Raw genomic sequence first — 56360 nt, 5'->3', positions numbered from 1 at the left:
GAGTTTATTGAGTTTATGATGAGCGCGGATGTGCTCCGGTTCGGCAACTTTGTAACCAAGAGCGGTCGGAACACCCCCTATTTTGTCAACACCGGCAACTATCGTACCGGTAAGCAGCTGGCAACCCTGGGCAAGTTCTATGCCCGTCTGATCCATGAAACTCTGGGCGATCAGTTTGACGCCATGTTCGGCCCGGCTTACAAGGGTATCCCGCTGGCAGCTGTAACAGCTTCTACTCTGGCTCAGGAGTATGATCTGGACAAGCCCTACTTCTTCAACCGCAAGGAGGAGAAGGATCATGGCGAAGGCGGCAGCTTTGTAGGCTACAAGCCGGTGGACGGCGACCGCATCATTCTGGTGGAAGATGTTATCACTGCCGGTACAGCTGTGCGTGAGGTGATGCCTCAGATCATGAGCTGCGGTGATGTCAAGGTGACCGATATGTTCATCTCGGTAAACCGCTGCGAAGTGGGCAAGGACGGCGAAAAGACTGCTGTTATGGAAGTCAAGGAGCAGTTCGGCATTGATGTACATGCCATCGTAACCGTACAGGATATCCATGAGTACCTCAAGGAAGATCCCAAGTATGCCGATGTACTGGCTCACATGGAGCAGTATATGGCTCAGTACTGCCGGTTCTGATTGACCCGGAATACTGGTGTGTGGAATGAGAAGGAGGAAAACCATCATGTGGAAGCGGTGGCTTGCCTTGCTTCTCGCAGGAATGCTGGTGCTGTGCATGACCGGCTGCCGGAGAACCGGCGGCGGGGAGCCCAGTGATCAGAAGATCAATGTATATACCAGCAAGGATTATGAAACCAAGGATTTTGTAGCACAGCTGGGCAATGTGGATTATGTCGGTCTGGTGGAGGAGATCCTCGCCAATACCGAACCGGTGGACTCTGTTCCGGACCGTACGCCGGATTATATTGTACAGATTCTGCCGCCCAAGGGGATCGAAGGAGCCATCACCTGGTGGTTCTGGACTGATTCCAGCGGCGAGCTGACCCTGGTCAATGCCAGTGAGGATAAGGAGAAGGCCTATCGGGCCACTGCCAATACCTCCCATGATTTCGGCAAGATGCTGGAAGAGGCTACACTGGGTCAGGGCGCAAAGTGCTGCTGATCAGCTCGGTAAGCAGTAAAACCCGGAGATTCCAACAAATCTCCGGGTTTTTCTGTTGTGTCGGCTCCAGGCAGTATGCTCCCAGCCGGACAGCGCCTCAGAATCTTAGCGGGCAGGGAGAGGACAAAGACTGCCCGGGGCTGCCGCCCTGCCGCAGCAATATCCCGCCGCAAAGCCTTGCTTTCAGCTGTGTGGGCATTCTGCCCCGCAGGCAGGCGCAGCGGTACTGGCGCTACACCCGGTAAAACAATACCCCGGAAGAGATCTTCTCCTCCGGGGGTTCTGTTTTATTGGGGTAGGGTGGTTATTCCACGAGGACAGCGGTGCCGCTGGCGGTGACCATCAGCATGCTGCCGTTGGCGCCGAGGGTTTCATAGTCCAGGTCCACGCCCACAACGGCGTTGGCGCCCATGGCGGAGGCCCGCTGCTGGAGCTCTGCCAGAGCCTGTTCCCGGGCCTTCTGCAGCTCGCCTTCATAGGAGTTGCTGCGTCCGCCGAAGAAGTTGGTAAGCCCGGCAGCAAAGTCCTTGACGAAGTCCACGCCGGAGATTACTTCTCCGAAGACGATCCCCTTGTATTCTACGATTCTTCTGCCCTCAATGGTGGGGGTAGTGGTCAGTGTTACGAACATAGCAGTTCCTCGCTTTCTGTTACTTCAGATCAGGGTTATAGACTGCCCGTTCTCCGCCGATGCTCTTGGGACGGCGGCGGACAGCAGTGAGATGGGCTTCACCCACGCTCTTCACACTCAGCCGGACCGGAACCGCCACCGGCTTGATGTGCATTCCAATAAAGGTATCGCCGATATCCAGACCGGCGTCGGCCTGGAGGTATTCCACAGCCACGGGTTCCTTCATATTTTTATAGGCGCAGGTGGCAAAGCTGCCGCCGGCCTTGGGCTGGGGCACTACATTGACAATGTCCAGCCGCAGTTCCCGGGCCAGGTCCGCTTCGATGATCAGCGCCCGGTTGAGATGCTCACAGCACTGCGCTGCCAGCCACAGTCCTTCTTCCGCCAGGATCGGAGCAATGGCGGCATGGATTTCCTCCGCTGTTTCATAGCTGGAGTGGGTGCCGATCTTTTCGCCCAGCACCTCGCTGGAAGAACAGCCGATGACAACGATGTCCCCACGGTGCAGTCTGGCGGCAGCCAATAGCTCCCGGATGGCAGTCTGACAGGTTTCGCGAATGGATTCTGACATAATAAGTGCCTCCTTTATCAGTGATGGACCAATAGAATTGCTGTAATGGGATACAGCTTTACAGACACAGCTCCTGAGCCTGGATGGCGGCGCCGATCATGCCGGCGGTATTGCCCAGCCGGGCCTGCCGGATATCGGCTTTGCGGAAGTTGGGGAGGAGTTCGTTTTCCAGACGGGCACGCACCCGGTTGAAGATCACGGTGTTTTCCATGATGCCGCCGCCCAGTACGACCACCGGCGGATTGAGCATATGGATGCAGGAGGTCAGTCCGGCACACACATCACCGATCCAGCGGTTGACCGTTTCATTGATGCCTTCGCTGCCCTGTTCGCACAGCTCGCAGATCCCCCGGCCGTCCAGGGTCAGCTTGTGCTCCAGATAGACCCGGCGGATCAGGGCGGTGGTGGAGGCATAGGCTTCATAGCAGCCCAGCCGTCCGCAGCTGCAGCGGATGCCGTCTGCCCGCAGGGTCATGTGACCCACTTCACCGGCGGCAAAGGTCTGTCCATAGTGCAGCTTCCCGCCAAGGATAATGGCTCCGCCGATGCCGGTGCCATAGGTCAGGCAGAGGAAGTCGGGGCAGCCGGTGGCAGCGCCCAGGCGGCCTTCTCCCACAGCGGCGCAGTTGACATCGTTGTCAATGCTCACCGGGATGCCCAGATCCCGTTCCAGCAGTTTTTTGACCTGCAGCCCGGTAAAGCCGGGGAAGGTCTCGGTAGCGGAGGAGATGCACCCCTCCACCGGGTTGATCTGGCTGGCAAACGAGATTCCCACTGCCTGTTTTTCCGGGAACTGGTCTGCCAGGTGCCGGACGGTACGCAGCAGGGCTTCCGGGCCCTGGTCGGCCTGGGTGGGAATGGCTCCTGGCTCTGCGAGGACACCGTCCTCAAACTGAGCATACTTGATAAAACTTCCGCCTATATCCAGCGCAAGAATCTTCATGGAATTCCTCCTTGGCTGACGCAGCTGCCAGCCTCTGTCCTGATGATGTCCGGCAGGGAAAGACAGTCCCGCTGCCGGCGGTAAGGCTATTATATCATAATTTGACAGAAAAACCAATTCTATCCCAAGTCTTTTCTGTGCATTTCCATATCCGGCAGGGACAGACAGGGAAAAGGTGGCTCCAAAGGTTAAAAAATTGTAAAAAATCTGCAAAAGCGCAAATTCCCACTTGATTTTTCCGTGAAATGGGTTACAATGATATTAGCACTTAAAGATAAAGAGTGCTAAACACTCGTATCTTACAATATTGGAGGAATCAAAATGAACATTAAGCCACTGTTTGACAGAGTTGTGATCAAGATGGTTGAAGCAGAGGAGACCACCAAGAGCGGTATTATCCTGGCAGGCAATGCCAAGGAGAAGCCCCAGGTTGCAGAGATCGTGGCAGTTGGCCCTGGCGGAGTGGTGGAAGGCAAGGAGATCACCATGCAGGTCAAGGTAGGCGACCGTGTTCTGATCAGCAAGTATGCCGGCACTGAGGTCAAGCTGGACGGTCAGGAGTACACCATCCTGCGCCAGAACGACATTCTTGCGATCGTTGAGTAACTGCAGTTTTTCAGATGATATTTTGGAGGTAAGGCATTATGGCTAAGGAAATTGTATTCGGCGAAGAGGCCAGAAAGTCGCTTCAGGCCGGTATTGACAAGCTGGCAAACACTGTGAAGATCACCATGGGACCCAAGGGCCGCAATGTGGTTCTGGACAAGAAGTTCGGTTCTCCGCTCATCACCAACGATGGTGTGACCATTGCCAAGGAGATCGAGCTGGAAGATCCCTTTGAGAATATGGGTGCTCAGGTAGTCAAGGAAGTTGCCACCAAGACCAACGATGCAGCCGGTGACGGTACCACAACCGCAACCCTGCTGGCTCAGGCTCTGGTACGGGAAGGCATGAAGAACATCGCAGCCGGCGCCAACCCGATGGTTGTCAAGAAGGGTATCGAAAAGGCCGTAGCTGCTGCTGTGGAGTCCATCCGTGCCGATTCCAAGAAGGTTTCCGGCTCTGCTGATATTGAGCGTGTAGCCACCATCTCTGCCGGCGATGCTGCCATCGGCAAGCTGATCGCTGAGGCCATGGAGAAGGTAACCCACGATGGCGTTATCACCATTGAGGAATCCAAGACTGCTGAAACCTACAGCGAGGTTGTAGAGGGCATGCAGTTCGACCGCGGCTACATCACTCCTTACATGGTAACCGATACCGAGAAGATGGAAGCTGTCATTGATGACGCCTACATCCTCATCACTGATAAGAAGATCTCTGCCATCCAGGAGATCCTGCCCCTGCTCGAAGAGATCGTTCAGGCTGGCAAGAAGTTGGTCATCATTGCCGAGGATGTGGATGGCGACGCTCTGTCCACCCTGCTGGTAAACCGTCTGCGTGGTACCTTCACCTGTGTAGCTGTCAAGGCTCCTGGCTTCGGTGACCGCAGAAAGGAAATGCTGCAGGATATTGCCATCCTCACCGGCGGCGTAGTCATCAGCAGCGACCTGGGCTACGAGCTGAAGGATACCACCATGTCCATGCTGGGCCGTGCCCGTCAGGTCAAGGTACAGAAGGAGAACACCATCATCGTCGGCGGTATGGGTGACCGTGCTGAGATCGACAGCCGTGTGGCTCAGATCCGTGCTGAGATCGAGAACACCACTTCCGACTTCGACCGTGAGAAGCTGCAGGAGCGTCTGGCTAAGCTGGCTGGCGGTGTTGCAGTCATCAAGGTCGGCGCTGCCACTGAGGTCGAGATGAAGGAGAAGAAGCTCCGCATTGAGGATGCTCTGTCTGCCACCAAGGCTGCCGTAGAAGAGGGCATCGTAGCTGGCGGCGGTACTGTTCTGGTCAACGCTATTCCCGCTGTCACCGCTCTGCTGGCTGGCACTGAGGGCGATGAAAAGACCGGTATCAACATCGTGCTGAAGGCTCTGGAGGAGCCGGTTCGTCAGATCGCTGCCAATGCTGGTCTGGAGGGCTCTGTGATCGTGGATAAGATCATGACCTCCGGCAAGAAGGGCTATGGCTTTGATGCTTACAACGAGGTTTACTGCGATATGGTATCTGCCGGTATCGTAGACCCCACCAAGGTAACCAGAAGCGCTCTGCAGAACGCCGCTTCGGTTGCCGCCATGGTACTGACCACCGAGTCGCTGGTTGCTGACAAGCCCGAGCCCAAGGCTCCCGCTGCCGCAGCTCCCGACATGACCGGTATGTATTGATTCAAAACCGCGCAGACGGCTGAAAGGGCCGGACAGTTTCCCGCTGAGGGGGCTGTCCGGCCCTTTTGTCTGCCGGCATTGACAGAGCCGGGGCATCGGCAGTAAGATAAAAGAAAACGACCGAAAAGGGGAGACCATCATGCTCAATATTGCACACCGGGGATTCAGCGGAAAGTATCCGGAGAATACACTGCTGGCATTCCAGAAGGGGATTGAAGCCGGGGCAGACGGCTTTGAATTCGATACCCATCTGACCAGGGACGGGGAGATCGTCATTATCCACGATGAGCGCCTGGACCGCACCACCAATGCCCAGGGTTTTGTGAAGGATTATACCCTGGAGGAACTGCGGAAGGTGGACGCTTCCAAGCCCTTCCCGGAGTGCGGATTCTGTGGGATTCCCACACTGCGGGAGTATTTTGAGCTGATCCGGGGCCGGGATCTGATCACCAATATTGAGCTGAAAAACGGCATCTTCTGGTATGAGGGCATGGAGGAGAAGGTTATCGCCATGATCCGGGAATATGGGCTGGAGGAGCGGGTGATCCTGTCCTCCTTCAACCACCGTTCGGTGATGAAGTGCAAGGCGCTGGCACAGGAGATCCGCTGCGGCTTCCTCACCATGTCCTGGCTGGAGCGCCCGGGTGAGTACACTGCTGCCCGGGGTGTGGAGTGCTATCATCCGCTCTATCTGACCCTGGATCGGGAAACCGTGGACGAGCTGCACGGGCATGGCATCCGGATCAACACCTGGACCGTGAACGAGGAAGCCGACCTGGCCCGCATGAAGGAGCTGGGTGTGGATGCAGTGATCGGCAACTTCCCGGACCGTGCCGCTGCATACTGCAGGGACTGAGCCGCTCAGGCTCTTCCGCCCTCGGGTGTGATGCAGAAAGCTGCCCATCTGTGCAGGCCCCCATGCAGCCCGTACTCACGGCAGTGCCGCAGTGCGCCAGGTGAAGGGGCTATTCCATCGTGAATGACTGAGGCGCCGGGCAGCTTGAATAAAGGCTTACAGGACAGTATTTACTGTAAAACGGGAAACCCCCGGAAGGCAAGTTCCTTCCGGGGGTTTTCTCGTGTATGCGTTAGGTGTAGGAGAAAGCAGGTGTAATTACAGAAGTCCGCGGGCTTCCAGGGCTTCCCGGGCCACTTCGGTGAGGTCACGGCCTTCCACATCCACAGCGTAGGTGAGGTCGGTCATATCCTCGTTGGTGAACTGTCCGCCCAGCATGTTGAGGACTTCCTCCAGATTGGGAGCCACATCGGCAAATTCCTCAAAGATGGCGTCACGCACCAGCAGGGCGCCATTGTATTCGGGGAAGAAGCCCAGGTCGTCTTCCAGCACCTTCAGGCCGGCCTTGCGGTTGAGGCCGTCGGTGGCATATACAACCATGACGTCAAAGTTGCCGTTTTCCACAGCGGAGTACTTGAGGGAGTTGTCAATGGCGATATGCTCCTTGAAGTTGAGGCCATAGAAGTCACAGAAGGGGCCGTACTTCATCGAACCCTCCAGGGTGAAGAAGGCGTGTTCCGCACCGAACCGCAGTTCCGGGGCAATCTCCGCCAGATCACTGATGGTCTGGGGATTGTACTTATCCACCACTTCCTGGGTCACGGCGATGGCATAGGTGTTGTCGGTGCCGATCTGATCCAGCAGGTGAACCTGGTACTGTTCTTCCGCAATCTGGTTGGCGTAGTCGTAGAGGGAAATGCCTTCGGGAACTTCATTGGGGTCGATCTTCAGATAGCTGGTGAGCAGAACGCCGTCATAACAGTTCATCAGCTCACAGCTCGGATTATCCGAAGAAAGATCCTTGAAATTGCTTACCGCCGCCATCTGGTCGAGGATCTCCACTTCCGCGTCGGTATGTTCCTCCACCAGCAGTTCCACCATCTTGTGGATCAGGCTGCTTTCGGTAAAGGTACCGTCATAGATACGGATTGTCTTGGTGTCCTCGCCGCCGCAGCCGGTGAGAGCCACGGAGAGCAGGCAGGCAGACAGGATGCACGCCAGCAGTTTTTTCATAGGTCATAACCTCCGTTACAATGTTACCAAACCGGTGCTGATCCGGGTCAGCCGATCAGACCGGATTCAGTCAGAAATTCCCGTGCAACTTCTTCCACGGTGCGGCCTTCCACATCTACCGCATAGGTGAGGTCGGTCATCTTTTCATTGGTGAGGGTTCCGCTCAGCGAGTTCAGTACGTCCTTGAGGTTGGGAGCCGCATCTGCCAGCTCATCGTACAGGCCTTCCCGTACCAGCAGAGCGCCGTTGTATTCCGGGAAGAAGTTCTGATCGTCCTCCAGGACCTTGAGGTTGGCCTTCCGGTTGAGGCCATCGGTGGTATAAACCACAGTGACATCAAAGTTGCCGTTTTCCACTGCGGCATACTTGAGGTTGATGTCCACCGGGATCTTCTCCTTGAAGTTCAGTCCATAGAACTGGGTGAAGGGGGTATACTTCATGGTGCCCTCTTCGGTGAAGAATTCATGCTCCGCACCAAAACGCAGCTCGCCGGCAACGGGGATCAGGTCGCTGATGGTCTCCAGGCCATACTGATCGGCAATGGACTGGGGTACTGCGATGCAGTAGGTATTGTTGATGCCCAGCTGATCGAGCATATCCACACCGTACTGCTCCATAATCTGTGCCTTGGCATATTCATAGAGGGTCTGGCCCTCAGGTACATCGCTGGGGTCCTGCTTGAGGAAGGTAGTAAGGACAGTGCCGTCATAGGAGTTCATAATATCACAGCTGGGATCTTCCCGGGTGAGCTCCCGGAACATATTCACAGCCGACATCTGGTCCTTGATGGTTACTTCCACATCGGTTTTGTCTTCCACAACCAGTTCCACCATCTTGTGGATCAGCTGCATTTCCGAGTTGATGCCGTCATAGAGGGTGATCTCCGGGCCGGAATCCCCGGAACAGCCAGTGAGGACACTGGTCATCAGCACGGCAGAGAGTGCAAGGGCAAGAATTTTTTTCATACGCAAGAGCCTCCATTTTTCTGTTTTTATTTATTATGATACGGTTATGCGTCCAGCAGACCGTTTTCCACCAGGAATTCCCGGGCAACCTCGTCCACAGTACGGCCTTCCACATCCACGGCATAGGTCATATCGGTCATTTTCTCGTTGTCCATGGTGCCGCTGAGCAGACCGAGGATCTCCCGGAGATCAGGCGCTACATCCGCCATCTCCTCGAAGAGCTCCTCCCGGACCAGCAGCGAGCCATTGTATTCCGGGAAGAAGTTGCGGTCATCCTCCAGCACCTTGAGATTGGCCTTCCGGTTGAGACCATCGGTGGTGTACACTTCGGTCACCTGGAAGTTGCCGTTTTCAATGGCGGTGTACTTCAGGCTGATGTCCACCGGGAAGGTCTCCTTGAAATTGAGGCCGTAGAATTCGGTGAACGGGCCGAATTTCATGGTGCCGGCAGTGCCTTCCGCCGCAAAGAACTCATGCTCCGCGCCGAAGGTGAGTTCCCCGGCCACCGGTACCAGGTCGCTGATGGTCTCGAGGCCGTATTCCTCGGACACCGACTCCGGCACCGCGATGCAGTAGGTGTTGTTGATGCCCAGCGGGTCCAGCATGATGACGCCGTGCTTGTCATAGACCTGTTCGCTCACATAGTCGAACAGCGTTACTCCCTCGGGGACATCCGGCGGGCCCTGCTTGAGATGGGTGGTCAGCACCGAGCCATCATAGGAACACATGATGTCGCAGCTGGGGTCCTCCCGGGTGAGTTCCCGGAACATCAGCACCGACGACATCTGGTCCTTGATGGTGACTTCAATGTCGGTCCGGTCTTCCACCAGCAGCTCCACCATCTTGTGGACCAGCTGGATTTCGGAGTAGTTGCCGTCATACAGTTCGATCTCATACTTGGGCTCACTGCTGCATCCGGTGAAGATCCCGGCAGACAGGGCGGCGGCAAGGAGAACAGAGAGGATACGCTTTGACATTCGGGTACACCATCCTTTCAGGTTACTGAGGGGATTTGTTGTTCAGCGGGAAGGGGTCAGGCCGTTCTTCGCCATCATGCGGCGTTCGATCCAGCCCATCAGGGTATCGAAGAAGATCGCCATGATCATCAGGGCGGCTGTGCCCGAGAGGATCATGCCCATATTCTGAATGCGGATGCCGCGGTAGATTACCGAACCGATGCCGCCGCCGCCCACGAAGGTGGCAAAGACAGCGGTACTGATGGAGTTTACAGTGGCGATCCGGATGCCGGTGAATACCACCGGGAAGGCCATGGGAAGTTCCACCTGGAACAGGGACTGGAACTTGGTCATACCGCAGCCCATGGCGGCTTCCTTGATTGCCGGGCTGACTTCGGTCAGGCCCAGCACCGTATTGCGGATAATCGGCAGCAGCGAGTAGAGTGCCAGACCGATGATAACGGTCTGTTTGCCGGCGCCGATGACAATCATGATCAGGCCGAGCATTGCCAGGGAGGGAACCGTCTGGAGCAGGTCAGCCAGGTTGAGGATCACCTTCCGGGCTTTGGGGAAGAGGTAGGCGATCACACCCAGGAACAGTCCCGCTACAATGGCAATGCAGATGGCACAGAGTACAATGGTGAGATGTTCAATCAAGAGTTTGGAAGTCATTTTGCCCCTCCTTTCCGCAGGCCGCGGGGAGTGACAGCGATCTGCAGGCGGTCGATGAGTTTGCCCAGCACCACTGCCATAATGGCAGCGGGAATGGCGCCGGCAAGGATCAGGGCATCGTTATTGGAGGAGACACCCTGATAGATGAAGTCGCCCAGACCGCCCAGACCGATGATGGCAGCCAGGGTGGCCCAGCTCACGGTATAGACGGTGGAGAGCCGCAGGCCGCCGATGATATTGGGCATTGCCAGCGGGAGCTCCACCTGCAGGAGGGTCTGCATGGGGGTCATACCGCAGCCCCAGGCGGCTTCCAGGTACTGTTTTTCCACACCGAGCAGACCGGTATAGGTGTTTTTCAGCACCGGGAACATGGCATAGATGGAGAGCGCGATCAGCACAGTGATGGGCTCCATGCCGGTATAGAGGAAGAGGATACCGATAAAGACGATACCCGGAATGGTCTGGAAGACCGAGATCAGCGGCAGGGTAATGGCGGAGAGCTGGGGTGCCCGGGACAGGAGAATGCCGAAGAACAGGCCCAGCACAAAGCCGATTGACACCGATACCAGCACATAGAACAGATGCTTCTGAATGGAGGATACGAACATATCTCCATAAATATCAAAGAAGGTGGAGAGCGAGGTAAAGAATCTTGTCATAGATTAATCCCCCCAGACTGCGGAGGCCAGAGCCCGGGCCATGCTGGAACGGGTTACGATACCGGCGATGGTCTGATCCGGGTTGAGAACAACCACATAGTTGCCGCCCTTGACCAGCAGCTTGTCGAAGCAGGCCTTGGCCTCATCGGTGATGGACGCTTCGGGCATGACACGGCGCACCAGCGGAGCAATGCTGTCCAGCTTTTCATGGGAGTGCTCGTTGATTTCCTCGATGCTCACAGTGCCGAGGTAGCGGTCATCGGAATCGGTCACCAGCAGGGTGTCGACGCCGTGCAGAGCCATCAGCTCGGTGCATTCCAGGATGCCGCGGTCCGCACCGACCTTGAAGATATTGGTGCGCAGGAAGCTGGAGATGGTCAGGGTTTCATTGTTGTCATGGATATGCTTGCCCAGGAAGCTGCGGATCAGGTCATTGGCAGGATTGCGGAGCATCTCCTCCGGCGAGGCGATCTGCGCGATTTCGCCCTTATCCATGAAGATGATCACATCCGCCAGGCTGATGGCTTCTTCCATGTCGTGGGTTACAAAGATGATGGTCTTGTTCAGCTTGCGCTGGAGCTTCTTGACTTCCTCCTGCAGGACAGTACGGGTCATGGGGTCCAGAGCGCCGAAGGGTTCGTCCATCAGAACGATCGGCGGAGAAGCAGCCAGAGCACGGAGGACGCCGATACGCTGCTGCTGACCGCCGGACATTTCGGAGGGATACTTGTGTGCATACTGCTCATAGGGCATATTGACCATTTCCAGCAGTTCATGGACGATCTGGTCGCATTTCTCCTTGGGGTACTTGAGCAGCCGGGGTACAACACTGATATTCTGGGCCACAGTCATATTGGGGAAGAGGCCGATCTGCTGGATTACATAGCCGATGCTACGGCGCAGGGCGGGCTTGTCGATGGTGTTGATGTCTTTGTCGTCGATGTAGATACGCCCGCTGTTGGGATCGATCAGACGGTTGATCATCTTGAGAGTGGTGGTTTTGCCGCAGCCGCTGGGGCCGATAAGAATGACAAATTTACCTTCTTCGATCTCAAAATTGAGGTCATTGAGGATTACATTGTCGCCATACTGTTTGGTTACATGTTCAAACCGAATCATTGAGTAACCCCTTTCTTTGTTAAGATTGCAGGTATCAAACTGATACATCTTTCAATTTTATAAATCTATTATAATAGTGACAACTTGTACTTGTCAATAAGTTGTTGGAAAGTTTACAAAAAAACCGCAATTTTGCGTTCAAGCCCAAAAAGCGGACACGGACCGTTCACATTCGGGAAGAAGGCGCAGAATTGCAGTTCCGATGGGGTTATTTCAGGCGGCGCAGCTGCAGCAGATGGGAGAGCAGGCCGGACAGGGAACCAGCCAGGATCAGCAGGGCTGGAATGGCGATGAAATCGATGTGGACCAGGATTCCCAGAAGCAGGGCAGCGGCAGAGATCGCGGAACCGATTACCAGATTCTTGATCCGGGACAGCAGCAGTTCCCGTTCCGAGGGGCCTGTGTTTTTTTGTTTACTCATAGTGATATGACTCCTTGGGGCAGCGGCAGCAGACCGCCGCGGCGAAAAATTTGATATTACCATCTAATATAGGGCGAAATGTTGCATTCGTCAAGGGAAAGTGCCATAATGAATAAAGATGGTCAGTTCTGACCGGTTTGTGGGTGTAATAGCGGGAGGATTTGGTTGTATGGAAAGTATTCTGTTCAGTCTTAACAGTGTCATGCCCCTGTTTTTGATGGGGATTGCCGGGTATCTGCTGGTGCAGCGGGGCGTTGTCAATGAGAACTTTGTGGATCAGGCGTCCAATCTCTGCTTCAAGCTGCTGATCCCGTTCAGTCTGTTCCGGAAGGTGTATGACGCCAAGGTCCTGGACAGCTTCGATTTCCGGCTTCCGCTCTACTGCGTGCTTTCGGTGCTGACCGTGCTGATCCTGGCCTGGCTGATCTGGCCTCATTTCGTCAAGGACCGGGCCCGGTGCGGCGCCTGCATCCATTCCACCTTCCGTGCCAATGTGGTGCTGATGGGTATTCCGGTGCTCACCAATATGTATGGGGAAGAGGGTGCCCTGGTGGCGGCTATGGCGCTGCCCTTTGTGGTGATCCTCTCCAATATCGGCGCAGTGACGGTGTTTACTGCCTTTGCTCCGGAGTCCAGCGGCGCCCGGCTCGACCCGCGCAAGCTGCTGCTCAGCATCGCCAAGAACCCGTTTATTATCGCCATTCTGCTGGGTCTGGCAGCACAGCTCAGCGGGATTTCCTTCCCGCCCTTTGCCTCCAAATCCATCGACTATCTGGCGGATATGTCCACACCGCTGGCACTGCTGGCAGTGGGCGGTCAGTTCGACCCCAAGAAGGCTGCGGGCAACCTGCGGCTCAACCTGACTATCTGCACCCTGCGTCTGGTGGTGATCCCCGCGGTGGTGATCGCCGTGGCAGCTGCCCTGGGCTTCCGGGGCCCGGAACTGGCGTTCATCTTTGTGGTAGTCGGCTCGCCGTCGGCAGTATCCGGTGCGGCTCTTGCCAAGGTGATGGGCAGTGACCATCAGCTCACCGGCGAAGTCACCCTGATGACCTCCCTGCTTTCGGCCTTCACCTTCTTCATCGCATTCACCCTCCTGCGCAGCGTTGCCTTGATCTGACAGGCAAAAATGCAGGAAAAAATTCATTAGATTCCGAATACATATTTCTGCCGAAACTTAAACAAATCCTCGGATTTTTACAAAAAAGGCCCCGTTTCTCTGCCAGGCCGGCAGGGGACGGGGCCTTTCTTTATGGGCTTGGAAAATCGGAAAAAAGCGCCAGCCCTGACGCAGATCTGACAGGATATTCCCGCCGGGCCTGCTATAATCACAGGCAGAAAGGTGGGGAGGGGAATTGGAGATAACAGTCTATGCCGATGTGCTGCTGGCGGTGAACTTTCTCATCGATTACCTGCTGCTGCTGTTCTGTGCCCGGCTGTCCGGACGCCGGATCATCCGCAAGCGGCTCCTTGCCGGAGCGTTGGTAGGGGCGCTCACCTCGCTGGTGATCTTTCTCCCGCCGCTGTCCTTCTGGCCCATGACGCTCCTGAAAGCTGGCATAGCCGTGCTGATGGTGCGTCTGGCCTATCCCTGGCTGAGCTGGAGAGTCTTTTTCCGGGACAGCTTCCTGTTCTTCACGGTGAGCTTCCTGCTGGCTGGGATCTGCCTGGGACTGTGGCTGGGGCTTGGAACTGCCGGCGTGCTCTGTTATAACGGCGTCACCTATTTTGATGTCAGCCTGGGCACGCTGCTCCTCTCGATGACTGCCGCCTATCTGGTGCTCACCGTCTATGCTCGGTTCCGGGCGCTGCCCAGCGGGGAACAGTACACAGCGTTTCTCAGCCGGGGCGGACGGACCCTCCGGCTTGCGGCGATCCGGGACAGCGGCAACCGCCTGACTGAGCCGTTTTCTGGGGAACCGGCAGCAGTGGCGGATCTGCGGACCGTCCAGGAGCTGCTCACAGCCGAGGAGATTGCGGCGGCACTCCGCCCGGATCAGGTGGGTAGCGGCGGTATGCAGCAGCTTCGGCTGATTCCCTGCCGGACAGCCTGCGGCGCCGGAGCGATGATTGCGTTCCATCCGGACCGGCTGGTTCTGGAGGGGGAGGAAGGCTGCCTGACAGTGGAAGAAATCTGGATCGCAGTATCGGTGGACCCGGTGGGCAGCGGAGATTTTTCCCTGCTGCTGCCAGCGGCGTTCAGCGGACTGCCAATCAAGGAGGGAACAGGGTGTTTACAGGCATCGCAGAGCTGAAAAATCGGATATGGAGCTGGATTCTCCGGCACTGGCCGGGGGTTTGCTATTACATAGGCGGGGCGCAGGTTCTGCCGCCGCCGCTGGAGCGGGAGGAGGAACGGGAGGTATTCGCGCGGTTGGCAGAGGGGGACGAATCCGCCCGGCGCACCCTGATCGAGCGCAATCTCCGGCTGGTGGTCTACATAGCCCGGAAGTTTGAAACCACCGGCATCGGGATCGAGGATCTCATCTCCATCGGGACCATCGGGCTGATCAAGGCGGTCAATACCTTCTGCCCGGAGAAAAACATCAAACTGGCGACCTATGCCTCCCGGTGCATTGAGAATGAGATTCTGATGTACCTGCGCAAGAGCCAGAACCAGCGCAGCGAGATCTCCATTGACGAGCCGCTCAAGGTAGACTGGGACGGCAATGAGATGATGCTTTCGGATATTCTGGGCACCGAGCCGGACATCATCAGCCGCCCCATTGAGCAGAGTGCGGAGCAGGCGATGCTGCTTTCGGCGGTGGACCGGCTCTCGGACCGGGAGCGGCAGATCATGCACCTGCGCTTCGGATTGCGGGGCGGCACCGAACACACCCAGAAGGAGGTGGCAGATGCCATCGGCATTTCCCAGTCCTATATCTCCCGGCTGGAAAAGCGCATTCTCAGCCGCCTGCGCCGGGAACTGCATGACCTCTGATAAAAAACACACCCGCATTCCCACAGGAAAACGGGTGTGTTTTTGTATGCTTTGAGCCAGGTATCCGGTGTGCCCGGGGCTTACCATTCCCAGCGCAGGTGCCCAGGAACAGAGCCAGCCTCCGCCGTCGCACCCTCTCATGAGAAGGGACAGGAACAGCACCAGAGCGTAGTTATAATTTCTCCGGTTCCTCTCCGGTGGCAAGGCGCTCATGCTCAGCCCGGGCCGCGGCATTGGCAGCCGCCTTCTCCATGCGGGCGAGCTTCTTGGGGTTCACCGGCTTGGGGTTGATCTGTACCGGGGGCTTTTTCAGCGGGCGGTTCCGGATATAGCGGTCCTCCTCACTGAAGATGCAGCCGCAGTATTTCTGCATATAGAGCCCGGCTTCCCGGGCCTTTTCCTGGCCTTCCCGGAAACCCACACGGAAATCCCGGTAGAGGAACTGGATGCCGTACTGTTCTGCCAGCCGTTCGCCGATCTGACGGATCAGCTCATGCTTCTGATAGGGGCTCACCAGCAGGGTGGTGGTGAAGCTGTCGTAGCCATGGGCGGCAGCGTAAACGGCGGTCTGTTCCAGCCGGATGGCATAGCAGTCAGCGCAGCGGCCTTCGATGTGGTCTGCCACCCGCCGGACAAAGTCCCGCAGGCCATATTCATCCTGTTCGATGAGGGTCAGATTTACCTGCTGGGCATAGTCCCGCAGACAGTCCCGGCGGGAACGGTATTCGGTGTAGGGGTGGATGGTGGGGTTGTACCAGAATCCCACCGGTTCGATCCCCTCCGCCCGCAGGCTTTCAATGCAGTAAACCGAACAGGGGGCACAGCAGATGTGCATCAGAGTTTTCATGGGTCAGTTCATTCCTTTTATAATATGTAGGGTCAGGCGGGGGTGTCCGGGTCGGCGTTCCGGGCGAGCAGCTCTTCCAGCGGACGGAACACTCCATCTGCCGGCAGGAGCTGCTGGCGCCAGGTGCCATCCTTCCAGAAGCACTTCTGCCCCCGGGCACCGGGCAGGGAGATGAGCAGCCGCCACTGCCCGTCCACCACCTCCAGGGCAGCACCATTGTCCAGAGCGATGGCAGGCATGCCATGGACCCGGCGCATCATCCGGGGCAGATCGGTCTGGCGCAGAGGTTCCGCGTCATAGTGCGGGCAGAACAGCACCGGCAGATAGCCCAGTCCGGTGACCTTGATGAGCTGGTCACTGCCGCTGGTGAACTTCCGGGAGTCGGAGTTGCCGCAGCTGCACCAGCAGATGCCGCCGGCACTCACACCGCTGAGCACAGTGCCCCGCTTGTATGCCTCGTCCAGCAGGCGGTCGCCGCCATAGCGCCGGAGCAGCGTCATCAGGCGCAGGGTGTTGCCGCCGCCCACATAGATGAAGTCTGCCCATTCCATCTTCCGGCGCAGGGTATCCGGGTCACGGAGATCCGCTTCGGTGAGGTGATCGGTATGGGTGCACCCCAGCCTGCCGTGAAAAATATCACACATGGTGGCATAGTAGCTGTCCGCAAAGGAGTTGGCAAGCCCGATGAACAGAAAGTTCGGATCGTCCTTGCCGGTCAGCCTCACAATTTCCCGGTCAAATGGGCCGGTTTCATACGGATGCTCCCCGCGGCCGTTTTCACCGCCGCCGATGGCTACGATTTTTCCCATACAATCTCCTCCTTTTATAATAGTATTGCCTCTATTGTAGTCTTGGAAGGCGGGGCTGTCAACTGGAAATCCCACCTCAGCGAAAAAGCACGGAATCATAGGGAATTTCAGCGTGTAAAGATATTTAGCTTTATAGAGAATCAGGCACGCATCCAAACAAAAAACAGGGGGACCAGCGGTGGTCTCCCTGTTTTTTCAGACGGGGTTATCGGGCTTCGAAGGAATCGCAGATGGTTTCGGTCATCTCGGTGACCGAGCCGCCGGAAACAGTCACATTTTCAGCCGAGCAGTGCCCGCCCTGATTGTGAGCACAGTGGCTGGCGGAGCAGCGGATCTCCATGTGTGGGTTGGGGGTGCTGCCGCAGGCTGCGTTGACAGCGCCGCCGGTTTTCTGCTGGAAGGAGCCGCAGAAGGTCTGGTCCTTCATGACGGCACTGTGACCGTCGATCTTGATGCTGTTGCGGCAGCAGTAGCCGCCGTTATGACTGGCGCAGGTGTTCACACTGCAGGTAAGTTCTGCCATATTTATCACACTCCTTGAAGATTTCATTCATAGTCTGCCCGGACAGAGGCGGTCTATACAGAAATTTCTGAAAAAACAGAGAACAAATATTCGTAAAACCCGAGAAAAAACCGTCCGGGCGGTTGATTTTGTGTCCGGAGGACGGTATAATGAGATATAGTCAGTTCGTGCGCCCTTTTCCAAGGCAGACCAGCCGGGAGAAAGGCCGCGTTTTTTCTGCTGTGGCTGGGCTGGCCCGGACAGCAGACAGAAGTTTTTGCAAAGACGGAGGTTTTGATATGGCTGTTAAGCAGGCGGAAGATAAAAACGCATCGGTAGCTTCGGAGAAGCAGAAGGCACTGGATGCTGCGCTGGCTCAGATTGAAAAGCAGTTCGGCAAGGGTGCGGTCATGCGTCTTGGTCAGCACTCCACCCTGAATGTGGAGGCAATTCCCACCGGCAGCTTGTCGCTGGATATCGCACTGGGGATCGGCGGTGTGCCCAAGGGACGCATCATCGAGATCTATGGACCGGAAAGCAGCGGTAAGACCACCGTGGCACTGCATATTGTCGCTGAGTGCCAGAAGCGGGGCGGTTCGGCTGTGTTCATCGATGTAGAGCACGCCCTGGACCCCAACTATGCCAAGGCACTGGGCGTGGATATTGACTCGCTGCTGGTATCCCAGCCCGACACCGGTGAACAGGCTCTGGAAATTGCCGAGGCCCTGGTTCGTTCCGGCGCGGTGGATATTGTCGTAGTGGACTCGGTAGCAGCGATGGTCACCAAGGCCGAGATCGAGGGCGAGATGGGCGACAGCCATGTGGGTGTCCAGGCCCGTCTGATGTCCCAGGGTCTGCGCAAGCTCACCGGCGCCATCGGCAAATCCAACTGTGTTGCCATCTTCATCAACCAGCTGCGTGAGAAGATCGGCGTCATGTACGGCAACCCGGAGACCACTCCCGGCGGTCGTGCGCTGAAGTTCTACTCGTCGGTGCGCCTGGATGTGCGCCGGATCGAGCAGCTCAAGAGCGGCGGCGAAGTAGTGGGTAACCGCACCCGGGTCAAGGTAGTCAAGAATAAGGTGGCTCCGCCCTTCCGGGAGGCTGAGTTTGACATCATGTACGGTCAGGGCATCTCCCGGGAAGGTGAGATCCTGGATGCCGCTGTCAAGCTGGACATCATCGAGAAGAGCGGTTCCTGGTTCAGCTATAACGGCTCCAAGATCGGTCAGGGCCGGGACAATGCCAAGGAATTCCTGCGGCAGAATCCCGAGCTGGCAGAGGAGATCGCCGCACAGGTTATGGCAAATGCGGACAAGCTGCTGAATTCGAAGATCGGACGCAAGCCCGCTCCGGCTCCGGCAGCGAAGCCGGCAGAGGAGGCTGCGCCTGCTCCGGCAGAGGCTCCGGCTGCGCCCAAGGCCAACATCGACATCGAAGTGGACGACTGACCGGGATAACACATGAAGATCACTGATATTTCCGTGACGAAAAAAGGCCGGTATGCCCTGTTTGTGGACGGGGAGTTCCTGTTCTCGGCAGAGGAGGAGGCTCTGGTCCGCAGCGGACTGCGTCCGGGCATGGAAACGGATATCCAGACCCTGGAGGCGCTCCGGCGGGAGTCGGAGTACATCTATGGGCGGGAATGGGCGCTGCATCTGCTGGAATACAAGGCATACAGCCGGCGGATGCTGCTGGACCGTCTGCGCCGGCAGATTGATGAGGACATTGCCGAGCAGGTGGCAGACCGTCTGTGTGAGCTGGGGCTCATCGATGACCGGTACTATGCGTCCACCTATGCCCGGGATCTGTTCCGGCTCAAGGGGTATTCCCGGCAGCGGATCGCCCAGGCTCTGCGCCAGAAGGGGATCGAGCCGGATACCATTGAGGAAGTGCTGGAGCAGTTTGACGCCGGGGAATCGGATGCCCGGCTCCGGGAGCTGATCCGGAAGAAATACGCCCGGTACCTGGGAGAGGAAAAGGGGCGTCAGCGGGCAGTGAACGCGCTGCTCCGCATGGGTTATAAATATGGAGAGATCCGCCCGGCTCTTGCCGAAGTTCTGGAAGAACTCGGCGTGGAGGAGGAGCTGGATCCGGAAGATTAGTAGGAGAATCAAATGGCAGTAAAAGTAGGAATGGTGTCCCTTGGTTGTTCCAAGAACCAGGTGGACGGAGAGATCATGCTCTCGCTGATCCAGCGGGACGGATATGAGCTGTGCGGCGACGCCGAACAGTGTGATGTGGTGATTATCAACACCTGCGCATTCATTGAGGATGCCAAGCGGGAGTCCATCGAGAATATCCTGGAGTTCTGTGAGCTCAAGCGTCAGGGTGTCATCAAGGCTGTGGTTGTGACCGGCTGTCTGGCAGAGCGGTACCAGCAGGAGCTGGTGACCGAGATCCCGGAGGCCGATGTCATTCTGGGCATCGGACGCAACACTGATATTGTCAACGCCATCGATCAGGCGCTGCAGGGAGAGCGGGTTGTGGAGTTCGCCCCCAAGGACGAGCTGGTCATGGACGCTGAGCGTGTGCTCACCAATGCGCCCTATTATGCCTATATCAAGCTGGCAGACGGCTGTGACAACCGCTGCACCTACTGTGCCATCCCCAACATCCGGGGACGGTTCCGCAGCCGGAAGATGGAGAATATCCTGGAAGAGGTACGGCGTTTTGCCGCTCAGGGCGTCACCGAGATGAACCTGGTGGCTCAGGATACCACCCGGTACGGCGAGGACATCTACGGCAAGCTGATGCTCCCCGAGCTGATCCGGGAGGTCTGCAAGGTGGATGGTGTGCACTGGGTGCGTATTCTCTACTGCTATCCCCAGCGGGTCACCGATGAGCTGCTGGAGGTAATGGCTTCCGAGCCCAAGGTGGTCAAGTACATGGATGTGCCGGTACAGCATGCCAGCGGACGCATTCTCAAGGCGATGAACCGCCGGGACGACTATGACTACCTCAGGAACCTGATGCAGAAGATCCGGGAGAAGATTCCGGGCGTGGTACTGCGCACCACCTTCATCACCGGCTTCCCCGGCGAGACCGAAGAGGACTTCGCCGAGATGACCCGTCTGGTGAAGGAAGTGAAGTTCGAGCGTGTGGGCTGCTTCACCTACTCGCCGGAGGACGGCACCCCGGCCTACTCCATGCCGGAGCAGATCGACGAGGAGACCAAGCGCCGCCGGGCAGATATTGTCATGAGTGAGCAGCTTGCCATCGCCGAGGAATTTGCCCGGAGCTGGATCGGCAGGGAACTGGAAGTAGTGGTGGAAGGCCTCAACGAGGAGACCGGCATCTACTATGGCCGCAGCTATATGGATGCTCCGGATATTGATACCCGGGTCTACTTCGATTCGCCCTATGAGCATGAGACCGGTGAGTATGTCATGGTGACTGTCACCGGCAGCCAGGGCTATGATCTGGTGGCGGAAGAAGCCGAATAAGCAATAAAGCGGATCTGGGGGGATCTTGTTTTGAATACACCGAATAAACTCACGCTGATGCGGGTCATTATGATCGTGCCGTTTGTATTCTGCATGCTCAGTGATCTGGTGCCGCATCGGTTCCTGTGGGCGTTCCTGCTCTTTGTAACTGCTTCGCTCACCGATATGCTGGATGGCTATCTGGCCCGGAAAAACAACCTGGTCACCGACTTTGGTATCCTTATGGACCCGCTGGCAGACAAGCTGCTGGTGACCTCGGCCCTGATCTGCTTTGTGGGCCAGGGTATGATCCCGGCTGTGGTGGCAATCATCATTCTGTCCCGGGAATTCCTGGTGACTTCCATCCGTCTGGTAGCGGCGCCCAAGGGCCGTGTGATCCCGGCAGACAAGTGGGGCAAGTCCAAGACCATCTGTCAGATGATCTGGATCAGCACCCTGCTGCTCATCCAGTGGGCACTGTCCCAGGGAATCCAGGGCGACTGGATGGTACTGCTCAACCAGCTGCTCATGTCGCTGACCACTGTGCTGACTGTGTTCTCCGGCGGCAATTACCTTATCAAGAATATCGACCTGCTCAAGGGCTGATGCCCCGGAAGGTCAGGCCGGTTCTGTCCATACCCGGGCAGAGCCGGCTTTTTTCGTGATTTACTTGCCCGGGGGATTGTGATAGAATGTTAGAAGATTTTGCCGAAGGACCGGCGGGAAGAAAGGGTGACGCCATGGATCAGACAATCAGGCAGCGGGTGGAAGAACTGCACAGCAAAGACCGGCATGAGGAGATTGTCCGGCTGCTGGAGCGGCTGGAAACGCCGGATACGGAAAGCCGTTCCCTGCTGGCCCGGGCCTATAACAATCTGGGCCGGTATGAGGAAGCAGAGCGCCTGCTTCTCAGCGCCCCGCAGCCGGAGGACCCGCTGTGGCATTTCCGTCTGGGCTATGCCTGGTTCTATCAGGAGCGGTATGAGGAGGCGCTGCGGGAATTTGAAGAGACCCTCCAGCTGCTTCCTGGTGATGAAGATGCCCTGATTTTTGCGGGATGGTGCCGCCGTTCTCTGGAGGCCAGACAGAAACAGAACACCGCCGGACAGGCCCCGGAAGCCTATACAGAGGCGGAGCGGGAGAGGGTGCTCGAACATATCGCAGCCTGGTTCGGCAAGGTGGATGATGTGATCCCCGGGGCAGAATCCCAGGAGGCCCAGGTGGATCTGGCAGTGATTCCGCCCTCGGCAGAGCATGACTGCTATCTGCTCTGTACGGTGGGGATGGGCGCCCGGCGTATGGCAGTCCCGGCGGATCTGGTGGAAACCGAGCCGGACCGGGCCGAGCTGATGATCGCGCTGCCGTCCTGGTGGCAGTTCGAGTCGGAGGACGAGAACTGGCGCTGGCCTCTGCGCTGGCTGAAGATCATGACCCGGCTGCCCTGGAACCAGCACACCTGGCTGGGCTGGGGCGATACTGTCCCGGCGATCTCATCCCAGCACACACCGGGGCCGGGCATGGCAGGCATCCTGCTGATCCATCCCCAGGCCTACGGGGCAGAGAGCTTCCACTGCACATTGCCAAATGGGGAACAGGTGGAGTTCTATCAGATGGTGCCGCTCTATGCGGACGAGCTGGACTTCAAGCTCCGCAATGGAGCAGAGGCCCTGCTGCGGTATATGAACGAGGAGGCGCTGGAGGTGGTGGACCCGGCCCGGGAAAGTGCCTGCCGGTATGTGTCGGTGAAGGATTTTGCCATTCCCAGCGCGCAGATCCGTCCCATGCTCCGGAACTGGAAGGGGCCGGCGGGGTGTATTGCCACCGACCGCATTCTGGTGGACGGGTGCCGGGTGGGATATATGTATCGGGAAATGCCGGACTATGAGGAGGACAGCGGCTGGCGGTTCCTGTCCGGGGACGAGAGCGATGATTATCTCTCCGATCCGCAGAACTCGGATGTCTATGACCTCAATACCATCTGCAACTATGATACTGATATTATCCCGTTTTTGAGCTATCCGGCGGGGTCAGCTTTTGAGCGGGACCTGGATGGGCATTTTATCCTGCTGGACGACTGAGGTTCTGTGTGTTCAGTCACAAAGCGGGCGGGAACCGGTTGACAAACCCGGGCAAAATGCATACAATAAGAAATAAAGATTCCATAACCAAATGCGTAACGGGACCCAGTAGTCCCCGGTACCGGCAACAGAGAGGCGGCTCCATCGGCTGAAAGGGCTGCCAGTCAAGGATCGGGCGATGAATTGCACCCGCCAGCACAGACCGGGAACCCGGCTGTTTCAAGGACAGCTGTCAGTATCGGAATGCGTCTGCCTGCGTTAAAGGCCAACGAGTGACAAACAGGAGTGGAACCGCGGTCTATGATCGCCTCCGGTGGAGCAAACGCTTTGCCGGGGGCTTTTTTATATGCTCCGGGCAGGGCACAGAGAACTGTTTGAGAGGAGAAAATCAGTATGAGAATCTACAATACCCTGTCCCGTAAAAAGGAAGAATTTGTGCCGCTGGAACCGGGCAAGGTCCGGATCTATGCCTGCGGCCCGACCGTGTATAACTACATCCATATCGGCAATGCCCGTCCCATCTGCGTATTTGATGTGCTGCGCCGTTATCTGGAATACCGCGGCTATGAGGTAAAGTTCGTGCAGAACTTCACCGACATCGATGACAAGCTCATCAAGAAGGCCAATGAAGAGGGCATCACCGTTGCCGAGGTAGCTGAGCGCTACATCGCCGAGTACAAGAAGGATGCCGAGGGCCTGGGCGTCCGTCCGGCCAATGTGCATCCCCGTGCCACAGAGGTAGTGGACAAGATCATCGAGATCGTGTCCCACCTGGTGGAAAAGGGCTATGCCTATGAGTCCAATGGCGATGTGTACTTCCGTGTCCACAAGTTTGAGGACTACGGCAAGCTGTCCCATATGCCCATCGAGGATCTGGAAGCCGGCAGCCGTGTGGATGTCAGCGAGATCAAGGAAGACCCGCTGGACTTCGCTCTGTGGAAGGCAGCCAAGCCGGGTGAGCCCTATTGGGAGTCCCCGTGGGGCAAGGGCCGTCCGGGTTGGCACATTGAGTGCACCGCGATGATCCAGAAGCATCTGGGTGAGACCATTGATATTCACTGCGGCGGTCAGGACCTGACTTTCCCGCACCATGAGGACGAGATCGCCCAGGGTGAGTGCTGCACCGGTAAGCCCTATGCCCGATACTGGATGCACAACGGCTTCATCAATGTGGATAACCAGAAGATGAGCAAGTCGCTGGGCAACTTCTTCACCGTCCGGGACGTGGCTGAGAAGTTCGGCTATGAGCCCATCAAGTACCTGATGCTGTCCAGCCACTACCGCAGCCCCATCAATTACAGCTATGACATCATCACCCAGTGCATTGCAGCCCTGCAGCGCCTGCACAACTGCCGGGATCACATGGACTTTGCGCTGACCACCGCTGTGGATGCGGCCGGTGAGGGCGATGCGGCCTTTATGAAGGAGATCGACCAGTGCGTGGAGAAGTTCGTCACTGTGATGGACGACGACCTGAACACTGCCGATGGCATCACCGCTCTGTTCGATATGGTGAAGATTATCAACACCTATCTGACTGAACCCCGGAGCAAGGAGGCTGTGAACTATGCCATCCGCCGGTTTGATGAGCTGACCGATGTACTCGGCCTGCTCTACAACCGCAAGACCGAGGACCTGGACGCAGAGATCGAGGATCTGATCGCTCAGCGTCAGGCTGCCCGTGCGGCAAAGAACTTTGCCGAGGCAGACCGCATCCGGGACGAGCTGAAGGCCCGGGGCATCGAGCTGAAGGATACTCCTCAGGGCGTACAGTGGACCCGCACCAAGTAATCCGACCGGAAAACCAACCGGATATAAAAACAGACCGTGTCTGCCGCTTCCATCGGGAAGTGGAACAGACACGGTCTGTTGTTTTTTTGCGGGGCTGGAAAACAATGCGGATTAGTCCGTTGCCTGGCTGTCCCGTTCCAGTGTGATGACGAGTCTGTAAGCCATCGCGGTTTCCCAGAGTGTTACTGCTTTTACGACCCATCCGTCAGCGGCGTAAATGTTCATCTGCTGTTCAGCCTCTTCTGGGTTTTTCGCAGTGACAACTTTATATTCTTTCATGGAATCCACCCTCCTTATCTGAGCTTTTTCAAAATCACCCCAGGCGGCGAAGCCCCTTGGGATAGTGGTTCTTCACAGTGCCCTTGGAAGCCTTGCCCCAGCCCATGGAGAAGCCGTCCACTGTCACCAGCACATAGCCGGAGAGCTCTGGGCTGCCGGAGATGGCTTCGCCTTTCAGATAGGCGAGGGTGCGGGGGTCATCGGCAGTGAGATCCAGGGTCTGGCGCACATCGCCGGGACGCAGTGCCATGGCAAGGGCGTGATCCGGCTCAAACCGGCCCTTCTTGAGCTGGCCCAGGGTGAGTCCTGCCCGGACTACACGCAGACCGCTCAGATCGGGCAGGGTGTCGGGCAGCAGGCTGAGGGTGTCCCCGGCAAGTTCCAGCCGTCCGGTGAGCGGGACGGTGAGGGTCTGGCGGCAGAACTCCTCCCAGGTGGAGAGGTCCGGCTGCTTACCATTTTTCCGCTGGGGCTGTACAGAGGCCGAGCCGTGCACACCCTCCTCGCCCTTGCGCACCAGTCTGGCGGCAAAGTGACCCTCGCCGCAGAGGTGATGGGGGAAGAGCCGGGCCGCCTTTTCGATGCCGGGTGCGGCAGGGGTGTACCAGTCCGCCCGGGCGGGCATAAAGCCGGAGTAGTCGGGCAGCTCGGAGAGCTCCAGTTCCGGATGGCGTTCCAGCAGCCGGGAGAGGGTGCCCTCGTCCTCATCCGGGGCAAAGGTGCAGGTGGAGTAGATGAGCCGTCCGCCCGGGGCGAGCATCTCCAGGGCGGCATCCAGGATCTCATCCTGGCGGCGGGCACAGAGGGCGACATTCTCTTCGCTCCACTCCTCCAGAGCCACCGGCTCCTTGCGGAACATTCCCTCGCCGGAGCAGGGAGCGTCCACAACAATACAGTCAAAGAAGCCCGGGAACCGCTCTGCCAGCCGGTCGGGGGATTCATTCAGCACAGCGGCATTGCGGATGCCCATGCGCTCCACATTCCGGGAGAGGATTCTGGCACGCTGGGGGTGAATCTCATTGGAGATGAGCAGGCAGCCATCTCCTGCAAGGGAGGCCAGATGGCTGGTCTTGCCGCCGGGAGCGGCACAGAGGTCCAGCACCCGCTCGCCGGGCCTGGGAGCAGCGATCTCCGCCACTGCCATGGCACTGGGCTCCTGAATATAGTAGACCCCGGCATCATGCCAGGGGTGGAGACCGGGACGCAGTTCCCCGTCATAGCGGCGTCCGGTGGGACACCATTCCACCGGGGCAGTGGGGAAAGGCAGTTCCAGGTCAGGGTCCGCCTTGAGCAGGTTCAGCCGGAGCCCCCGGGCAGCGGGCTGGTCATAACTGTTCAGAAAGGCCTCATATTCATCGCCGAGCATCTGCCGCATACGGGTCAGAAAGGGTTCAGGCAGCTTCATGTAAAAATTTACCTCCATTGCAGCATTCTATTCTGCATTATACCGGTTTTGGGCCGGGATTGCAAATGCTGTCCGGACACAGGAAGGGCTGGTTTCCAGGAAAAAGCTGTATCCTCTTGTGAAGTTTGGAAAAATGCGTTATACTGAATCTGGCTATACACAATTCGACTGTTTCGAAAAAGATGAAAGGAAACTTTCAGGATATGGAATAAAAAAGAAAAATCCCGGCACTGTTATGGTGACCGGGATTTTGGAACGGTGGTGTGAATATTGGACATCAACTTGGAGTATGTCAGCCGTGCCAAACAGGGAGACGCACAGAGTTTTGCCATGCTGTATGATCAGGTGGCAAAGGATCTTTACCGTGTGGCGCTTTACACACTGGGAAATCCACAGGATGCGGAGGATGTCGTCAGCGAAACCTTCCTGGAAGCCTATAAAGGCCTTCGGAACCTGCGGGACGACAGTAAATTCAAAGCCTGGATCATGCGTATCCTTTCGATACGCTGCAAACGGAAAATCTCCGGTTATATCACGGCAAAACAGCAGATCAGCCTGGATGATTTCATCGAAACTCCGGACGATGTATCGGAGGAAACGGCAGACTGCAGTGACCGTGTGACCCTGTCCCAGGCGCTTTCGGAACTGGCGCCGGACGAACGGGCAGTGGTAGTACTGTCCGCGGTACAGGGATATACAACCCGGGAGATCGGGGAAATCCTGGATCTTCCGCATGGCACGGTCAGTTCCAAACTCTATCGCACATTGATCAAGCTGCGCAAAAAACTGGAGCAGCAATAAAGGGGGTGATCAGAATGCGGATAGAAGATTTTCATGATCTTGGCCTGAACGAGGAAGAGCTGGCGGAACTGGAACAGAGTTTGCAGCTCATCAGACAGGCTGTACAGCAGGAAGAAGAGATTCCTTTGCCGGATTCTCTACGGGGCGAGGCATTGCTGCATCTCCTGGATGGAGTGGAGCAGGATGCCCCCGACGAGGAACCGGTGCAGGAGAAAACAAAACCCGCTGGCAGACTGATCTTTGGGGTGTTCCCGCAGAAATATCTGGCAGCGGCAGCCATGCTGGCACTGGCTGTGATGGTAGGTGTGGCCTATAACCGCCTGCCCCGGACAGCGGAGATCGGCACCAATGAGATCGGTTCGTCCATGACGTCCCAGGAGGCGCCGGCGGACTCCAGCAGTTCGGAGGAAGCTGTTTCACCGACGGATTCCGCACCCTCTGATGCGCAGGGGGAAACGGGATATGCATCGGTGCTCAATCAGATCAATGACCGCTATAACCGGGAGGACAAACCGGTGTATTACCGGGGTCCGGTGAGCGAACAGGAGCCCCAGGCAGAGGAAAGCCAGCAGAAGGACAACCCCCAGAGCGGGGAATACCGGACAGAGCCGGAGGAATCGGAGGCAGCTGCCGAGGAGCCCAAAAAGGACAGCTCGATGCTGAAGGCGCCGGGAAATACAGCGGATCAGGCTGTTCAGCCGGAGGCGGACAGTGTGGATTCCAGTTCTGCCGATGCGGGAGCCGCCGCACAGGAAGCTCCGCTTGCCAATGAGAGCAACAGCCTGATGACGGCACAGGGCAGTGTCCAGGCGGACGCAGCCAATGGAATTGCCGCGGATGAGGCAGAGCCTCCGGCAGAGGAGCCGGAAACAGCGGAGGATACAGAGGAAGCTCCGCCCATCACACAGTTCCGTGTGGCATCGATGGAAAACCGTCTGAGTGTGGAAGCGGATACCGGGTACACCTATACACTGGTGCCGGATGAACAGGATCAGTGTCAGGCTGTGCTGAAGGTCACTTCGGAGAGTACTTCCGCGGAACCGGCCCTGGTGGAGATCACCAGTGAGGAGCCGGTGGCATACAGCCGGGTGCTGTATGATGACGGCAATCTGATTGTTGTGGGGAACCTGCTGGAATATCCCGAGGAATATCTCCAGATGACCCGTACTGTGTATGAGGAAGTGGGGATCGAAGACAAGGAGGTCACCAGTGATCTGCGCAACAGCTTTACCGAGATGACCCAGGTCACCGTGTACAGCGTATCGGAGGAGAACCCGGCGGATCTTTCGCTGAGCCGGGACTATTACCAGGCCGGCTGGTGCCGGGACGCCGCAGTCACCGAGAGCGGAACCCTGTATACTGTCACCAACAAGAGCATTTACGGGGTAAACGGCGTCACCGAATACCTCACCGAAGTGATCCCGGTGGTCGGGACCAAAGCAGAGCTCAGCTATCTGGATGTGAACCGGATCTATGTGGATGATCTCAGCAGTGAGCTGGACAGCTATGTAGTGGTCTGCGGACTGGATCTCACCAGGGCAGACAGTACATTGGATGCTGTGGCATATCTGGGCGACCAGATGCCGGTGGCACGCATTGCAGAGGATGGAATCTATCTGGGACGCACCGTCACCGGAGAGGACGAAGCCACCAGCCGGATGATCCGGTTTGAAGGCAGCAATCTCTCCTCTGTAACCGAGTCGGAGAATATCAGCGGTCTGCTCATTCCCCGGAGTTTTGTATCCCTGCCGGATACTGGCTGTGCTGTCCTGACCGGTCAGTCGGAAGGTACCGGGGGGCGCATTTCGGAATGCACTGTTCTGGTGCTGGACCGGAGCCTTGGCACTGCGGCAGCAGTTCAGGTGCCGGTTTCGCCCAAGGAAATCACCTCAGTGGAGGTTCTCAGCCAGACCATGCTGATCCATACAGCCGAGAAAACCTATCAGGTCGATTTTACCGCACCCTTGTCACCGGAAGTCAGTGTCCGTGTCTGAGCGGGTTCGGAAACGCAATAAAAAAGGCGTCTCGCAGGAGACGCCTTTTTTGCGTTCTGAAGTCAGTTTTTTCAGGAGTGGGAGGGATCGTCCGGACGCTCTGCCGGGATTCCCGGATTAAAGCAGCAGATCTCCTCCAGGCTGAGCCGTTCCCGGGAGGCCGCAGGGTCACCATCGGGGTAGCCCAGTGCCACCACCAGACAGATCTCCTGTCCCTGGGGAATACCCAGCAGGTCCTGAAGCTGTTTTTTATTGCGGATGGTGCTCATGATGCAGCTTCCCAACCCCAGATCCGCAGCCGCCAGACAGAGGGTCTGGACCGCGGCCCCCAGGTCATACTGGTACATGCCGAATTTTTTCACGGCAGTCCGATAGAGGGGGTTTGGGTTTTCAGACAGGTCGCTGACCACAGCGATCAGTACCGGAGCCTGCCGGGCATGGAGATTGCTCTTGAGCAGGGGATTGCTGATATAGCTGGCGGCCCGGTTCTTGAGCTGAGGATCGTCCAGCACCACGAACCGCCATGGCTGACAGTTCAGCGAAGAAGGGGACAGCCGGGCTGCGTCCAGACAATAGAGAATATCCTCCCGGCGCACCGGGTCCGGACGAAAGCTGCGGATGGAACGCCGGTTTTCCACACAGTTACGAAATTCCATGGTATACACCCTCCTTTAACGAAGTATTTTGTGAAGAAGGTCCAGTTTGCCGGTCAGAGGCGGATAGCGCACCGGCAGATCCGGTCGGAACGGCTTGGACAGAATGGATTTGGCATGGGTGAAGGTCTCATACCCACAGCGTCCATGATAGGCTCCCATACCGCTGTCCCCGGTTCCGCCGAAGGGGAGATAGGGGGTGGTGATATGGGAGATGGTGTCGTTGATGCAGCCGCCGCCAAAGGGAATGGTCTCCACCACACGGCGCTGGAGCTTCCGGTTACGGCTGAACAGGTACAGCGCCAGCGGACGGGGCCGGGAGAGGATATATCCCAGTGCCTCATGGATGTTGTCATAGGGCACAATGGGGAGCAGCGGCCCGAAGATCTCCTCGGTCATCAGCGGGCTCTGGTCGTTCAGAGTGGTCTCGATCAGGGTCGGCTCAATCCTGAGCGATTCCCGGTCCACCCGTCCGCCCACAGCGGGATCTTCCGGCAGCATGGCAGCCAGCCGGTCAAAATGCTGCTCATTGACGATCCGGGGATAGGCGCTGTTCTCGCAGGGATCTTCCCCGTAGAAGCGGCAGATGGCCTTCTGCATCTCCCGGATCAGGGCGTCCTTGCGGCTGCGGGCCACCAGCACATAGTCCGGCGCCACACAGGTCTGTCCGCTGTTCAGGCACTTGCCCCAGATGATCCGTGCCGCAGCCACCGGAAGATCAGCAGTTTCGTCCACGATGCAGGGGCTCTTGCCGCCCAGTTCCAGCACCACCGGGGTCAGGTTCTGTGCCGCAGCCGCCATGACCTTCCGTCCCACAGCGGTACTGCCGGTGAAGAAGATCATATCATAGGGGCGGGCTGTTTCGGCAGCGGAAACCTCCGCGCCGCCGGTGACAGTCCGGCAGAAGCGTTCTTCGAAGCAGACATCCAGCATCTTCTCCAGGACAGCAGCCGTAGCGGGAGCGTATTCCGACGGTTTGAGCGTGACACAGTTGCCGGCGGCGATGGCAGAAATCATCGGCCCCACTGCCAGCAGGAAGGGATAGTTCCAGGGAGCGATGATGAGACAGGCGCCCCGGGGCTCCCGGATAATCCGGCTGCTGCCGGGGAAGTGCATCAGCGGGGTGGGGACACGCTGGGGCCTTGACCACTCCCGCAGGTGACGGGCCGTGTGCCGGATCTCAGTCAGACACATCCCGATCTCGGACATATAGCTCTCCTCCGCGGATTTTCCCAGGTCGCTCCGGAGCGCCTCGAGGATCTGCGGTTCAAAGCGTTTGATCCCCCGGTAGAGGGAGCGCAGCTGGGCCAGCCGGAATTCCAGCGGCAGAGTTGCACCGCTCTGAAAATATTCTTTTTGTGTCAGGAATGCATCCATAATTCTTCTTCCTCCCGAATTTGTACAATATCAGTATACCATCTGTTTGTGAACATTTTACACATTGTATGAAAACTTACCCCGAAGCCCCAGAAAGTTTTGGCAAAATTCCTCCCAGCGCATAGGATAGAAACAAGAACATTTTGCCTGCAATTCAGGAATTGACAAATATATACCTTTGTGGTATTATTTCAACATCCAATCGGTTAGATAAGACTAACCGATTTAGAGCAGGTAAAAAAGGAGGATTTGTCCATGAACCATGAATTTCTTGCGGTAGGCATGACGCTGATCGCCGGACTGAGTACCGGCATCGGCGGACTGATCACATATTTTTCCCGGAAACCCAATGCCCGTTTTCTCAGCATCAGCCTTGGCTTCTCTGCCGGAGTTATGCTGTATGTATCGATGGTGGAGCTCTTTGCCCAGAGTAAGGAGACCCTGTCCGCGGCCCTGGGCGGCAGCGGCTATCCCATAGCGGTGCTCTCTTTCTTCGGAGGCATGCTGGCAATTGCCGTCATCGACCGGCTGGTCCCGGAGTATGAGAACCCCCACGAGATGACCTATCTGGACGGGGCAGGGGAGGACGAACTGGCTGCGAACAGCGGCAAGATGATGCGCATGGGCCTGATTACAGCGCTTGCCATCACCATCCACAACTTCCCCGAGGGCATGGCGACCTTTGTATCGGCGCTTCAGGGGGAGGAGCTGGCGCTTCCCATCACCATGGCCATCGCCATCCACAATATCCCCGAGGGCGTTGCCGTGGCAGTGCCGATCTTCTACGCCACCCGGGACCGGAAAAAGGCGTTCTGGTATTCGCTGCTCTCGGGGCTTTCGGAGCCCTTCGGCGCCATTCTCGGTTATCTGCTGCTGCGCCCGTTCATGAGCGATACCCTGATGGGCGTGGTATTTGGCGCCATTGCCGGCGTTATGGTCTACATCTCGCTGGACGAACTGCTGCCCTCGGCGGAGGAGTACGGCGGGCATCACCAAGCTATGCTGGGACTCATCGCCGGCATGGCAGTGATGGCAGTCAGTCTGCTGCTCTTTGCCTGAGATCCGGAACTGATCCGGCTGCAACCCTGGAATTTCCCGGGAAACAGCCGGATTTTTCTGTATTTTTCGCAAAATGTAAAGGAAAACCCCTTGACATCTCCGGGAGGGTCGATTATAATAATCAAAGCAGCGATGGAAAGTATGTGACCTTTACATGAAGGAGGCATCGACATGGCGAAGGATCTGAGTATTTCGTATCTGCTCGATTTTTACGGTCAGATGCTCACCGACAAGCAGCGGGAAGTCACCGAGTTCTATTACAACGATGACCTCTCCCTGGCGGAGATTGCCGATCACTGCCATATCACCCGGCAGGGTGTGCGGGATTCCATCAAGCGGGCGGAAGCCCAGCTGCGGGAGTATGAGGAAAAGCTCGGGCTGGCCCGGCGGTTTGTGGAGATCCAGGCGGGTCTTGACGAAATCACCCGGTGTGCCCAGGATATTTCCATCTACAACGACAAATTCCTCGGTTCTGCCGAGGTGGAGAAGCGTACAGCCCGGATCTGTGAGCTGGCTTCTCAGCTCAACGATTAAACCAAGCAGCGTCAGACCGGCGTAAGCGGTAAAGGAAGGTGTCTATGGCTTTTGAAGGGCTTTCGGGAAGACTTTCCGAAGTATTCAAAAAGTTAAAGGGCCGTGGCAAGGTCAAGGAGAGTGACATCAAGGAGGTCATGCGGGAAGTCCGTATGGCACTTCTGGAAGCGGATGTCAACTACAAGGTCGCCAAGGACTTTGTGGCATCGGTGAGTGAAAAGGCCATGGGCAGTGAAGTGCTCGAGAGCCTGACTCCCGCCCAGCAGATCATCAAGATCGTCAATGACGAACTGACCGAACTGATGGGTTCCACCAACGCCCGGATCACCTTCTCGTCGAAGATCCCCACCATCATTATGATGTGCGGCCTTCAGGGTGCTGGTAAGACCACCCACTGTGCCAAGCTGTCCCGGTATTTCAAGCAGAGCGGCAAGCGTCCGCTGCTGGCAGCCTGTGATGTCTATCGTCCGGCTGCGATCCAGCAGCTGCAGATCGTCGGCGAGCAGGCTGGCGTGCCGGTGTTTGAGATGGGGCAGGGGGACCCGGTGGAGATCGCCCGCAAGGCGGTCCTGCACGCCCGGGACTACGGCAATGATATCCTGATCCTGGATACCGCCGGACGCCTTCACATCGATGAAGAGCTCATGGACGAGCTGCGGCGCATCAAGGAAGCGGTACAGCCCCAGGAGATCCTGCTGGTGATCGATGCGATGACCGGTCAGGATGCCGTCAATGTGGCAAAGAGCTTTGACGAGACACTGGGCATCGACGGTACCATCCTCACCAAGCTGGACGGCGACACCCGCGGCGGTGCGGCGCTGTCGGTACGGGCAGTGACCGGCAAGCCCATCAAGTTTGTGGGTACCGGCGAAAAGCTCGACAATCTCGAGCCGTTCTATCCCGACCGTATGGCTTCCCGAATCCTGGGCATGGGCGATGTGCTCACCCTGATCGAGAAGGCCCAGAGCACGGTGGATGAGCAGAAGGCCATGGAAATGGCAAAGAAGCTCAAGGAACAGAACTTTGACATGAACGATCTGCTGGAACAGATGCAGCAGATCAAGCAGATGGGATCTCTTAGCCAGGTGATCAGCATGTTCCCCGGCGCCGGCAAGATCTCCGAGGAGGAGACCGCGGCAGGAGAAGCCCAGCTCAAGAAGACCGAAGCCATCATCAATTCCATGACCAAGCGGGAACGGGAAAGACCGGCAATTATCAATCCGTCCCGGAAGCGTCGGATCGCAGCCGGAAGCGGTACCAAGGTGGAAGATGTAAACCGTCTGCTCAAGCAGTTTGAACAGATGCAGAAGATGATGAAAATGATGGGGTCTTCCAAATTCCGTCGGGCCGCCAAGCGCGGACGGCTGTTCTAACTTTGGTTTTTATGTCCGTCCGGGCGTAAAAATAGATCAATTTTTTCAAATACTTACAGGAGGTGACAGTCATGGCTGTTAAAATAAGACTGCGTCGCATGGGTGCTAAGAAGGCTCCGTTCTATCGTGTAGTGGTAGCGGATTCCCGTTTCCCCAGAGATGGTCGTTTCATCGAGGAGATCGGTTACTATGATCCCACCAAGGAACCGGCTGTTGTAAAGATCGACGCTGAGAAGGCTCAGAAGTGGATCGCCAACGGCGCTCAGCCCACCGATACCGTAAAGGCTCTGCTCAAGAAGAACGGCGCTCTTTAATCACACGGGATGGTCGGATAGTTTCCTGTCCGAAACATAGGTCGGAAAAGGAGATTGCTTATGGAAGAACTGATCGCAGCAATAGCCAGAGGTCTGGTGGAGGACAAGGAATCCGTCACTGTTAAAGCGGATGCTCCTGCTGAAGATGGTACCATTACCTATCATCTGCATGTAGCGGAAGATGATATGGGCCGTGTGATCGGAAAGCAGGGGCGGATCGCCAAGGCTATTCGAACAGTTGTCAGAGCGGCGGCTACCAAAAAAGAAATGAAAGTGGTTGTTGAAATCGACTGACACTGGAAAGGGAAAGCTGGGACTTTCCCTTTTTTCATTTATGTAGGGGGAAATCTGTCCGCGGCCTTGCTGTCCGGGGAATCTGCCAACGCCCTATCCGAAATGAAGATGCACACTGCATAAAATGCTGAAAACCAATGAATGACAGATTACAGGAGGGCCTTATGCCGAAGGAATATTTGGAATGCGGGAAGATCGTCACAACACATGGAGTCCGTGGAGAAGTCAAGGTACAGCCCTGGTGTGACGGCCCGGAATTTCTGGGGCAGTTCGGCACCTTGTATCTGGACGCTGCCGGCACCCGTCCGGTAAAGGTGCTGTCCGCCAAGGTAGCCGGGAATATGAGCGTCCTCAAGCTGGAAGGACTGGATACCCCCGAAGAGGCACGCAACTGGCGGGGTCGGGTGCTGTATCTGCGGCGTGCCGATGTCAAGCTGGCTCCTGGGGATTACTTTATCCAGGATCTCATCGGCCTGCGGGTCATTGATGCCGCTGATCCGTCGGTGGAATACGGTGTGGTGGAAGATGTATCCTCTACCGGAGCAAATGATGTGTACCACATTGCCCGGGAAGGCCGTTCCACTGTGCTGATCCCTGCCATCAAGCAGGTGATTGCCGGTGTGGATCTGGAAGAAGGCGTGATGCATATCACACCGCTGGAGGGCCTGTTTGATGAGGATTGAGATTGCGACCCTGTTCCCGGATATGTGCGAAACGGTGCTCAGTGAGAGCATTATCGGACGGGCCCGGCGGGCCGGCAAGCTGGACATCCACTGCCGCAACATCCGGGATTACACCCTGGACAAGCACCGCCGGGTGGACGACACTCCCTATGGCGGCGGCAAGGGAATGCTCATGCAGGCAGAGCCCATCTATCGCTGTTATGAGGCGGTGTGTGAGGACTTCGGCGCCCGTCCCCATGTGATTTTCATGAGCCCTCAGGGCAAGCCGTTCACCGAAAAGCGTGCCATTGAGCTCTCCCGGATGGAGCACATCCTGATCCTCTGCGGTCACTATGAGGGTGTGGACCAGCGGGTCATTGATGAGATCGTCGATGAGGAGATCAGCATTGGCGACTATGTGCTCACCGGCGGCGAGCTGGGGGCGCTGGTGGTGGTGGATGCAGTCGGGCGTCTGTGCGAGGGCGTCCTGGCAGACGAGAGCTGCTACATGGACGAGAGCCACTACAACGGCCTGCTGGAGTATCCCCATTACACCCGTCCGCCGGTATGGCATGGACGGGAGGTGCCGGAGGTGCTCCAGAATGGCAACCATGCCAAGATCGACCAGTGGCGCCGGGAAAAGTCACTGGAAAACACCTTGCGCAAGCGTCCGGATCTGCTCCGGACAGCGCCGCTGACCGATGAGGATAAGCAGGTGCTGCGCAGACTGCGGGAAGAGCAGTCACAAACAGGAGATGATACAGAAGAATGACAGGAACATGGATCAATATGGCTGCGATTGTAGCCGGTGCAGTATTGGGAATGCTGGCAAAGAAGGGAATTCCGCATCGGGTGGAGGAAAGCCTGACCCGGATTCAGGGGCTGGCAGTGGGACTGATCGGCCTCAACGGTGTGATCGCCTCGATGTTTACAGTGGATGCCGACGGCGGCATCAGCGACAGCGGCGGTCTGCTGCTGCTGGTGAGCCTGGTGCTGGGGTGTCTGGCAGGCGAGCTGCTGCGGATCGATGACCGGCTCAGCGGCCTGGGGGACGCTGTGGAAAAGCGGGTACATATCGAGGACTTTTCCCAGGGATTCATCACCGCGTCCATCATCACCTGTGTGGGAGCCATGTCCATTGTGGGAGCGCTCAATGAGGGCCTTACCGGCAATAACGAAGTGCTGCTGGTCAAGAGCACCCTGGATTTTGTCACCTGTCTGGTGCTGGCTTCGAGCCTGGGAATCGGCGTGGCCTTTGCCGCTGTGCCGACCCTGATCTATCAGGGAGCCATCACACTCTGTGCCGGATTCCTGGCGCCTTATATATCCGATGATCTGCTGAATATGATCTGTATGGTGGGATATGCCATTGTGATCTGCATCGGACTCAACCTCCTGATGAACGCTAAAATCAAAACAGCCAACCTTCTCCCGGCAATGATTGTTCCAGTGCTGAACAATCTGCTGAACATGTTGAAAATTTTATAGTTTATCTGCACAAATACAGCCCCTGGAAGCAGGAAATGCTTAGAAAACAAGCAGAAAAAACCGGGTTTTGACTTTTGAATTGCGATTTTTGAATTGACGGAAATTCGAGTTATGCTATAATATTATCAGATGGTATGTACAGTTTGAAGTATGCCACACGATATGGTCAAGTTAAATCAATGAAATAGGAGAGTTATTGCTATGTTCGTAAAGGAAGTTTCTGTTAAGAATCAGGTTGGTCTGCACGCTCGTCCGGCTACATTCTTTATCCAGAAGGCAAATGAGTTCAAGTCTTCTGTATGGGTTGAGAAGGATGAGAGAAGAGTAAATGCCAAGAGCCTTCTGGGCGTACTGTCCCTGGGTATCGTAGGCGGTACTACAATCCGCATCATGGCAGATGGTTCCGATGAGGAGCAGGCTGTGGACGGTCTGGTCAAGCTGGTAGAGTCCGGCTTCGCTGAGTAATCACTCTCCTGCGCACAAATCAATCGCTCGATTATCCAAAGACCGGTTTTCCCGGTCTTTTTTCATTATAGGGCCGCTCTTTACAGATACTCCGGTCTGCGATATAATTTTAAGTACAGGAATATCCATTTTTCCGGACAGGAGGTCTGTAAACCATGACTGTATATGAATCCATTGAAACCAGAAAGAGCATCCGTGATTTTGAGAAGCGTCCGGTTGAGCCGGAAAAGCTCCAGCGCATTCTGGAAGCTGGCCGTCTGGCACCCACTGCCCGCTGCTCCAATGCCACCCGTTTCATTGTGGTGGACGATCCCGACCTGATGAAGAAGGTCCAGGAGGCCTGCATGGGTCAGGCTCTGATGGGCAAGGCTCCCATGGCTGTGATCGTCTGCTCGGACAGCACCCGGGTTATGGGCTGTGACCAGCGTGCCTCCACAGTGGACTGCTCCATTGCCATGAGCTTTATGATGCTGGCTGCCACTGCCGAAGGCCTTGGCACCTGCTGGATCGGCGGATTTACCCAGGAACCTCTCAAGGAGGCACTGGGCATTCCCGCAGAGTATGATGTGGTCGCACTGACTCCTCTGGGCTATCCGGCAGAAGAGGGCCGTCCGCGGGACCGCAAGCCGCTGGAAGAGCTGGTATACAAGAACGGCTGGAAGCGGTAACGACAGAATTCGGAACAAAAAATGCCCGGGTCACCGTGACCCGGGCATTTTGCTGTATTTCGGGGAAAGTCAGCGGGCGGCAAGGATCTGATCCGCTACATACAGGCCGTTGGCAGCAGCCTGGGAAAGAGAGCGGGTGATACCGGCGCCGTCGCCGATGGCATAGATCTCTCTGGTGCCGTGCAGCACAAAGTTTTCGCACTCCGGACGGGCGGAGTAGTACTTGCACTCGATGCCGTAGAGCAGGGTATCGTAGTTGGCAGTGCCGGGTGCGATCTTGTCCAGGGCATAGAGGGTCTCCACGATGTTGTCCAGCTGGCGCTTGGGCATACACAGGCTCAGATCGCCGGGAACCGCATCCAGGGTAGGACGGGTATAGGACTGGGCCAGACGCTTTTCATCGGTGCGCCGTCCTGCCATCAGGTCGCCCAGGCGCTGTACCAGCACGCTGCCGCCGCTGATGAGGTTGGCAAGGCTTGCCACATGGCGGGCATATTCGATGGGGGAGTTGAAGGGCTGGGTAAAGCGGATGGTGGAGAGCAGCGCGAAGTTGGAGTTCTTGGACTTTTTCTCCTCGCTGCGGAAGGCGTGACCATTGACGGTGAGAATGCCGTCGGTATTCTCGGTGACCACCTGGCCCCGCTCATTGAAGCAGAACATCCGGGTGGTATCGCCATACTGTTTGGAGCGGTAGAGGATCTTGGGCTCGTAGATCTTCTTGGAGAAGTGCTCCCAGATCATCGAGGGCAGCTCTACCCGCACACCGATGTCCACCTGGTTGTTGCGCAGGGGAATGCCGTTTTTCTGGCACCAGCCCGAGAAGAAGTTGGAGCCGGCCCGTCCCACCGCAAAGATGATGCGGTCCGCTGTGAACTGGTGCTCCCCTTCGGCATCACAGGCTGTGATCTGATGGGTTTCCCGGTCCACATCGGTGACGGTGGTGCGGGAGTGGATGTCCACCTTGTCCCGGAGCGAGTCGATGAGGTGCCCCATGGTCTCAAAGTTGGAGTCGGTGCCGAGATGCTTGACCTGAGCCTGCTGCATGTGCAGGTCATACTCCAGACAGAGCCGCTTGAGTTCGTCATTGGGCTGGAACCGCTCGGTGGTGGCTCCGTGCTGTACCATGATGCTGTCCGCTTCCTCAATGTAGCGGATTACCGTTTCAGGCGGGAGAAAGTCGGTGAGCCAGCCGCCGTATTCGGTGGAGATGACATACTTGCCGTCCGAAAAGGCGCCGGCACCAGCCAGGCCTTCCATAATGGCGCAGGGATCGCACTTGATGCACTTCTTGACCTTACCGGCTACAATGGGACAGATGCGGTCCCGGATATCCCGGCCCCGCTCCAGCAGGCAGATGGACAGCTCCGGAGCTTTTTCTGCCAGGCGGTAAGCAGTCATCAGGCCGCCGATGCCGCCGCCGATGATGGCAACATCATACTTGGAACGAAAACTCATGACGAAGTCCTCCTTAGTTTATTTCCGGTTTCCGGGGAAGGGGAAGAGCTGGAGCAGTTCCGGACGGGAAGCCATCTGCTTCAGCCGGTCCTTGTAGACAGCGTGGTAAACCGAAAGGGTGTAGTTGGCCAGGTTTTCCGCGCCGCTGTTTTTCACAAAGCGGGTGGTGCGGTCCTTGAGCGCCAGCAGATCCTCCCGGCTCATGTTCTTGATCTTGCGCAGCTTGAGCCCCAGTTCCTCAGCCGAGTTGAACAGATAGCCGTTGTCTCCTTCGATGACCTGGTTGGCATTGATCGGGTCCAGGCGCTGCAGCACCGGCAGGCCAGCGGCTTCTCCCTCCAGCATCGAGATGGAGTTGGTATCCGAGAGGGAGGCGGTGACATAGACATCGCACACCGCCAGATAGGGCGGCAGCTCCGCATGGGGAATGGCGCCGGTGAACAGCACCATATCGGTGATGCCCAGATCCCGGGCCTGCTGTTCCAGTTCCTCCCGGACCGGGCCATCGCCGATCACCATGAGGTGGATGCCATCCTCCGGGCGGATCTCCCTGGCCCAGTAGTCCAGCAGCACATCCACGCTCTTTTCCTTGCCGAGCCGTCCCACAAAGCAGGCGAGCATCTTGTCCTCCGGCAGCTGGTACTTCTCCCGCACCGCCTTGATGGCAACGGGGTCGATGTTCTTCACCATGAAGCGATCCAGTTCCACGGCGTTGGGGATTACATTCACCGGTTTGGTGATGCCGGCTTCCCGGAAGTAGATGCTGCCCTTTTCCGACGGGCTGGTGAGGGCCTGGGCACGGTGGGCCAGATGCCGGGCATACTTGCGGGACACCTCCCGGGCCAGCTTGGAAAGGTGCTTGGGCGCCACATAGTAGACATAGTCGTCATACATGGTGTGAAGGGTATATACCAGCGGCACCTTGAGCTTGTGGGCGATATGGATGCCGGAAATACCCATGGAGAATTCTGTATGGATGTGGATGATGTCCGGATGGAACTCCTCCAGCAGCTTGGTACGGGTGTGGCTGTAAGGGGAAGCCAGGCCGTAGCCATAGATTTTCTTGAGTTTGACAGCGGGACAGTGCAGCACGCCGTCCTCGATGTAGTGATGATGGGTATTGGGGTCGGAAGTGACTACCAGAACGGTGTGTCCCAGCTTTTCCAGACCCTCCCGCAGAAGCTTGACGTGGGTTACCACGCCATTGATATATGGCAGATAGGTTTCGGTAAACAGTGCAATACGCATAGTTCCTCTCCTTTGTAAAAACAAACAGATCATGGTTGATATAAAAAATCCCATGGATTTTGGGGTCATTCTGCGCAATCAGTATAACACAAAAGGGTGTTTTGCACAAGAAATACCCCACAGAAATCTCCCGGATGGGCGGATGGAAAGTTCAAATACTATTTGAATAAGGGCCCGGTGTAATATATAATATAGGTAACATCATGTTCGGGCATGTTTGCCGGAGAGGAGAACCGTTATGGCTACTGCTTATGAAGTCACACTGGAAAAGATCATCCAGGCCTTTGATCTGAAGGTGCTGGCCTTGCCCAAGCCTCCGGATGAAATTTTTATCCGCAGTTCGGATGTAAACCGTCCGGGTCTGCAGCTGGCTGGCTTTTTTGAAGTATTTGACGAGCGCCGTACCCAGGTTCTGGGCGAGAGCGAGATCGTCTTTATGAACCGCTATACCGAGGAGGAGGCCAAGATCCGGTACCTGGAATTCTTCAAGGCCAATCCTCCGGCTGTAATCCTGGCAAAGGGGCTGGAAGCACCCCAGAGCATGGTGGATGCGGCAAAGCAGACCGGTATTCCGCTGCTGACCACCACAGAGAATACCTCCACCTTTATCTCGTCGCTGATCCTCTTCCTGAATACAGAACTGGCACCCCGGCTCACCCGTCACGGCGTGCTGATGGAGGTGTACGGCGAAGGCATGCTCATCATGGGCGACAGCGGCGTCGGTAAGAGTGAAACCGCCGTGGAGCTCATCAAGCGCGGACACCGCCTGGTGGCGGATGACGCCGTGGAATTGCGCAAGATCACAGCCCAGCGCATTTCCGGCACCTCGCCGGACAATATCCGGCACTTCCTGGAGCTGCGGGGCATCGGCATCATCAATGCCCGGCGTATTTTCGGTATGGGCGCCATCAAGTCCAGCGTGGATGTGGATCTCATCGTCAACCTGGAGCTCTGGGACGACAACAAGGTCTATGACCGCATGGGCATGGAGGATCACTACACCGATATTCTCGGTGTCCAGGTGCCGTCCATCACCATTCCGGTGAAGCCCGGACGGAATATCGCCGTCATCCTGGAAGTAGCGGCTATGAACTACCGTGAAAAGAAACTGGGCTACAACGCGGCCTACGAACTGCTGCAGCGGCTGGGTATGATGGATATCGATACCAACTGGGATACCTTCTGATTACAATAGGGAACGACCGCCTGCCGGTATCTGTCCGCACTGGAAGATCTACCGGCAGTTTCTCTGTCGGCAGGCGGCATTGGGGGAAATATGGAGTATACTGAGAAACTCACACAGCTGGACAGCCGGCTGACTGCTGCCGGGATCACCTTCTACCGGGAGGAGCCCATGAGCCGTCATACCACTCTGCGCATCGGGGGACCGGCAGAACGGCTGGTCTGCCCGGACAGCGAACGCCAGCTCCTGACGGCGGCAAAGCTCTGCCGGGAACTGGAGCTGCCGGTGCTGCTCATCGGGCGGGGCTCGAACCTGCTGGTTTCGGATCAGGGACTGCGGGGCGTGGTGCTCTGTCCCCGGGCAGAGACCGGAGAGATCACCTGCACCGGCGAGGGACGCTTCCGGCTCCCGGCGGGACTTACCCTGGCACGGGCGGCGAATTTTGCCGCGGAGCGGGGCTATGCAGGGCTGGAATTTGCCCATGGCATTCCCGGCACAGTGGGCGGGGCAGTCTATATGAATGCCGGCGCCTACGGCGGCGAGATGAAGGACATCATCACCCGGGTGGAGGTGCTGGATTCTGATGGGACAGTGCGCTGGCTCCCAGCGGACGAATGCGGGTTCAGCTACCGGCACAGCCGGTTCTCCCATAGCGGGGAGTGGGTTCTCTCGGCAGAGGTGCAGCTCACACCGGGCTGCAGCCGGGAGATCTATGCGGTCATGGACCGGCTTGGGACCGCCCGCCGGGAGAAGCAGCCGCTGGAATACCCGTCGGCAGGAAGCGCGTTCAAGCGTCCGCCCGAGGGAACTCCGCCGGCTGCGGCGCTCATTGACCGCTGCGGGCTCAAGGGTCTGCAGGTGGGCGGCGCCCAGGTGAGTGAAAAACATGCCGGTTTCATCATCAACCGGGGCGGGGCAACCGCTTCGGATGTGGCGGAGCTGATGCGTCAGGTGCAAAAGACAGTACAGGAACGGGAAGGCGTGCTGCTCGAGCCGGAGATCCGGCTGCTGGGCAGCTTTGAGGAAGGAATGTGAACCTACAATGGATTTTCTCTTTGTGACCGGTATGTCCGGGGCAGGCAAGACGGTGGCGGTGAATGAGCTGGAGGATATGGGCTACTTCTGCGTGGACAATATCCCATCCGGCCTGATCGGCGCTTTTGCACGCCTGTGCGAGCAGTCGCCGGTGGGCGGACGCATTGCCCTGGTGACCGACTTCCGCAGCGGAGAACAGTTTGCCCGGTTCCCGGAGGCGCTGGATCAGCTCACCGCCGAGGGACATACCTACCGTATCCTGATGCTGGAGGCGGAGGACAGCGTGATCCTGCGCCGGTACAAGGAGAACCGCCGGCGGCATCCGCTGCTGGAGGAGGGAAGCGCCGGTCTGGAAGCGGCCATCCGCACCGAGCGGAAGCTCCTGGAGCCGCTCCGTCTGCGGGCGGATTACCGCATTGATACGAGCTTTATCACCATAGCACAGCTCCGGGAGCGGGTGGAACAGCTCTTCGGGGACGACAGCGGCAAGATGATCGTCACCTGCATGTCCTTTGGATATAAGTACGGCATTCCGGCTGAAACCGACCTGCTCTTTGATGTGCGCTGCCTGCCCAATCCGTTCTATGTCCCGGAACTCCGGGAGCATACCGGCCTGGAACAGGCAGTCCAGGAGTATGTGCTGGCTGGGGAGACCTCCCAGGGACTGGTACAGCGTCTGGACAGTCTGCTGGACTATCTGCTGCCGCTCTATCTGGCAGAGGGCAAGTGCAGCCTGGTGATCGGGTTCGGCTGTACCGGTGGCCGGCACCGGTCGGTGACCTTTGCCGAGCTGTTCCGGGAGCGTCTGGCCCGGAAGGGATACCGGGTCTCGGTGAGCCACCGGGACGTGAACCGCAGCCGCTGAAAGGAGGAGAACTGCCATGGCGTTTGCCAGTGAAGTGCGGACCGAGATCCTGGAAAATCTCACCCTCCGCAAGAAATTCAGAAGGGCGCAGGGATATGGCCTGCTGCTCTGTTCCAAGCATTTTGACGCCGGGGAGATCTCGATGACCACCGAGCGGCAGGAGATCGCCCAGCTCTACCGGGCTACCCTCCGGGATATTCTCGGCAAGGGCTGTGAGGAGATCCCCATCACCCGCACCGGCATGGGAAATGCCACCCGGCACTATGCGGTGGCGCTGTCCCATCCGGCTTCCCGCCAGAAGGTGTTGGAGTATTTCGGACAGCAGGGGGATCAGATCAACGCGGAGATGATCGCCCGGGAAGGGGAGGCAGCGGCCTTTCTCAGCGGTGCCTACCTGGCCTGCGGATCGGTGACCGACCCGGAGAAGAACTACCTGCTGGAATTTACCGTCTACCGGGCGGGATTGGTGGAGCCGCTGGCGGCACTGCTGGAACAGGTGGTGGGAATGCCCAAGTTCCAGCTTCGCCGGGACCAGGCGGTACTGTACTACCGGGAAAGTGAGAACATTGAAGACGCCCTCACCGCCGCGGGCGCACCCAAGTCAGCCATGGAGCTGATGGAGGTGAAGATCGTGCGGGATATGCGCAACAAGGTCAACCGGGTGACCAACTGCGAAACGGCGAATATCGACAAGACGGTGACTGCTTCGGCCCGGCAGATTGCGGATATTGAATATCTGATCCTGTCGCTGGGGCTGGAGGGCCTGCCGGAAGAGCTGCGGGAAGTGGCAGTGAAGCGGATGGAGAATCCGGAGCTTTCGCTGCGGGAATTGCTGGGGACACTCAGCGAACCGCTGTCCCGGTCGGGGCTCAACCACCGCCTGAGCCGTCTGAGCCGCATGGCGGAGGAACTGCGCACCCGGAACGCAGACTGATTCTACAGAAAGGAAGGTGCCGTATGGAACGATTTGTGCATCTGCATGTCCACAGTGAATACAGCCTGCTGGACGGCGCCTGCCGGATCGACCGGCTGGTGGAAAAGGTCAAGGCGCTGGGGCAGCCGGCAGTGGCTGTCACCGACCATGGTGTCATGTACGGCGCCATTGAATTTTATCACGCTGCCAAGAAGGCGGGAATCAAGCCGATCATCGGCTGTGAGGTGTATGTGGCGCCCCGGACCCGGTTTGATAAACAGCACCGGGTGGATTCCTCGCCTTACCACATGGTGCTGCTCTGCGAGAATGAGGAGGGCTATCAGAACCTCATCAAACTGGTGTCGGCAGCCTATATCGAGGGCTTCTACAACAAGCCCCGGGTGGACAATGACCTGCTCCGGCAGCACCACAAGGGACTGATCTGCCTGTCAGCCTGTCTGGCGGGACGGATTCCCCGGATGCTCTCCGCCGGCGACTATGCCGCAGCGGATCAGGCGGTCAAGGAGTATGTGGACATCTTCGGCAGGGAGAACTTCTTCATTGAGCTGCAGAACCACGGCATCGAGGAACAGAAGCGCATCCTGCCCCAGCTCATCAAGCTGGCCCGGGAGAATGAGGTGGGATTGGTCGCCACCAACGACGCCCACTACATCAACCGGGAGGACAGCGCCACCCAGAGCATTCTGGTCTGCATCCAGACCGGCCGGACGGTGAATGATCCCAGCGATCTGGAATTCCAGACCGACCAGTTCTATATCAAGAGCCTGGAGGAGATGCGCCAAGCCATTCCCGATGTGGACGAGGCCTTTGAAAATACCGTGCGCATTGCCGAGCGGTGCAATGTGGAATTTGAGTTCGGCAAGACCAAGCTGCCCTACTTCGCGGCGCCGGACGGCGAGGATAACCTTTCCTACTTCCGGCGTATGAGCTATGAGGGCATGCATCGGCTGTACGGGGAAAACCCCGATCCTTCGGTGACCGAGCGGCTGGAATATGAGCTGGGGGTCATCACCCAGATGGGCTATGTGGACTACTATCTCATTGTCCATGACTTCATCGCCTACGCCAAGAGCAAGGGAATCCCGGTGGGACCCGGGCGGGGCAGCGGTGCGGGCAGTCTGGTGGCCTACTGCATCGGCATCACTGGCATCGACCCGCTGCGCTATAATCTGCTGTTTGAGCGGTTCCTCAACCCCGAGCGGGTGAGCATGCCCGACTTTGATATTGACTTCTGCTATGTGCGCCGGCAGGAGGTCATCGACTATGTGGTGCAGAAGTACGGCTCCGACCATGTGGCGCAGATCATCACCTTTGGTACCATGGCGGCCCGTGCGGCAGTGCGGGACGTGGGACGGGCTCTGGCGCTCGGGTATCAGAATGTTGACACTGTGGCAAAGCTGATCCCCAATGAACTGGGCATGACCATCGACAAGGCGCTTTCCGCGGTGCCGGAGCTCAAGAAGAGCTATGAGAGCGATGAGAATGTCAGAAGGCTCATCGATGTGTCCCGGGCGCTGGAGGGGATGCCACGGCATGCCTCCACCCATGCGGCAGGCGTGGTGATCACCCGGGAGCCGGCGGATACCTATGTACCTCTCCAGAAGAACGATGAGGCCATTGTGACCCAGTATCCCATGACCACACTGGAGGAGCTGGGTCTGCTCAAGATGGACTTCCTGGGCCTGCGCAATCTGACGGTGATCCATGATGCCGAGGAGATGATCCGCCAGACCGTGCCGGATTTTGATATGGAAGCAGTTCCCATGGACGATGCTGCCACCTTCAAAATGCTCGGCGAGGGACACGCATTCGGCGTATTCCAGTTTGAATCGGCGGGCATGCGCAATGTCATCACCCAGCTGGGCCCGGAGTCCATTGAGGACCTTATTGCCGTGATCTCGCTCTACCGGCCCGGCCCGATGGAGTCGATTCCCCGGTATATTCGAAACCGGCACAATCCCCAGCTGGTAACCTACAAGACCCCGGAGCTGCGCCCAATTCTGGATGTGACCTATGGCTGTATTGTGTACCAGGAGCAGGTCATGCAGATCTGCCGGCAGCTGGCGGGCTATTCCTATGGACGGGCGGACTTGGTGCGCCGGGCCATGGCAAAGAAAAAGCATGATGTCATGGAAAAGGAGCGGGAGAGCTTCCTGGACGGCGCGGAACAGAACGGCATCGACCGGAAGATCGCCAATGAGATCTTTGACGAGATGAGCTCCTTTGCGTCCTATGCCTTCAATAAATCCCATGCGGCAGCCTATGCGGTGCTGGCCTACCGGACAGCTTATCTCAAATGCCACTATCCCCGGGAGTATATGGCGGCGCTGCTCACCAGTGTGCTGGACAATACCTCCAAGCTCACTGAGTACATCGGCGAGTGCCGGCGGCTGGGTATCGAAGTACTGCCGCCGTCGGTGTTTGAGAGCCAGGCGGGCTTCTCGGTAAGCGGGGACAAGATCCGGTTCGGCCTTGCCGCCATCAAGAATATCGGTGACGCAGTGATCCGGTACCTGGTGGAGGAACGGGAACGCCGTCCTTTCTCGGATCTCATGGACTTCTGCACCCGGATGCGCCAGGGCGACCTCAATAAGCGGGTGATGGAAGGGCTCATCAAGAGCGGCGCCCTGGACGGCTTCGGGTTCCGGCGCCGGCAGCTCCTGCTGGGCTATGAAGCTCTCCTGGAGAGCATCGACAAGGAGAACCGCCAGAACCTGTCCGGACAGATCAACCTCTTTGACCTGTCGGACGAGCCGGTGTCGGTGGGGAAGATCCTGCCCGAGGTGGAGGAGTTCGATCTTTTCCAGCTCCTGCAGCTGGAAAAGGAGTCCACCGGTGTCTATCTCACCGGGCATCCGCTCTCCAAGTACCGCAAGGTCATCGAGCGCCGCCGTCTGCCGGAGATCTCCTCCTTCAGCGATGAAGAGGGCCACCGGCTGGATAACCGTACCGTTACACTGGTGGCGCTGGTGGCAGTCAAAAAGCTCAAGATCACCAAGCAGAACGATACCATGGCCTTTATCACTCTGGAGGATATGACCGGCTCGATGGAGATGCTGGTTTTTCCCAAGGTGCTGGCGCTCTATTCCGCCCTGCTGCGGGAGGGCGAGGCTGTGGCAGTCACCGGGCGGCTGAGCACCCGGGAGGACGAGGAACCCAAGCTCATCTGTGAGAAGGTGGCCCACCCGGAGGAGCTCTTCACTCCGGAGGAGGCCGCCGGACGCTCGGCTGCGGGCAAACGCACCGGGCTGTTCCTGCTCTGCCCGGCGATGGAGGACCCCAGGACGGCGGAGGTACGGGAGCTGTTGGCAGCATTTCCGGGTAAAACGCCGGTTTACTTCCGGTTCCGGGACAGCGGCAAACTGCTGCTTGCCCCCAAAAATCTCTGGACCGACATCTCCGAGCCGGTGCTGCGCCGGCTGCGTACTGTCCTGGGAGAGGACTGCGTGGTCTACCGCCCATAGCGGGCTCTATATCTGCAAATCACAGAAACGGCGGTGTTCCGGCTGAATCCGGGACGCTGCCGTTTTTTCATTCTCCGGCAGGTCTGCGGCATAAGCAGACCGGAGCGGTCCATATTATAGGGGTAGCTGACAGGCTGCTTTTTTGGAATTTGGGCAGGGAGAGTGTGTGAATTATGTATCGTTTCGGCGATTTTACATCAAGAGCCAATACAGCCATCAATCTGGCGATCAAAATCTCCGGGGAACTGGGGCATACCTATGTGGGAAGCGAACATCTGCTCTGGGGGCTTTGCGGCGAGGGCAGCGGCGTTGCCTACTGCGCCCTGCAGGCCCGGCATGTGTCCGCGGGGCAGCTCAGTGAACTGCTGGTGCGCACTATCGGACGCGGGAGCCCGGTAAGCCTCACCCCGGATGACCTCACCCCCAGGAGCCGGCGCATCCTGGAACGGGCAGCGCAGCAGGCCCGGAAGAACGGCTGCGCGCTGGCTGGCACCGAGCATATCCTGGCTTCCATCCTGGCGGAGCGGGAGAGCTTTGCGGTGCGTTTTCTGGAGGAGATCGGGGTCAATGAGCGGGAGCTGCTGCGCACTGTCACCGATACGCTGGAGGGGGACGCCATGCAGCAAACATCGGAATACCGCACCCAGCGTGGATCTGCCCGGTCAGCCCGGACGCCCATTCTGGATAAGTATTCCCGGGACCTCACTGAGCTGGCAGCTGCCGGGAAGATTGATCCCGTGATCGGGAGGGAGGCGGAACTGGAGCGGGTGATGCGCATTCTCTGCCGCCGCACCAAGAACAATCCCTGCCTGATCGGTGAGGCGGGTGTGGGCAAGACCGCCATTGTGGAAGCCCTTGCCCGGAAGATCGCCGCCGGGGAGGTTCCGGACGGGCTGCGGGGCAAGCGGCTGGTATCGCTGGATCTCACTTCGATGGTGGCAGGCACCAAATACCGGGGAGATTTTGAGGACCGGGTGAAGAATGTGCTGGCGGAGGTGACCGCTGCCGGGAATGTGCTGCTCTTTATCGATGAGATCCACAATATTGTAGGCGTGGGCGCGGCCGAGGGAGCCATCGACGCCGCCAATATCCTCAAGCCGCCGCTGTCCCGGGGAGAACTGCAGGTGATCGGCGCCACCACCCTGGACGAGTACCACCGCCATATTGAAACCGACAGCGCCCTGGAGCGCCGGTTCCAGACGGTGTTGGTGGAGGAGCCGGACGAGGAATATGCCGTGCGCATCCTCGCCGGACTGCGGGAGCGCTATGAAGCCCATCACAAGGTGCGCATCCCAGATGAGTCCATCCAGACGGCGGTGCGGCTGTCTGCCCGGTATATCGGCGACCGTCTGCTGCCGGACAAGGCGCTGGATCTGCTGGATGAAGCCGCCAGCAAGGTGAGCCTGGCAGCCTTTGAGGCGCCGGAACAGCAGGAGTCGATGGAGGACCAGCTCAAGCGGCTGCTGGAGGAGAAAAACTCCGCTGTGACCCGGCAGGACTATGAGACGGCGGCGGTGCTCCGGGACGAGGAGGCACGGCTGCGGGCGGAGATGGAACTGGAAAGCCCTGAGACCGATCCCCGTCCCAAGGTGACCCCGGATGATGTGGCGGAGATCGTTTCCTCGGCATCGGGGATCGATGTCAAGAAGCTGGACGCCGAGGAGAGCCAGCGGCTGGCGCATCTGGAGGAAGCGCTTCATCAGAGCGTCATCGGACAGGAGGAGGCGGTGCGCCTGGTGGCTGCCGCAGTGCGCCGGGGTCGGGTAGGGATCGCCGACCCGGGCCGCCCCATGGGCTCCTTCCTGTTCCTGGGGCCCACCGGCGTGGGCAAGACCGAGCTCTGCCGGGCTTTGGCACGGGAGCTGTTCGGCACCGAAAAGGCCCTGATCCGGCTGGATATGTCCGAGTATATGGAAAAGCACACCGTCTCCCGGCTGGTGGGGTCGCCGCCTGGCTATGTGGGGTATGAGGAGGGCGGACAGCTCACCGAGCGGGTGCGCCGCCGTCCCTGGTGCGTGCTGCTCTTTGATGAGATGGAGAAGGCCCACCCCGATGTCTACGATCTGCTGCTCCAGGTGCTGGGAGATGGCTTCCTCACCGACTCCTCCGGACGGAAGGTGAACTTCCGCAACACCATTGTGATCCTCACCTCCAATCTGGGGGCGAGGGAGATCAGTGACAGCACCCCTCTGGGCTTTGCCTCCGGGGAGCCGGGAGCGGAGCAGCGCCGGGCCGAGATCCGCCGGGCCGCCATGGCAGAGGTACGCCGCCAGCTCCGTCCGGAATTTCTCGGGCGGCTGGATCAGATCGTGGTGTTTGATGCCCTGGGGCGGGAGGAGCTCCGGCAGATCGCCGGGCATCAGCTCCAGGATCTGGCACGGCGGGTGCTGCCGCTGGGCTGTCATTTGGAATTTGACCCGTCGCTGGTGGATTCGCTCATTGACGAAAAGGCCTGCCGGTCCTATGGAGCCCGTCCGGTACTCAAAGCCATCCGGGAGAAGGTGGAGGACCCTCTGGCAGATGCCAGCCTTGCCGGAACACTACCGGAAGGTGAGGTGCTCTGCCGCCGGGAAAATGACCGCACCGTCTTTGAGAAAATCGGTTGATTTTTCCTTTCGGTTCTGCAATAATAGGGACTATGGGAAATGTGTTCCCGCGGCGGATGGAAGATCCGTCTTTCAAATCAGACCGGGAACTCTCCCGGAAGTGAAAGGAAGATCATAACGATGATTCAGGTAGGTGCAAGTTTCGAACTCAAGACCAAGGTAACCGAGCAGAATACCGCTCTGGCTGTGGGCAGCGGCGATGTGCCGGTATTTGCCACCCCCATGATGATGGCTCTGATGGAGGGAGCGGCAGCCCAGTGTCTGGCCCAGTTCCTGGAAGAGGGCAAGACCTCGGTAGGCGGCAATATTTCCAGCTCCCATGTATCGGCTACTCCGGTGGGCATGGAAGTGCGTGCGATTGCCACCATCACAGAAGTGGACGGCAAGAAGGTCAAGTTTGCCATCGAGGCATACGATGAAGCCGGTCTCATCGGCAAGGGCGATCACCTGCGCATCATCGTCACCCGGGACCGTTTCCTCCAGGGTGCTGCTGACAAGCTCCAGAAGTAACAGGCGTTTTTGCTGCAAAAGCGCTCTCTGTGCCCACAGACGGGACAGAGGACGCTTTTTTGTCTGTGTACAGGAGGGTTGGCGCCGCCTCTTGACGGATTCCGGTTAGAGGAATATAATAAGGCTGTCTGTGAAAAATTCAGCAAAAGGGTAATCGTCAAAAGGAGAGATCAAGTTGAGCGAGATTGAAAACTGCACCCATGACTGCAGTTCCTGCGGTGAAAACTGCCCCTCCCGCAATGGAGGAGCTCCGACCAGCTTTATTGAAAAGCCCCATGAGATGAGCAGCATCCGGAAGGTAATCGGTGTTGTCAGCGGCAAGGGCGGCGTAGGCAAGTCGATGGTGACTTCCATGCTGGCTGTTCTGGCAAACCGCCGCGGCTACAACAGCGCTGTACTGGACGCTGATGTAACCGGTCCGTCCATTCCCAAGGCATTCGGCATTCATGAGAGAGCCACTGGCGGCGAGTGGGGTATGTTCCCGGCTCGTTCCAAGATGGGCATTGAAGTGATGTCTGTGAATATGCTGCTGGAAAATGAGACCGACCCCGTGATCTGGCGCGGTCCGATCATTGCCGATGTGGTCAAGCAGTTCTGGACCACTGTAATCTGGAGCGATGTGGACTTCATGTTCGTGGATATGCCTCCAGGAACCGGTGATGTACCGCTGACTGTATTCCAGTCCATTCCGCTGGATGGCATCATCATTGTGGCTTCTCCCCAGGAGCTGGTATCGGTAATCGTGGAGAAGGCTGTTAACATGGCAAAGATGATGAATATCCCGATCCTGGGTCTGGTGGAGAACATGAGCTACCTGACCTGTCCGGACTGCGGCAAGCAGATCAAGCTGTTCGGCGAGAGCCATATCGATGAGATCGCTGAGAAGTACGGCGTACCGGTACTGGCAAAGATTCCGGTTGACCCGGCTCTGGCAAAGGCAGTGGATGCTGGTGCCGTAGAGCTGTTTGAGGGCGACTGGATGGACGGTGCTATGGACCGTCTGGAGACCCTGTAAGGAGGAACCTGTATGTCCGCTGAGATGGAGGAGAAGAAGATCCAGGCCGAGGAGGCTGTCAAGGCTCCGGAAAAGGACCCGGATCACTGGCGTGAGCCCGCTGCAGAACCCTACTGCAAGCTGGATTGTGCCAACTGTCCGCACCCCTGTCACTTCTGATTGGGGAGAGCGGCCGGCTTTCTGCAAACTGACGCGTGCCATCCGCTGGTTGGCGCGCGTTTTTGCGCATAAATACCCTTTGCAGAATCAGAATAAATGTGCTATACTAAACAAGTGGATTTTCCCGGTGGTGTCTGCCGCCGGAAAACAGGCTGTCCCGCTTCGGACGGGACCGGCATCGACTATCAGGAGGAAACTGTAATGGATATGGAAATGAGCATGGATATTATTGAGATGGCCCGTGACCTGGGCCGTGCGCTGCAGGCAGATGAGAAGTACCAGCGCTATGTGAATGCCACTCTGGAAAATGACAAGGACCAGGTGCTGCAGGATCTGATCGGCAAGTTCAACACCCTGCGGGTGGACATCAACCGTGAGATCTCCAAGTCTGAGAAGGATCAGGAGAAGATCGCCCGTCTGGACTCCGAGTTCAAGACCACCTATCGTCTGATCATGGAGCGTCCCGGCATGATGGAATACAATGCTGCCAAGAGCGACCTGGACGGTCTGGTACAGTTTATCAACCAGATCATCGTAGGCAGCGCCAACGGTCAGGACCCCGATAACATTCAGCAGTCCACTGGCTGCACCGGCAGCTGCTCGTCCTGCTCTGGCTGCGGCAACTGATCCGGCGTCAAGCAATAGAGTCTGACGGTTTTACCGTTATGTGGCGGCTTGGGACCACAGAATGACAGGGACCACAGCGGCCCTGCGCATTCCGGTTCCAGCCGCTTTTTATTATCGATTTCAGGAGGCAGACCATGGCCAAATTATCCCCGATGATGGAGCAGTATTTCCGCATCAAGGAACAGCATAAGGATCATATCCTCTTTTACCGTCTGGGCGACTTCTATGAGATGTTCTATGACGATGCCATTCTGGCGTCCAAGGAACTGGAACTGACCCTCACCGGACGGGACTGCGGTCAGGAGGAGCGTGCGCCCATGTGCGGCGTACCCTATCACAGCTGTGAAGGATATATCGCCCGGCTGATCAAAAAAGGATACAAAGTTGCCATCTGTGAGCAGATGGAGGACCCCCGGCTTGCCAAGGGCGTGGTCAAGCGGGAGGTGATCCGGGTTGTCACCCCGGGTACCCTGGTGGAGACCAGTATGCTCGATGAGGGACAGAATAACTTCATCGCCTCCATCTGTCCGGAGGGGGAGCAGTATGGCCTGGCAGTGGCGGATATTTCCACTGGTGAGATCCATGCCGCCCAGTTCACTGACCCCGATGACAGCACCCTCAAGAATGAACTGTCCCGGTTTGCCCCCAATGAGATCGTATTCCATCCGGCCTTCCTGGATAAGAAGGAGATGGCAGAGTTTATCCGCAACCGCCTCTCCTGCTGCGCTGAATGCCTGCGGGAGGAGCAGTATGACTTCTCCGAAGCCCAGCGCCGGGTGCTGGAACAGTTCGGCAAGAGCGACCTTTCGGAGCTTTCGCTGGATCAGCGCCCGCTGGCAGTACAGGCCATCGGCGGCCTGCTGGACTACCTCACCGAAACCCAGATGAACGGTGTGGATCGTCTGGTGTCGCTGGATCTGTACAGCGAAAGCCAGTTCATGGCGCTGGATCTCACTGCCCGGCGCAATCTGGAGCTCACCGAGACCATGCGCACCGGCGAAAAGAAGGGCACCCTTCTGTGGGTGCTGGACCGTACCCGCACTGCCATGGGCAAGCGCCTGATCCGCCAGTATGTGGAGCAGCCGCTGCTCAGCCCGGCAGTGATCGGACGGCGTCTGGATGCTGTGGACGAGCTCTATCAGGATACCATGCTCCGGGATACAGTCCGGGAGCGGCTGGGCGGCATCTATGATATGGAACGCCTGATGACCAAGATCGTGTTCGGCAACTGTACTCCCCGGGATGTGCGCACTTTCGGAGCGGCAATCGCTGCCCTTCCGGCGCTGCGCTCCTGCCTGGAGGGGACAAAGAGCCGCTTCCTCCGGGAGATCTATCAGGAGATGGATGAGCTCACCGACATAGCCGACCGCATCGGACGGGCCATTGTGGATGATCCGCCCATCACCCTGAAGGACGGTTTTGTGATCCGGGATGGGTACAGTGCCGAGCTGGACGAGGTCCGCAGCCTGGTGACCGGTTCCCGGGAGTACCTGGCGGGCATCGAGAGCCGGGAGCGGGAACGCACCGGCATCAAGAACCTGCGCATCGGCTATAACAAAGTCTTTGGCTATTACATAGAGGTGACCAAATCCAATCTGGAACTGGTTCCGGCGGACTATATCCGCAAGCAGACCCTCTCCACCGGCGAACGGTATATCACCGAGGAGCTCAAAGATCTGGAGGGGCGGATTCTCACTGCCAGTGAGAAGATGCTCACCATGGAAAGCGAGCTGTTCCGGGAGCTGCGGGAGTTCATCTCCGGGCACCTGTTCCGTATCCAGCGCACCGCAGGTGCTGTGGCCCGGCTGGATGTGTTTGCGTCCTTTGCGGAGTCTGCCATGCAGAACGGCTATGTCCGTCCCATGGTGGACCTCTCCGGCGTGATCCGCATCGAAGACGGACGGCATCCGGTGGTGGAACAGCTGCTGGACGGCGGTCAGTTTGTGGCGAATTCCCTCTACCTTGACCGGGGAGAGAACACCGTCGCCATTATCACCGGCCCGAATATGGCGGGTAAGTCCACCTATATGCGCCAGTGTGCCCTTATTGTGCTGATGGCGCAGATCGGCTGTTTTGTGCCGGCAAGAAGCGCGTCCATCGGCATTGTGGACGGCATCTATACCCGGGTGGGCGCCTCGGACGACCTGGCAACCGGTCAGTCCACCTTCATGGTGGAGATGAACGAGGTGGCGGACATTCTCAAGAATGCCACCCGGGACAGCCTGCTGATTCTCGATGAGATCGGGCGGGGCACTTCCACCTATGACGGCATGAGCATTGCCCGGGCCGTGATCGAGTATATCGCCGATAAGAAGAAGCTCGGCGCCAAGACGCTGTTTGCCACCCATTACCATGAGCTCACCGTGCTGGAGGACAGCATCGTGGGCATCCGCAACTTCAATATCGCCTGCCGGAAGCGGGGAGAGGAGATCATCTTCCTGCGCAAGATCGTTCCCGGCGGCGCGGACGAGAGCTACGGCATCGAGGTATCCAAGCTGGCGGGAATTCCGGATGAGATCATCCGCCGGGCGTTTGAGATCCTCGGGGCGCTGGAGTCGGGCAATCCGGTGAACGAGCGCCGGAGCCGTCAGCCCCGGAAGCCGGCAGCGGAGGACCAGCTCACCCTGGCAGCCTATGAAAAGAGCCCGGTGGAACGGGAGCTGGAAAAGATCGACGTGGACAGCCTGTCGCCCCGGGAGGCGCTGACCCGTCTGTATGAACTCAAGGCATTTCTGCGCAAGTAACGCGTGTTAAGGAGGGGAAACTCCCATGACCAAACGAATCCATGTGCTGGAGCCGCAGGTAGCGGAGCTTATTGCCGCCGGTGAGGTGGTGGAGCGTCCGGCTTCCATCGTCAAGGAGCTGCTGGAAAACGCAGTGGACGCCGGGGCGCAGAAGATCACCATCGAGATCAAAAACGGTGGTATTTCCTATATCCGTGTCACCGATGACGGCGGCGGCATCGAGAAGGACGACCTTCCCGCGGCCTTTGTGCGCCATGCCACCAGCAAGGTGCGCACTGCGGCGGATCTCGAGCAGATCGGGTCGTTTGGCTTCCGGGGAGAGGCACTCGCGTCCATCGCCGCAGTGTGTAAAGTAGAAGTCCTTTCCAGGACTCCGGAGAGCATCTCCGGCGGA

At 57.8% G+C, this 56360-nt stretch carries 57 protein-coding genes (2 of these 57 running past the window's edge); 38 read left to right on the top strand and 19 right to left on the bottom strand.

The features are described 5' to 3' along the window. Positions 1–642, top strand: partial view of an orotate phosphoribosyltransferase gene (gene pyrE, locus H9X81_RS05200; protein WP_177502814.1) — the 3' portion only. Its footprint begins 21 nt before the window's first position; only the last 642 of its 663 coding nucleotides appear in the window; its start codon lies beyond the left edge, outside the window; its stop codon occupies positions 640–642. 46 nt (positions 643–688) lie between these two features. Further along, entirely contained in the window at positions 689–1126 is a 438-nt protein-coding gene (locus tag H9X81_RS05195; RefSeq protein ID WP_177502802.1) for a hypothetical protein, read from the top strand. A gap of 304 nt (positions 1127–1430) precedes the next feature. Here H9X81_RS05195 and H9X81_RS05190 read toward each other — a convergent pair whose 3' ends face one another. The 3 genes from H9X81_RS05190 to H9X81_RS05180 are packed head-to-tail and all read right to left on the bottom strand — an operon-like array spanning position 1431 to position 3271. Further along, positions 1431–1757 carry a putative heavy metal-binding protein gene (locus H9X81_RS05190; protein ID WP_177502801.1) on the bottom strand — a complete coding sequence of 109 codons (327 nt, stop codon included), beginning with the start codon at positions 1755–1757 and terminating at the stop codon, positions 1431–1433. A gap of 19 nt (positions 1758–1776) precedes the next feature. Next, a complete protein-coding gene (locus H9X81_RS05185; RefSeq protein ID WP_204720343.1) occupies positions 1777–2328 on the bottom strand; it encodes a TIGR01440 family protein in 552 nt (183 codons plus the stop codon). A 58-nt stretch (positions 2329–2386) separates the two neighbouring features. Continuing rightward, positions 2387–3271: an ROK family protein gene (locus H9X81_RS05180; protein WP_191392035.1), complete on the bottom strand. Its 885-nt coding sequence runs from the start codon at positions 3269–3271 to the stop codon at positions 2387–2389. Positions 3272–3592: 321 nt separating this feature from the next. On the opposite strand from H9X81_RS05180, the gene groES reads away from it, so the two are divergent. From groES to H9X81_RS05165, 3 genes are all read left to right on the top strand, one after another. After that, the gene (gene groES / locus H9X81_RS05175) at positions 3593–3877 is read left to right on the top strand and encodes a co-chaperone GroES (RefSeq protein WP_177502798.1); all 285 of its coding nucleotides are present in this window, start codon (positions 3593–3595) and stop codon (positions 3875–3877) included. A 38-nt stretch (positions 3878–3915) separates the two neighbouring features. Continuing rightward, the gene (gene groL, locus H9X81_RS05170; RefSeq protein WP_191392034.1) at positions 3916–5541 is read left to right on the top strand and encodes a chaperonin GroEL; all 1626 of its coding nucleotides are present in this window, start codon (positions 3916–3918) and stop codon (positions 5539–5541) included. A gap of 139 nt (positions 5542–5680) precedes the next feature. Further along, the gene (locus H9X81_RS05165; protein WP_207751026.1) at positions 5681–6397 is read left to right on the top strand and encodes a glycerophosphodiester phosphodiesterase; all 717 of its coding nucleotides are present in this window, start codon (positions 5681–5683) and stop codon (positions 6395–6397) included. A 258-nt stretch (positions 6398–6655) separates the two neighbouring features. Here H9X81_RS05165 and H9X81_RS05160 read toward each other — a convergent pair whose 3' ends face one another. From H9X81_RS05160 to H9X81_RS05135, 7 genes are all read right to left on the bottom strand, one after another. Beyond that, a complete protein-coding gene (locus H9X81_RS05160; RefSeq protein WP_204720341.1) occupies positions 6656–7570 on the bottom strand; it encodes a glycine betaine ABC transporter substrate-binding protein in 915 nt (304 codons plus the stop codon). A 47-nt stretch (positions 7571–7617) separates the two neighbouring features. Then, positions 7618–8535 carry a glycine betaine ABC transporter substrate-binding protein gene (locus H9X81_RS05155; protein WP_204720339.1) on the bottom strand — a complete coding sequence of 306 codons (918 nt, stop codon included), beginning with the start codon at positions 8533–8535 and terminating at the stop codon, positions 7618–7620. 44 nt (positions 8536–8579) lie between these two features. Then, positions 8580–9512: a glycine betaine ABC transporter substrate-binding protein gene (locus tag H9X81_RS11800; protein WP_243424022.1), complete on the bottom strand. Its 933-nt coding sequence runs from the start codon at positions 9510–9512 to the stop codon at positions 8580–8582. Between the two features lie 42 nt (positions 9513–9554). Then, positions 9555–10163 (bottom strand): ABC transporter permease, encoded by a 609-nt coding sequence (locus H9X81_RS11795; RefSeq protein ID WP_243424021.1) that lies wholly within the window; start codon positions 10161–10163, stop codon positions 9555–9557. Continuing rightward, the gene (locus H9X81_RS05145) at positions 10160–10822 is read right to left on the bottom strand and encodes an ABC transporter permease (protein WP_177503552.1); all 663 of its coding nucleotides are present in this window, start codon (positions 10820–10822) and stop codon (positions 10160–10162) included. The genes H9X81_RS11795 and H9X81_RS05145 overlap by 4 nt, the downstream gene beginning before the upstream one ends. Positions 10823–10825: 3 nt before the next feature. Beyond that, positions 10826–11941: an ABC transporter ATP-binding protein gene (locus H9X81_RS05140; protein WP_204720337.1), complete on the bottom strand. Its 1116-nt coding sequence runs from the start codon at positions 11939–11941 to the stop codon at positions 10826–10828. Positions 11942–12149: 208 nt separating this feature from the next. Continuing rightward, on the bottom strand, positions 12150–12362 hold the full coding sequence (locus H9X81_RS05135; protein WP_177503556.1) for a hypothetical protein: 213 nt from the start codon (positions 12360–12362) through the stop codon (positions 12150–12152). A 169-nt stretch (positions 12363–12531) separates the two neighbouring features. On the opposite strand from H9X81_RS05135, the gene H9X81_RS05130 reads away from it, so the two are divergent. The 3 genes from H9X81_RS05130 (at position 12532) to sigE (ending at position 15303) form a co-directional block, all read left to right on the top strand. Beyond that, entirely contained in the window at positions 12532–13482 is a 951-nt protein-coding gene (locus H9X81_RS05130) for an AEC family transporter (RefSeq protein WP_204720335.1), read from the top strand. Between the two features lie 235 nt (positions 13483–13717). Next, positions 13718–14617, top strand: a complete 900-nt coding sequence (locus tag H9X81_RS05125) for a sigma-E processing peptidase SpoIIGA (protein WP_204720333.1) — start codon at positions 13718–13720, stop codon at positions 14615–14617. Continuing rightward, positions 14614–15303, top strand: coding sequence for an RNA polymerase sporulation sigma factor SigE (gene sigE, locus H9X81_RS05120; RefSeq protein ID WP_207751028.1), 690 nt, complete (start codon positions 14614–14616; stop codon positions 15301–15303). The genes H9X81_RS05125 and sigE overlap by 4 nt, the downstream gene beginning before the upstream one ends. A gap of 172 nt (positions 15304–15475) precedes the next feature. Here sigE and H9X81_RS05115 read toward each other — a convergent pair whose 3' ends face one another. The 3 genes from H9X81_RS05115 to H9X81_RS05105 form a co-directional block, all read right to left on the bottom strand. Beyond that, positions 15476–16150 carry an epoxyqueuosine reductase QueH gene (locus H9X81_RS05115; RefSeq protein ID WP_204720329.1) on the bottom strand — a complete coding sequence of 225 codons (675 nt, stop codon included), beginning with the start codon at positions 16148–16150 and terminating at the stop codon, positions 15476–15478. A gap of 32 nt (positions 16151–16182) precedes the next feature. Beyond that, positions 16183–16959 carry a Type 1 glutamine amidotransferase-like domain-containing protein gene (locus tag H9X81_RS05110; RefSeq protein ID WP_204720327.1) on the bottom strand — a complete coding sequence of 259 codons (777 nt, stop codon included), beginning with the start codon at positions 16957–16959 and terminating at the stop codon, positions 16183–16185. A gap of 205 nt (positions 16960–17164) precedes the next feature. Further along, positions 17165–17482, bottom strand: a complete 318-nt coding sequence (locus H9X81_RS05105; protein ID WP_191392024.1) for a DUF1540 domain-containing protein — start codon at positions 17480–17482, stop codon at positions 17165–17167. A 278-nt stretch (positions 17483–17760) separates the two neighbouring features. Here H9X81_RS05105 and recA point away from each other — a divergent pair, with 278 nt between their 5' ends. From recA to cysS, 6 genes are all read left to right on the top strand, one after another. Beyond that, the gene (gene recA / locus H9X81_RS05100) at positions 17761–18912 is read left to right on the top strand and encodes a recombinase RecA (RefSeq protein ID WP_177503569.1); all 1152 of its coding nucleotides are present in this window, start codon (positions 17761–17763) and stop codon (positions 18910–18912) included. A gap of 12 nt (positions 18913–18924) precedes the next feature. Further along, complete coding sequence (locus H9X81_RS05095) at positions 18925–19566, top strand: regulatory protein RecX (RefSeq protein WP_191392023.1); 642 nt, start codon at positions 18925–18927, stop codon at positions 19564–19566. A gap of 12 nt (positions 19567–19578) precedes the next feature. After that, positions 19579–20907: a 30S ribosomal protein S12 methylthiotransferase RimO gene (rimO, locus tag H9X81_RS05090; RefSeq protein ID WP_204720325.1), complete on the top strand. Its 1329-nt coding sequence runs from the start codon at positions 19579–19581 to the stop codon at positions 20905–20907. Between the two features lie 30 nt (positions 20908–20937). Beyond that, positions 20938–21492, top strand: coding sequence for a CDP-diacylglycerol--glycerol-3-phosphate 3-phosphatidyltransferase (gene pgsA / locus H9X81_RS05085; protein ID WP_177503574.1), 555 nt, complete (start codon positions 20938–20940; stop codon positions 21490–21492). A gap of 134 nt (positions 21493–21626) precedes the next feature. After that, positions 21627–22964: an immunity protein Imm33 domain-containing protein gene (locus H9X81_RS05080; RefSeq protein WP_204720323.1), complete on the top strand. Its 1338-nt coding sequence runs from the start codon at positions 21627–21629 to the stop codon at positions 22962–22964. Positions 22965–23357: 393 nt separating this feature from the next. After that, positions 23358–24755 carry a cysteine--tRNA ligase gene (gene cysS, locus H9X81_RS05075; protein WP_204720321.1) on the top strand — a complete coding sequence of 466 codons (1398 nt, stop codon included), beginning with the start codon at positions 23358–23360 and terminating at the stop codon, positions 24753–24755. 111 nt (positions 24756–24866) lie between these two features. Here the strand turns inward: cysS and H9X81_RS05070 are convergent, their stop codons facing one another. Together H9X81_RS05070 and H9X81_RS05065 are read right to left on the bottom strand one after the other, a co-directional pair. Then, the gene (locus H9X81_RS05070) at positions 24867–25034 is read right to left on the bottom strand and encodes a DUF4177 domain-containing protein (protein WP_177502521.1); all 168 of its coding nucleotides are present in this window, start codon (positions 25032–25034) and stop codon (positions 24867–24869) included. A gap of 34 nt (positions 25035–25068) precedes the next feature. Further along, entirely contained in the window at positions 25069–26457 is a 1389-nt protein-coding gene (locus H9X81_RS05065) for an RsmF rRNA methyltransferase first C-terminal domain-containing protein (RefSeq protein WP_243424020.1), read from the bottom strand. 252 nt (positions 26458–26709) lie between these two features. Between H9X81_RS05065 and H9X81_RS05060 the strand changes: the two genes are divergently transcribed. After that, the gene (locus tag H9X81_RS05060; RefSeq protein ID WP_177502523.1) at positions 26710–27240 is read left to right on the top strand and encodes an RNA polymerase sigma factor; all 531 of its coding nucleotides are present in this window, start codon (positions 26710–26712) and stop codon (positions 27238–27240) included. A 14-nt stretch (positions 27241–27254) separates the two neighbouring features. Continuing rightward, a complete protein-coding gene (locus tag H9X81_RS05055; RefSeq protein ID WP_204720319.1) occupies positions 27255–29234 on the top strand; it encodes a hypothetical protein in 1980 nt (659 codons plus the stop codon). A gap of 71 nt (positions 29235–29305) precedes the next feature. On the opposite strand, the gene H9X81_RS05050 is transcribed toward H9X81_RS05055, so the two are convergent. Continuing rightward, on the bottom strand, positions 29306–29890 hold the full coding sequence (locus H9X81_RS05050; RefSeq protein WP_204720317.1) for a nitroreductase family protein: 585 nt from the start codon (positions 29888–29890) through the stop codon (positions 29306–29308). Positions 29891–29905: 15 nt separating this feature from the next. After that, positions 29906–31264, bottom strand: coding sequence for an aldehyde dehydrogenase (locus H9X81_RS05045; RefSeq protein ID WP_204720315.1), 1359 nt, complete (start codon positions 31262–31264; stop codon positions 29906–29908). A gap of 255 nt (positions 31265–31519) precedes the next feature. Here H9X81_RS05045 and zupT point away from each other — a divergent pair, with 255 nt between their 5' ends. The 10 genes from zupT (at position 31520) to H9X81_RS04995 (ending at position 38121) form a co-directional block, all read left to right on the top strand. After that, entirely contained in the window at positions 31520–32323 is an 804-nt protein-coding gene (gene zupT / locus H9X81_RS05040; RefSeq protein ID WP_191392015.1) for a zinc transporter ZupT, read from the top strand. 171 nt (positions 32324–32494) lie between these two features. Beyond that, positions 32495–32857 carry a YlxM family DNA-binding protein gene (gene ylxM / locus H9X81_RS05035; RefSeq protein ID WP_177503230.1) on the top strand — a complete coding sequence of 121 codons (363 nt, stop codon included), beginning with the start codon at positions 32495–32497 and terminating at the stop codon, positions 32855–32857. A 44-nt stretch (positions 32858–32901) separates the two neighbouring features. Next, entirely contained in the window at positions 32902–34230 is a 1329-nt protein-coding gene (ffh, locus tag H9X81_RS05030) for a signal recognition particle protein (RefSeq protein ID WP_204720313.1), read from the top strand. A gap of 71 nt (positions 34231–34301) precedes the next feature. Continuing rightward, complete coding sequence (gene rpsP, locus H9X81_RS05025) at positions 34302–34544, top strand: 30S ribosomal protein S16 (RefSeq protein WP_177503234.1); 243 nt, start codon at positions 34302–34304, stop codon at positions 34542–34544. A 60-nt stretch (positions 34545–34604) separates the two neighbouring features. Continuing rightward, complete coding sequence (locus tag H9X81_RS05020; protein ID WP_177503237.1) at positions 34605–34838, top strand: KH domain-containing protein; 234 nt, start codon at positions 34605–34607, stop codon at positions 34836–34838. Positions 34839–35002: 164 nt separating this feature from the next. Next, the gene (gene rimM / locus H9X81_RS05015; protein ID WP_177503239.1) at positions 35003–35521 is read left to right on the top strand and encodes a ribosome maturation factor RimM; all 519 of its coding nucleotides are present in this window, start codon (positions 35003–35005) and stop codon (positions 35519–35521) included. Then, positions 35511–36272, top strand: a complete 762-nt coding sequence (trmD, locus tag H9X81_RS05010; protein WP_177503241.1) for a tRNA (guanosine(37)-N1)-methyltransferase TrmD — start codon at positions 35511–35513, stop codon at positions 36270–36272. The genes rimM and trmD overlap by 11 nt, the downstream gene beginning before the upstream one ends. Beyond that, complete coding sequence (locus H9X81_RS05005) at positions 36269–36988, top strand: DUF554 domain-containing protein (protein ID WP_204720311.1); 720 nt, start codon at positions 36269–36271, stop codon at positions 36986–36988. Before trmD ends, H9X81_RS05005 begins: the two co-directional genes overlap by 4 nt. Positions 36989–37189: 201 nt before the next feature. Next, the gene (locus H9X81_RS05000; protein ID WP_177455194.1) at positions 37190–37453 is read left to right on the top strand and encodes an HPr family phosphocarrier protein; all 264 of its coding nucleotides are present in this window, start codon (positions 37190–37192) and stop codon (positions 37451–37453) included. A 155-nt stretch (positions 37454–37608) separates the two neighbouring features. Continuing rightward, positions 37609–38121, top strand: a complete 513-nt coding sequence (locus tag H9X81_RS04995) for a nitroreductase family protein (protein ID WP_177503245.1) — start codon at positions 37609–37611, stop codon at positions 38119–38121. A gap of 69 nt (positions 38122–38190) precedes the next feature. Here the strand turns inward: H9X81_RS04995 and H9X81_RS04990 are convergent, their stop codons facing one another. Continuing rightward, positions 38191–39576, bottom strand: a complete 1386-nt coding sequence (locus tag H9X81_RS04990) for an NAD(P)/FAD-dependent oxidoreductase (RefSeq protein WP_204720309.1) — start codon at positions 39574–39576, stop codon at positions 38191–38193. Between the two features lie 18 nt (positions 39577–39594). Beyond that, positions 39595–40824 (bottom strand): glycosyltransferase, encoded by a 1230-nt coding sequence (locus tag H9X81_RS04985; protein WP_204720307.1) that lies wholly within the window; start codon positions 40822–40824, stop codon positions 39595–39597. 238 nt (positions 40825–41062) lie between these two features. Between H9X81_RS04985 and hprK the strand changes: the two genes are divergently transcribed. From hprK to mutL, 12 genes are all read left to right on the top strand, one after another. After that, positions 41063–42010, top strand: coding sequence for an HPr(Ser) kinase/phosphatase (hprK, locus tag H9X81_RS04980; RefSeq protein ID WP_177503251.1), 948 nt, complete (start codon positions 41063–41065; stop codon positions 42008–42010). 90 nt (positions 42011–42100) lie between these two features. After that, on the top strand, positions 42101–43042 hold the full coding sequence (murB, locus tag H9X81_RS04975) for a UDP-N-acetylmuramate dehydrogenase (protein ID WP_204720305.1): 942 nt from the start codon (positions 42101–42103) through the stop codon (positions 43040–43042). Between the two features lie 7 nt (positions 43043–43049). Beyond that, a complete protein-coding gene (gene rapZ / locus H9X81_RS04970; RefSeq protein ID WP_191392007.1) occupies positions 43050–43907 on the top strand; it encodes an RNase adapter RapZ in 858 nt (285 codons plus the stop codon). 16 nt (positions 43908–43923) lie between these two features. After that, positions 43924–44841 carry a DNA-binding protein WhiA gene (whiA, locus tag H9X81_RS04965; protein ID WP_204720303.1) on the top strand — a complete coding sequence of 306 codons (918 nt, stop codon included), beginning with the start codon at positions 43924–43926 and terminating at the stop codon, positions 44839–44841. A gap of 23 nt (positions 44842–44864) precedes the next feature. Then, complete coding sequence (locus H9X81_RS04960) at positions 44865–48305, top strand: DNA polymerase III subunit alpha (RefSeq protein WP_204720300.1); 3441 nt, start codon at positions 44865–44867, stop codon at positions 48303–48305. Positions 48306–48478: 173 nt separating this feature from the next. Continuing rightward, positions 48479–50911, top strand: a complete 2433-nt coding sequence (locus H9X81_RS04955) for an ATP-dependent Clp protease ATP-binding subunit (protein ID WP_204720298.1) — start codon at positions 48479–48481, stop codon at positions 50909–50911. 120 nt (positions 50912–51031) lie between these two features. Continuing rightward, positions 51032–51421: a thioesterase family protein gene (locus tag H9X81_RS04950; RefSeq protein ID WP_204720296.1), complete on the top strand. Its 390-nt coding sequence runs from the start codon at positions 51032–51034 to the stop codon at positions 51419–51421. A 184-nt stretch (positions 51422–51605) separates the two neighbouring features. Then, complete coding sequence (locus H9X81_RS04945; RefSeq protein ID WP_204720465.1) at positions 51606–52436, top strand: P-loop NTPase; 831 nt, start codon at positions 51606–51608, stop codon at positions 52434–52436. A gap of 12 nt (positions 52437–52448) precedes the next feature. Continuing rightward, positions 52449–52595 carry a hypothetical protein gene (locus H9X81_RS04940; protein ID WP_177502411.1) on the top strand — a complete coding sequence of 49 codons (147 nt, stop codon included), beginning with the start codon at positions 52449–52451 and terminating at the stop codon, positions 52593–52595. Between the two features lie 114 nt (positions 52596–52709). Next, positions 52710–53222 carry a YlbF family regulator gene (locus tag H9X81_RS04935; protein ID WP_345941525.1) on the top strand — a complete coding sequence of 171 codons (513 nt, stop codon included), beginning with the start codon at positions 52710–52712 and terminating at the stop codon, positions 53220–53222. A gap of 134 nt (positions 53223–53356) precedes the next feature. Then, on the top strand, positions 53357–55966 hold the full coding sequence (gene mutS / locus H9X81_RS04930; RefSeq protein WP_177502412.1) for a DNA mismatch repair protein MutS: 2610 nt from the start codon (positions 53357–53359) through the stop codon (positions 55964–55966). Positions 55967–55991: 25 nt separating this feature from the next. Further along, positions 55992–56360 carry the 5' portion of a DNA mismatch repair endonuclease MutL gene (mutL, locus tag H9X81_RS04925; protein WP_204720293.1) on the top strand. 1695 nt of this gene lie beyond the right edge of the window, so 369 of the gene's 2064 nt are visible here — the first part of the coding sequence; its start codon is at positions 55992–55994; its stop codon lies beyond the right edge, outside the window.

The organism is Hydrogenoanaerobacterium saccharovorans (genome assembly GCF_016901815.1).
GTDB lineage: Bacteria > Bacillota > Clostridia > Oscillospirales > Ruminococcaceae > Avimicrobium > Avimicrobium caecorum.
This window is presented reverse-complemented; position numbering and strand designations above follow the sequence as displayed.

What these genes read in the sequence shown, in the direction of transcription:
- H9X81_RS05195 (WP_177502802.1), top strand. Translation starts at nt 689, where the DNA reads ATGTGGAAGCGGTGGCTTGCCTTGCTTCTCGCAGGAATGCTGGTGCTG.
- H9X81_RS05190 (WP_177502801.1), bottom strand. Translation starts at nt 1,757, where the DNA reads ATGTTCGTAACACTGACCACTACCCCCACCATTGAGGGCAGAAGAATC.
- H9X81_RS05185 (WP_204720343.1), bottom strand. Translation starts at nt 2,328, where the DNA reads ATGTCAGAATCCATTCGCGAAACCTGTCAGACTGCCATCCGGGAGCTA.
- H9X81_RS05180 (WP_191392035.1), bottom strand. Translation starts at nt 3,271, where the DNA reads ATGAAGATTCTTGCGCTGGATATAGGCGGAAGTTTTATCAAGTATGCT.
- groES (WP_177502798.1), top strand. Translation starts at nt 3,593, where the DNA reads ATGAACATTAAGCCACTGTTTGACAGAGTTGTGATCAAGATGGTTGAA.
- groL (WP_191392034.1), top strand. Translation starts at nt 3,916, where the DNA reads ATGGCTAAGGAAATTGTATTCGGCGAAGAGGCCAGAAAGTCGCTTCAG.
- H9X81_RS05165 (WP_207751026.1), top strand. Translation starts at nt 5,681, where the DNA reads ATGCTCAATATTGCACACCGGGGATTCAGCGGAAAGTATCCGGAGAAT.
- H9X81_RS05160 (WP_204720341.1), bottom strand. Translation starts at nt 7,570, where the DNA reads ATGAAAAAACTGCTGGCGTGCATCCTGTCTGCCTGCCTGCTCTCCGTG.
- H9X81_RS05155 (WP_204720339.1), bottom strand. Translation starts at nt 8,535, where the DNA reads ATGAAAAAAATTCTTGCCCTTGCACTCTCTGCCGTGCTGATGACCAGT.
- H9X81_RS11800 (WP_243424022.1), bottom strand. Translation starts at nt 9,512, where the DNA reads ATGTCAAAGCGTATCCTCTCTGTTCTCCTTGCCGCCGCCCTGTCTGCC.
- H9X81_RS11795 (WP_243424021.1), bottom strand. Translation starts at nt 10,163, where the DNA reads ATGACTTCCAAACTCTTGATTGAACATCTCACCATTGTACTCTGTGCC.
- H9X81_RS05145 (WP_177503552.1), bottom strand. Translation starts at nt 10,822, where the DNA reads ATGACAAGATTCTTTACCTCGCTCTCCACCTTCTTTGATATTTATGGA.
- H9X81_RS05140 (WP_204720337.1), bottom strand. Translation starts at nt 11,941, where the DNA reads ATGATTCGGTTTGAACATGTAACCAAACAGTATGGCGACAATGTAATC.
- H9X81_RS05135 (WP_177503556.1), bottom strand. Translation starts at nt 12,362, where the DNA reads ATGAGTAAACAAAAAAACACAGGCCCCTCGGAACGGGAACTGCTGCTG.
- H9X81_RS05130 (WP_204720335.1), top strand. Translation starts at nt 12,532, where the DNA reads ATGGAAAGTATTCTGTTCAGTCTTAACAGTGTCATGCCCCTGTTTTTG.
- H9X81_RS05115 (WP_204720329.1), bottom strand. Translation starts at nt 16,150, where the DNA reads ATGAAAACTCTGATGCACATCTGCTGTGCCCCCTGTTCGGTTTACTGC.
- H9X81_RS05110 (WP_204720327.1), bottom strand. Translation starts at nt 16,959, where the DNA reads ATGGGAAAAATCGTAGCCATCGGCGGCGGTGAAAACGGCCGCGGGGAG.
- H9X81_RS05105 (WP_191392024.1), bottom strand. Translation starts at nt 17,482, where the DNA reads ATGGCAGAACTTACCTGCAGTGTGAACACCTGCGCCAGTCATAACGGC.
- recA (WP_177503569.1), top strand. Translation starts at nt 17,761, where the DNA reads ATGGCTGTTAAGCAGGCGGAAGATAAAAACGCATCGGTAGCTTCGGAG.
- H9X81_RS05095 (WP_191392023.1), top strand. Translation starts at nt 18,925, where the DNA reads ATGAAGATCACTGATATTTCCGTGACGAAAAAAGGCCGGTATGCCCTG.
- rimO (WP_204720325.1), top strand. Translation starts at nt 19,579, where the DNA reads ATGGCAGTAAAAGTAGGAATGGTGTCCCTTGGTTGTTCCAAGAACCAG.
- H9X81_RS05080 (WP_204720323.1), top strand. Translation starts at nt 21,627, where the DNA reads ATGGATCAGACAATCAGGCAGCGGGTGGAAGAACTGCACAGCAAAGAC.
- cysS (WP_204720321.1), top strand. Translation starts at nt 23,358, where the DNA reads ATGAGAATCTACAATACCCTGTCCCGTAAAAAGGAAGAATTTGTGCCG.
- H9X81_RS05070 (WP_177502521.1), bottom strand. Translation starts at nt 25,034, where the DNA reads ATGAAAGAATATAAAGTTGTCACTGCGAAAAACCCAGAAGAGGCTGAA.
- H9X81_RS05065 (WP_243424020.1), bottom strand. Translation starts at nt 26,457, where the DNA reads ATGGAGGTAAATTTTTACATGAAGCTGCCTGAACCCTTTCTGACCCGT.
- H9X81_RS05055 (WP_204720319.1), top strand. Translation starts at nt 27,255, where the DNA reads ATGCGGATAGAAGATTTTCATGATCTTGGCCTGAACGAGGAAGAGCTG.
- H9X81_RS05050 (WP_204720317.1), bottom strand. Translation starts at nt 29,890, where the DNA reads ATGGAATTTCGTAACTGTGTGGAAAACCGGCGTTCCATCCGCAGCTTT.
- H9X81_RS05045 (WP_204720315.1), bottom strand. Translation starts at nt 31,264, where the DNA reads ATGGATGCATTCCTGACACAAAAAGAATATTTTCAGAGCGGTGCAACT.
- zupT (WP_191392015.1), top strand. Translation starts at nt 31,520, where the DNA reads ATGAACCATGAATTTCTTGCGGTAGGCATGACGCTGATCGCCGGACTG.
- ylxM (WP_177503230.1), top strand. Translation starts at nt 32,495, where the DNA reads ATGGCGAAGGATCTGAGTATTTCGTATCTGCTCGATTTTTACGGTCAG.
- ffh (WP_204720313.1), top strand. Translation starts at nt 32,902, where the DNA reads ATGGCTTTTGAAGGGCTTTCGGGAAGACTTTCCGAAGTATTCAAAAAG.
- rpsP (WP_177503234.1), top strand. Translation starts at nt 34,302, where the DNA reads ATGGCTGTTAAAATAAGACTGCGTCGCATGGGTGCTAAGAAGGCTCCG.
- H9X81_RS05020 (WP_177503237.1), top strand. Translation starts at nt 34,605, where the DNA reads ATGGAAGAACTGATCGCAGCAATAGCCAGAGGTCTGGTGGAGGACAAG.
- rimM (WP_177503239.1), top strand. Translation starts at nt 35,003, where the DNA reads ATGCCGAAGGAATATTTGGAATGCGGGAAGATCGTCACAACACATGGA.
- trmD (WP_177503241.1), top strand. Translation starts at nt 35,511, where the DNA reads ATGAGGATTGAGATTGCGACCCTGTTCCCGGATATGTGCGAAACGGTG.
- H9X81_RS05005 (WP_204720311.1), top strand. Translation starts at nt 36,269, where the DNA reads ATGACAGGAACATGGATCAATATGGCTGCGATTGTAGCCGGTGCAGTA.
- H9X81_RS05000 (WP_177455194.1), top strand. Translation starts at nt 37,190, where the DNA reads ATGTTCGTAAAGGAAGTTTCTGTTAAGAATCAGGTTGGTCTGCACGCT.
- H9X81_RS04995 (WP_177503245.1), top strand. Translation starts at nt 37,609, where the DNA reads ATGACTGTATATGAATCCATTGAAACCAGAAAGAGCATCCGTGATTTT.
- H9X81_RS04990 (WP_204720309.1), bottom strand. Translation starts at nt 39,576, where the DNA reads ATGAGTTTTCGTTCCAAGTATGATGTTGCCATCATCGGCGGCGGCATC.
- H9X81_RS04985 (WP_204720307.1), bottom strand. Translation starts at nt 40,824, where the DNA reads ATGCGTATTGCACTGTTTACCGAAACCTATCTGCCATATATCAATGGC.
- hprK (WP_177503251.1), top strand. Translation starts at nt 41,063, where the DNA reads ATGGCTACTGCTTATGAAGTCACACTGGAAAAGATCATCCAGGCCTTT.
- murB (WP_204720305.1), top strand. Translation starts at nt 42,101, where the DNA reads ATGGAGTATACTGAGAAACTCACACAGCTGGACAGCCGGCTGACTGCT.
- rapZ (WP_191392007.1), top strand. Translation starts at nt 43,050, where the DNA reads ATGGATTTTCTCTTTGTGACCGGTATGTCCGGGGCAGGCAAGACGGTG.
- whiA (WP_204720303.1), top strand. Translation starts at nt 43,924, where the DNA reads ATGGCGTTTGCCAGTGAAGTGCGGACCGAGATCCTGGAAAATCTCACC.
- H9X81_RS04960 (WP_204720300.1), top strand. Translation starts at nt 44,865, where the DNA reads ATGGAACGATTTGTGCATCTGCATGTCCACAGTGAATACAGCCTGCTG.
- H9X81_RS04955 (WP_204720298.1), top strand. Translation starts at nt 48,479, where the DNA reads ATGTATCGTTTCGGCGATTTTACATCAAGAGCCAATACAGCCATCAAT.
- H9X81_RS04950 (WP_204720296.1), top strand. Translation starts at nt 51,032, where the DNA reads ATGATTCAGGTAGGTGCAAGTTTCGAACTCAAGACCAAGGTAACCGAG.
- H9X81_RS04940 (WP_177502411.1), top strand. Translation starts at nt 52,449, where the DNA reads ATGTCCGCTGAGATGGAGGAGAAGAAGATCCAGGCCGAGGAGGCTGTC.
- mutS (WP_177502412.1), top strand. Translation starts at nt 53,357, where the DNA reads ATGGCCAAATTATCCCCGATGATGGAGCAGTATTTCCGCATCAAGGAA.